This is a genomic window from Actinoplanes couchii (genome assembly GCF_016862075.1).
In the GTDB taxonomy this organism is placed as follows: Bacteria; Actinomycetota; Actinomycetes; order Mycobacteriales; family Micromonosporaceae; genus Actinoplanes; species Actinoplanes couchii.
Genome location: NZ_BOMG01000114.1, coordinates 1 through 56644 on the forward strand (window position 1 = coordinate 1; position 56644 = coordinate 56644).

The 56644-nt window shown below is 70.0% G+C and carries 53 protein-coding genes and 2 pseudogenes (1 of these 55 cut by a window edge); 29 read left to right on the forward strand and 26 right to left on the reverse strand.

Translation table 11 applies throughout. The features are described from left to right. Positions 1-101: 101 nt before the first annotated feature. The 3 genes from Aco03nite_RS45340 to Aco03nite_RS45350 all read left to right on the forward strand — a co-directional run bounded on the left by Aco03nite_RS45340 (position 102) and on the right by Aco03nite_RS45350 (position 4719). A complete protein-coding gene (locus Aco03nite_RS45340) occupies positions 102-2492 on the forward strand; it encodes a glycoside hydrolase family 65 protein (protein ID WP_203808164.1) in 2391 nt (796 codons plus the stop codon). Positions 2493-2531: 39 nt separating this feature from the next. Continuing rightward, entirely contained in the window at positions 2532-4058 is a 1527-nt protein-coding gene (locus Aco03nite_RS45345; RefSeq protein ID WP_203808022.1) for a GGDEF domain-containing protein, read from the forward strand. A gap of 88 nt (positions 4059-4146) precedes the next feature. Continuing rightward, positions 4147-4719 carry a hypothetical protein gene (locus Aco03nite_RS45350; protein ID WP_203808024.1) on the forward strand — a complete coding sequence of 191 codons (573 nt, stop codon included), beginning with the start codon at positions 4147-4149 and terminating at the stop codon, positions 4717-4719. 45 nt (positions 4720-4764) lie between these two features. Here Aco03nite_RS45350 and katG read toward each other — a convergent pair whose 3' ends face one another. From katG to Aco03nite_RS45365, 3 genes are all read right to left on the reverse strand, one after another. Further along, positions 4765-6993 carry a catalase/peroxidase HPI gene (katG, locus tag Aco03nite_RS45355; protein ID WP_203808026.1) on the reverse strand — a complete coding sequence of 743 codons (2229 nt, stop codon included), beginning with the start codon at positions 6991-6993 and terminating at the stop codon, positions 4765-4767. Next, positions 6990-7448 (reverse strand): Fur family transcriptional regulator, encoded by a 459-nt coding sequence (locus Aco03nite_RS45360; RefSeq protein WP_203808028.1) that lies wholly within the window; start codon positions 7446-7448, stop codon positions 6990-6992. Before Aco03nite_RS45360 ends, katG begins: the two co-directional genes overlap by 4 nt. A gap of 91 nt (positions 7449-7539) precedes the next feature. Continuing rightward, complete coding sequence (locus Aco03nite_RS45365) at positions 7540-8463, reverse strand: AEC family transporter (RefSeq protein WP_203808030.1); 924 nt, start codon at positions 8461-8463, stop codon at positions 7540-7542. 130 nt (positions 8464-8593) lie between these two features. Between Aco03nite_RS45365 and Aco03nite_RS45370 the strand changes: the two genes are divergently transcribed. Continuing rightward, on the forward strand, positions 8594-8980 hold the full coding sequence (locus Aco03nite_RS45370) for a hypothetical protein (RefSeq protein ID WP_203808032.1): 387 nt from the start codon (positions 8594-8596) through the stop codon (positions 8978-8980). Here Aco03nite_RS45370 and Aco03nite_RS45375 read toward each other — a convergent pair. Beyond that, a complete protein-coding gene (locus Aco03nite_RS45375; RefSeq protein ID WP_203808034.1) occupies positions 8977-10533 on the reverse strand; it encodes a serine/threonine protein kinase in 1557 nt (518 codons plus the stop codon). The genes Aco03nite_RS45370 and Aco03nite_RS45375 overlap by 4 nt on opposite strands. A 203-nt stretch (positions 10534-10736) precedes the next feature. Here Aco03nite_RS45375 and Aco03nite_RS45380 point away from each other — a divergent pair, with 203 nt between their 5' ends. Then, positions 10737-11378, forward strand: a complete 642-nt coding sequence (locus tag Aco03nite_RS45380; RefSeq protein WP_203808036.1) for an ABC transporter permease family protein — start codon at positions 10737-10739, stop codon at positions 11376-11378. 53 nt (positions 11379-11431) lie between these two features. On the opposite strand, the gene Aco03nite_RS45385 is transcribed toward Aco03nite_RS45380, so the two are convergent. From Aco03nite_RS45385 to Aco03nite_RS45400, 4 genes are read right to left on the reverse strand one after another with little or no spacing between them, the layout of a single operon-like run. After that, positions 11432-13159 (reverse strand): ABC transporter ATP-binding protein, encoded by a 1728-nt coding sequence (locus Aco03nite_RS45385; protein WP_203808038.1) that lies wholly within the window; start codon positions 13157-13159, stop codon positions 11432-11434. Next, on the reverse strand, positions 13156-14868 hold the full coding sequence (locus tag Aco03nite_RS45390; protein WP_203808040.1) for an ABC transporter ATP-binding protein: 1713 nt from the start codon (positions 14866-14868) through the stop codon (positions 13156-13158). Before Aco03nite_RS45390 ends, Aco03nite_RS45385 begins: the two co-directional genes overlap by 4 nt. A gap of 59 nt (positions 14869-14927) precedes the next feature. Beyond that, positions 14928-15545, reverse strand: coding sequence for a TetR/AcrR family transcriptional regulator (locus Aco03nite_RS45395; RefSeq protein ID WP_203808042.1), 618 nt, complete (start codon positions 15543-15545; stop codon positions 14928-14930). Positions 15546-15549: 4 nt separating this feature from the next. Next, the gene (locus Aco03nite_RS45400) at positions 15550-15990 is read right to left on the reverse strand and encodes a MarR family transcriptional regulator (protein ID WP_203808044.1); all 441 of its coding nucleotides are present in this window, start codon (positions 15988-15990) and stop codon (positions 15550-15552) included. Positions 15991-16055: 65 nt separating this feature from the next. Between Aco03nite_RS45400 and Aco03nite_RS45405 the strand changes: the two genes are divergently transcribed. The 5 genes from Aco03nite_RS45405 (at position 16056) to Aco03nite_RS45420 (ending at position 19220) form a co-directional block, all read left to right on the forward strand. Then, positions 16056-16319, forward strand: a complete 264-nt coding sequence (locus tag Aco03nite_RS45405; RefSeq protein WP_203808046.1) for a hypothetical protein — start codon at positions 16056-16058, stop codon at positions 16317-16319. After that, positions 16292-16426 (forward strand): hypothetical protein, encoded by a 135-nt coding sequence (locus tag Aco03nite_RS54440; RefSeq protein WP_275415975.1) that lies wholly within the window; start codon positions 16292-16294, stop codon positions 16424-16426. The genes Aco03nite_RS45405 and Aco03nite_RS54440 overlap by 28 nt, the downstream gene beginning before the upstream one ends. 47 nt (positions 16427-16473) lie before the next feature. Next, entirely contained in the window at positions 16474-17991 is a 1518-nt protein-coding gene (locus Aco03nite_RS45410; RefSeq protein WP_203808166.1) for a dolichyl-phosphate-mannose--protein mannosyltransferase, read from the forward strand. Positions 17992-18129: 138 nt separating this feature from the next. Continuing rightward, on the forward strand, positions 18130-18480 hold the full coding sequence (locus tag Aco03nite_RS45415) for a hypothetical protein (RefSeq protein WP_203808048.1): 351 nt from the start codon (positions 18130-18132) through the stop codon (positions 18478-18480). A gap of 134 nt (positions 18481-18614) precedes the next feature. After that, positions 18615-19220 (forward strand): DUF6585 family protein, encoded by a 606-nt coding sequence (locus Aco03nite_RS45420; protein ID WP_203808050.1) that lies wholly within the window; start codon positions 18615-18617, stop codon positions 19218-19220. A gap of 15 nt (positions 19221-19235) precedes the next feature. On the opposite strand, the gene Aco03nite_RS45425 is transcribed toward Aco03nite_RS45420, so the two are convergent. The 4 genes from Aco03nite_RS45425 to Aco03nite_RS45440 form a co-directional block, all read right to left on the reverse strand. Beyond that, a complete protein-coding gene (locus tag Aco03nite_RS45425; protein ID WP_239145975.1) occupies positions 19236-21104 on the reverse strand; it encodes a cellulase family glycosylhydrolase in 1869 nt (622 codons plus the stop codon). Positions 21105-21250: 146 nt separating this feature from the next. Further along, positions 21251-21796, reverse strand: coding sequence for a hypothetical protein (locus Aco03nite_RS45430; RefSeq protein ID WP_203808054.1), 546 nt, complete (start codon positions 21794-21796; stop codon positions 21251-21253). A gap of 40 nt (positions 21797-21836) precedes the next feature. Further along, positions 21837-22703 (reverse strand): nucleotidyltransferase-like protein, encoded by an 867-nt coding sequence (locus tag Aco03nite_RS45435; protein WP_203808056.1) that lies wholly within the window; start codon positions 22701-22703, stop codon positions 21837-21839. A 91-nt stretch (positions 22704-22794) separates the two neighbouring features. Then, entirely contained in the window at positions 22795-23211 is a 417-nt protein-coding gene (locus tag Aco03nite_RS45440) for a winged helix-turn-helix transcriptional regulator (protein ID WP_203808058.1), read from the reverse strand. 39 nt (positions 23212-23250) lie between these two features. Here Aco03nite_RS45440 and Aco03nite_RS45445 point away from each other — a divergent pair, with 39 nt between their 5' ends. Beyond that, positions 23251-24147, forward strand: coding sequence for an alpha/beta fold hydrolase (locus tag Aco03nite_RS45445; protein ID WP_203808060.1), 897 nt, complete (start codon positions 23251-23253; stop codon positions 24145-24147). A 175-nt stretch (positions 24148-24322) separates the two neighbouring features. Here Aco03nite_RS45445 and Aco03nite_RS45450 read toward each other — a convergent pair whose 3' ends face one another. Beyond that, a complete protein-coding gene (locus Aco03nite_RS45450) occupies positions 24323-24715 on the reverse strand; it encodes a hypothetical protein (RefSeq protein WP_203808062.1) in 393 nt (130 codons plus the stop codon). Between the two features lie 149 nt (positions 24716-24864). Between Aco03nite_RS45450 and Aco03nite_RS45455 the strand changes: the two genes are divergently transcribed. Continuing rightward, positions 24865-26001 carry a hypothetical protein gene (locus tag Aco03nite_RS45455; RefSeq protein WP_239145969.1) on the forward strand — a complete coding sequence of 379 codons (1137 nt, stop codon included), beginning with the start codon at positions 24865-24867 and terminating at the stop codon, positions 25999-26001. Positions 26002-26091: 90 nt separating this feature from the next. After that, positions 26092-27342, forward strand: coding sequence for an alkaline phosphatase (locus tag Aco03nite_RS45460; protein ID WP_203808065.1), 1251 nt, complete (start codon positions 26092-26094; stop codon positions 27340-27342). Here Aco03nite_RS45460 and Aco03nite_RS45465 read toward each other — a convergent pair. Beyond that, a complete protein-coding gene (locus Aco03nite_RS45465) occupies positions 27335-28351 on the reverse strand; it encodes a LacI family DNA-binding transcriptional regulator (protein ID WP_203808067.1) in 1017 nt (338 codons plus the stop codon). The two genes, Aco03nite_RS45460 and Aco03nite_RS45465, sit on opposite strands and share 8 nt — an antisense overlap. Positions 28352-28511: 160 nt before the next feature. On the opposite strand from Aco03nite_RS45465, the gene Aco03nite_RS45470 reads away from it, so the two are divergent. The 6 genes from Aco03nite_RS45470 to Aco03nite_RS45495 all read left to right on the forward strand — a co-directional run bounded on the left by Aco03nite_RS45470 (position 28512) and on the right by Aco03nite_RS45495 (position 34611). Next, the gene (locus tag Aco03nite_RS45470) at positions 28512-29816 is read left to right on the forward strand and encodes an ABC transporter substrate-binding protein (protein ID WP_203808069.1); all 1305 of its coding nucleotides are present in this window, start codon (positions 28512-28514) and stop codon (positions 29814-29816) included. Continuing rightward, positions 29813-30694: a carbohydrate ABC transporter permease gene (locus Aco03nite_RS45475; protein ID WP_239145970.1), complete on the forward strand. Its 882-nt coding sequence runs from the start codon at positions 29813-29815 to the stop codon at positions 30692-30694. The genes Aco03nite_RS45470 and Aco03nite_RS45475 overlap by 4 nt, the downstream gene beginning before the upstream one ends. After that, positions 30691-31521: a carbohydrate ABC transporter permease gene (locus tag Aco03nite_RS45480; protein ID WP_203808071.1), complete on the forward strand. Its 831-nt coding sequence runs from the start codon at positions 30691-30693 to the stop codon at positions 31519-31521. Before Aco03nite_RS45475 ends, Aco03nite_RS45480 begins: the two co-directional genes overlap by 4 nt. A 17-nt stretch (positions 31522-31538) precedes the next feature. Continuing rightward, positions 31539-33710: an alpha-L-rhamnosidase gene (locus Aco03nite_RS45485; RefSeq protein ID WP_239145971.1), complete on the forward strand. Its 2172-nt coding sequence runs from the start codon at positions 31539-31541 to the stop codon at positions 33708-33710. 74 nt (positions 33711-33784) lie between these two features. Continuing rightward, entirely contained in the window at positions 33785-34264 is a 480-nt protein-coding gene (locus Aco03nite_RS45490) for an SRPBCC domain-containing protein (RefSeq protein ID WP_203808075.1), read from the forward strand. After that, complete coding sequence (locus Aco03nite_RS45495; RefSeq protein ID WP_275415976.1) at positions 34261-34611, forward strand: ArsR/SmtB family transcription factor; 351 nt, start codon at positions 34261-34263, stop codon at positions 34609-34611. The genes Aco03nite_RS45490 and Aco03nite_RS45495 overlap by 4 nt, the downstream gene beginning before the upstream one ends. A gap of 106 nt (positions 34612-34717) precedes the next feature. Here the strand turns inward: Aco03nite_RS45495 and Aco03nite_RS45500 are convergent, their stop codons facing one another. The 3 genes from Aco03nite_RS45500 to Aco03nite_RS45510 all read right to left on the reverse strand — a co-directional run bounded on the left by Aco03nite_RS45500 (position 34718) and on the right by Aco03nite_RS45510 (position 38077). Then, complete coding sequence (locus tag Aco03nite_RS45500; protein ID WP_203808076.1) at positions 34718-36082, reverse strand: stress response protein; 1365 nt, start codon at positions 36080-36082, stop codon at positions 34718-34720. A gap of 191 nt (positions 36083-36273) precedes the next feature. After that, on the reverse strand, positions 36274-37290 hold the full coding sequence (locus tag Aco03nite_RS45505; RefSeq protein ID WP_203808078.1) for a hypothetical protein: 1017 nt from the start codon (positions 37288-37290) through the stop codon (positions 36274-36276). 139 nt (positions 37291-37429) lie between these two features. After that, positions 37430-38077: a carboxypeptidase-like regulatory domain-containing protein gene (locus tag Aco03nite_RS45510; protein ID WP_203808080.1), complete on the reverse strand. Its 648-nt coding sequence runs from the start codon at positions 38075-38077 to the stop codon at positions 37430-37432. Positions 38078-38455: 378 nt separating this feature from the next. Between Aco03nite_RS45510 and Aco03nite_RS45515 the strand changes: the two genes are divergently transcribed. After that, positions 38456-41251 (forward strand): FAD-binding and (Fe-S)-binding domain-containing protein, encoded by a 2796-nt coding sequence (locus Aco03nite_RS45515; protein ID WP_239145972.1) that lies wholly within the window; start codon positions 38456-38458, stop codon positions 41249-41251. A 52-nt stretch (positions 41252-41303) separates the two neighbouring features. On the opposite strand, the gene Aco03nite_RS45520 is transcribed toward Aco03nite_RS45515, so the two are convergent. Then, a complete protein-coding gene (locus Aco03nite_RS45520) occupies positions 41304-41564 on the reverse strand; it encodes a hypothetical protein (RefSeq protein WP_203808084.1) in 261 nt (86 codons plus the stop codon). A 32-nt stretch (positions 41565-41596) separates the two neighbouring features. Further along, positions 41597-41794 carry a hypothetical protein gene (locus tag Aco03nite_RS45525; protein ID WP_203808086.1) on the reverse strand — a complete coding sequence of 66 codons (198 nt, stop codon included), beginning with the start codon at positions 41792-41794 and terminating at the stop codon, positions 41597-41599. A gap of 156 nt (positions 41795-41950) precedes the next feature. On the opposite strand from Aco03nite_RS45525, the gene Aco03nite_RS45530 reads away from it, so the two are divergent. The 3 genes from Aco03nite_RS45530 to Aco03nite_RS45540 all read left to right on the forward strand — a co-directional run bounded on the left by Aco03nite_RS45530 (position 41951) and on the right by Aco03nite_RS45540 (position 45137). Then, positions 41951-43162: an RNA-guided endonuclease InsQ/TnpB family protein gene (locus Aco03nite_RS45530; RefSeq protein WP_203808088.1), complete on the forward strand. Its 1212-nt coding sequence runs from the start codon at positions 41951-41953 to the stop codon at positions 43160-43162. Between the two features lie 63 nt (positions 43163-43225). Further along, entirely contained in the window at positions 43226-43954 is a 729-nt protein-coding gene (locus Aco03nite_RS45535) for a DUF7674 family protein (protein WP_444978846.1), read from the forward strand. Beyond that, positions 43947-45137 (forward strand): hypothetical protein, encoded by a 1191-nt coding sequence (locus Aco03nite_RS45540; RefSeq protein WP_203808092.1) that lies wholly within the window; start codon positions 43947-43949, stop codon positions 45135-45137. The genes Aco03nite_RS45535 and Aco03nite_RS45540 overlap by 8 nt, the downstream gene beginning before the upstream one ends. Here Aco03nite_RS45540 and Aco03nite_RS45545 read toward each other — a convergent pair. From Aco03nite_RS45545 to Aco03nite_RS45555, 3 genes are read right to left on the reverse strand one after another with little or no spacing between them, the layout of a single operon-like run. Beyond that, positions 45121-45444: a hypothetical protein gene (locus Aco03nite_RS45545; RefSeq protein ID WP_203808094.1), complete on the reverse strand. Its 324-nt coding sequence runs from the start codon at positions 45442-45444 to the stop codon at positions 45121-45123. The two genes, Aco03nite_RS45540 and Aco03nite_RS45545, sit on opposite strands and share 17 nt — an antisense overlap. A 15-nt stretch (positions 45445-45459) precedes the next feature. Further along, positions 45460-46467 (reverse strand): FAD-dependent monooxygenase, encoded by a 1008-nt coding sequence (locus Aco03nite_RS45550; RefSeq protein WP_203808172.1) that lies wholly within the window; start codon positions 46465-46467, stop codon positions 45460-45462. A gap of 44 nt (positions 46468-46511) precedes the next feature. Next, positions 46512-46829, reverse strand: a complete 318-nt coding sequence (locus tag Aco03nite_RS45555) for a hypothetical protein (RefSeq protein WP_203808096.1) — start codon at positions 46827-46829, stop codon at positions 46512-46514. A 30-nt stretch (positions 46830-46859) separates the two neighbouring features. Between Aco03nite_RS45555 and Aco03nite_RS45560 the strand changes: the two genes are divergently transcribed. From Aco03nite_RS45560 to Aco03nite_RS45585, 6 genes are all read left to right on the forward strand, one after another. Then, positions 46860-47849, forward strand: a complete 990-nt coding sequence (locus Aco03nite_RS45560; RefSeq protein ID WP_203808098.1) for a maleylacetate reductase — start codon at positions 46860-46862, stop codon at positions 47847-47849. Then, positions 47846-48721, forward strand: a complete 876-nt coding sequence (locus Aco03nite_RS45565; RefSeq protein WP_203808100.1) for a hydroxyquinol 1,2-dioxygenase — start codon at positions 47846-47848, stop codon at positions 48719-48721. Before Aco03nite_RS45560 ends, Aco03nite_RS45565 begins: the two co-directional genes overlap by 4 nt. 36 nt (positions 48722-48757) lie before the next feature. Continuing rightward, positions 48758-49993 (forward strand): cation:proton antiporter, encoded by a 1236-nt coding sequence (locus Aco03nite_RS45570; RefSeq protein ID WP_239145973.1) that lies wholly within the window; start codon positions 48758-48760, stop codon positions 49991-49993. A gap of 580 nt (positions 49994-50573) precedes the next feature. Next, positions 50574-51815: a L,D-transpeptidase gene (locus Aco03nite_RS45575; RefSeq protein ID WP_203808104.1), complete on the forward strand. Its 1242-nt coding sequence runs from the start codon at positions 50574-50576 to the stop codon at positions 51813-51815. 66 nt (positions 51816-51881) lie between these two features. Further along, positions 51882-52145, forward strand: a complete 264-nt coding sequence (locus Aco03nite_RS45580) for a hypothetical protein (protein ID WP_203808106.1) — start codon at positions 51882-51884, stop codon at positions 52143-52145. A gap of 106 nt (positions 52146-52251) precedes the next feature. Next, positions 52252-53613, forward strand: a complete 1362-nt coding sequence (locus Aco03nite_RS45585; RefSeq protein WP_275415977.1) for a PepSY-associated TM helix domain-containing protein — start codon at positions 52252-52254, stop codon at positions 53611-53613. Here the strand turns inward: Aco03nite_RS45585 and Aco03nite_RS45590 are convergent. From Aco03nite_RS45590 to Aco03nite_RS45605, 4 genes and pseudogenes are all read right to left on the reverse strand, one after another. Continuing rightward, the gene (locus Aco03nite_RS45590) at positions 53600-54598 is read right to left on the reverse strand and encodes an enoyl-CoA hydratase/isomerase family protein (RefSeq protein ID WP_203808108.1); all 999 of its coding nucleotides are present in this window, start codon (positions 54596-54598) and stop codon (positions 53600-53602) included. The two genes, Aco03nite_RS45585 and Aco03nite_RS45590, sit on opposite strands and share 14 nt — an antisense overlap. Positions 54599-54655: 57 nt before the next feature. Then, the gene (locus tag Aco03nite_RS45595) at positions 54656-55852 is read right to left on the reverse strand and encodes a serine hydrolase domain-containing protein (RefSeq protein WP_239145974.1); all 1197 of its coding nucleotides are present in this window, start codon (positions 55850-55852) and stop codon (positions 54656-54658) included. Between the two features lie 90 nt (positions 55853-55942). Further along, positions 55943-56266: pseudogene (locus tag Aco03nite_RS45600) on the reverse strand (potassium-transporting ATPase subunit C); the annotation flags it as partial. Then, positions 56257-56644, reverse strand: a pseudogene (locus Aco03nite_RS45605) (potassium-transporting ATPase subunit KdpA); its annotated part runs 557 nt beyond the window's last position; the annotation flags it as partial. The pseudogenes Aco03nite_RS45600 and Aco03nite_RS45605, both read right to left, overlap by 10 nt.

A 56644-nucleotide genomic window follows, 5' to 3' on the forward strand; every position in this document is an offset into this window, starting at 1 on the left:
GCCGCGACGGGTGGATCACCAACCCGGAGCGCGATGGTTTCCGGTCGGTTGCCAGGTTCTTCGCAGTTTTCGCAGCGTCCGGCCGGGTTATCGAAGAGGGCGTGATAGACGAGGAGATCTGCCCCGCCGAGCCCTGGCAGGTGCGCGAGACGCGCCTGGACACCGCCCTGCTGGCCCAGACCGAGTCGGTGTTCGCACTGGCCAACGGATATCTGGGCCTGCGCGGCAACCTGGACGAGGGCGAACCCCACGAGATCTCCGGGACGTACCTCAACTCGTTCTACGAGGACCGCCCGCTGCCCTACCCGGAGGGCGGCTACGGGTACCCCGAAGAGGGACAGACCGTGGTGAACGTGACCGACGGCAAGATCGTCCGGCTGACCGTGGACGACGAGCAGTTCCACGTCGGCCGCGGTGTCCTGCACTCCCACCAGCGCGTTCTCGACCTGCGGGCGGGTGTGCTGCGCCGCGAGGTGGACTGGGAGTCGCCGGCCGGCCGCCGGGTCCGGATCCGCAGCGAGCGCCTCGTCTCCTTCACCCAGCGTGCCGTCGCCGCGATCGTGCACGAGGTGGAGGCCGTCGACCACGAGGTGCGGATCACCGTGCAGTCCGGGCTGGCCGCCGACGAGGAGCAGGTCAAGGTCTCCGACGACCCGCGGGTGGCGGCCGCCCTGGAGGATCCGCTGGAGGCGGTCGAGCAGGACACCGAGCAGCACGGGGCGGTCCTGCTGCACCGGACCCGCCGCAGCCGCCTGCTTCTGGGTGCCGGAATGGACCACGTCGTCTCCTCCTCGGCCGGCGGCGAGGAGATCGACTACGAGGAGGAGACCGACGTCCGCGAGGACTGGGCGAGGACCACGGTGGTCACCGTTCTGCCGCCCGGCGGCAGGCTACGGATCATCAAGTTCCTGGCGTACGGGTGGAGCGGCTCACGATCCACCGAAGCGCTGCGTGACCAGGTCGCCGCCGCGCTGAACACGGCCCGTTACGTCGGCTGGGACGGTCTCGTCGCCGAACAGCGCGCCTACCTGGACGACTTCTGGGACTCCGCCGACGTGGAGATCGACGGCGATCCGGCCCTGCAGCAGGCGGTCCGGTTCGGGCTGTTCCACGTGCTGCAGGCGGGCGCGCGAGCCGAGCAGCGGCCCATCCCGGGCAAGGGCCTGACCGGGCCGGGGTACGACGGGCACGCGTTCTGGGACACCGAGGGCCACGTGCTGCCGCTGCTGACGTACACCGCCCCGCGCGCCGCGGCCGACGCCCTGCGCTGGCGGCACTCGCTGCTGCCGATGGCCCGGCAGCGGGCCCGGATGCTCGGCCTGTCCGGCGCGGCGTTCCCGTGGCGCACCATCGGCGGTTCGGAGTGTTCGGCGTACTGGCCGGCCGGCACCGCGGCCCTGCACCTGAACGCCGCGATCGCCCGGGCCGTCGACCGCTACCGACGGATCACCGGCGACACCGCGCTGGAGCAGGAGTGCGGGCTGGAGATCCTGGTGGAGACCGCCCGGCTCTGGGTCTCGCACGGCCACCACGACGCCGACGGGCGCTGGCACATCGACGGGGTGACCGGCCCCGACGAGTACAGCGCCGTCGCCGACGACAACGTCTTCACCAACCTGGCCGCTGCCGGGAACCTGCGGGCCGCCGCGGACGCCTGCGAGCGGCATCCGGAGCTGGCCGAGCGGCTCGGCGTCGGCGCGGACGAGCCGAAGACCTGGCTGCACTGCGCGGACACCGTGCACATCCCGTACGACGATCGCCTGGGTGTTCATCCGCAGTCCGAGGGTTTCACCAGGTACGCGCCCTGGCCGTTCCCGGAGCAGCGGATCGACGGACCGCTGATGCTGAAGGCCCCGTACTTCCAGCTCTACCGCCGGCAGGTCTGCAAACAGGCCGACCTGGTGCTGGCCATGCACTGGTGCCCGGAGGCGTTCACCCCGGAGCAGCGGGCCCGCAACGTCGACTACTACGAGCGGATCACCGTCCGGGACTCGTCGCTGTCCGCCTGCACCCAGGCGGTGATGTGCGCCGACGTCGGACACCTCGAACTCGCCCACGCGTATGCCTGGGAAGCCGCCATGGTCGACCTCCGTGACCTGCACGGCAACACCCGCGACGGCCTGCACGTGGCCTCGCTGGCCGGAGCGTGGTCGGCGATCGTCGAGGGCTTCGGCGGGCTGCGCGAGTCCGCCACCGGCCCGGCCCGGATCGAGCTGGCGCCGCGGCTGCCGGCCGGCATCACCCGGATGCGCTTCCACCTGCGGCACAGCGGCCTGCGCCTGTGGGTGGAGGCCGATCACGAGACCGCCCGGGTCGGCTTGCGGGACGGACACGGCGGACGGCTGCCGATCCTGTTGTACGGTGATCACGTCGAGGTGAACGCGGACGAAACGGTCACCCGCCCGGTCGTACGGCTGGATCCGTTGTTGCCCGAACCGCAGCAACCACCCGGCTACGCGCCACGCCCACGCGGACCGCGACCGGCCGCCTGAGGTGCCCGCCGCCGTGGCGCCGGAAGGAGTGCGCCGCCGGTGGATACCCATTCCTCTCACGAATCCGCGATCGGCGAGGCGTATCGGCTGGTCGAGGCCGCTCAGGCCCACCACGAGGCGGAGGCCGTGGACGCCGCCGACCGGGAGGCCGCCGAGCGGGGTTGGGACGACGTGCGGGTGGTGCTCAACTTCGCCCGCTCGCTGGCCTGCCTGGACGTCGGCGCGGACGACACCGAGCACGTCGCCGCGATGGCCGACGCCGCGATCCGCAACGGCGACCCGGCGCTGCTCGCCCTGGTGTCGGCGGTGCGGGCGGCCCGGCGGTCCCGGCGCCGGCACCTCGGGACGATCGGCGACTCGACCGCGGGTTTCCTGGTCGAGGCGATCGTGCTGCTCGACGAGAACGATCCGCCGAGCCTCACCGTGCACCGGGCCGCCGCCCTGATCGAGGTCGCGTGTGTCTGCCACGACCTGGGTTTCTGGGAGCTGGCGCAGGAGTTCTACGAGAGCACCGAGCGGGAGCTGGCCGCCGAGAGCGACCCGGCCTGGCCGGCCACCAAGGTCCTGCAGCAGCGGGTGGTCCTCAACAACCTGGAGGATCTCGCGCTGGACCAGGCCTGCCGGCTCGCCGCGGTGGGGGAGTGGGAGGCGGCCGCCGACCGGGCCCGGTCCGCCGTGGCCACCGTCGATCCGACCGGCCCGGACTGGCCGCCGCAGTGGGTGGTGCTGTTCCACTACGTCCGCCAGATGCTGTGCGCGATCGGCGGCGCCCCGGTCCCCGACGTCGAGGAGGGCGTCGGGGTGCTCGCCGCGGCGGTCCAGGCGTCCCGGGCCGGTGACGCCGGGCGGGCCGCCGACCTGGCCGAACGGTTCCCGGACGACGCCGAGGCGTACCTGCCGATCGGCGCCCACCTGCTCCGGCTGCACCTGATGGCCCGGCGGCCCGGGACCAACCCCGCGGCCCTGCGGTACGGCGACGAACTGGCCGTCCTGCGCTGGAACGACCGCACCGACCGGCTGGCCGGGGTCCGCGACGCGATCGCCGGCGCCCGCCGCCGCCGGGACCACGAGAAACTCCGCCGCGACCTGATCATCGACGAGCTGACCGGCCTGGCCAACCGCCGTGGTTACCAGGCCTTCCTGGCGGCCGTCGGCGAGGCCGAGGACGAGGACGACTACGCCGTCATGATGATCGACGTCGACCATTTCAAGGCGGTCAACGACGGGTTCGGCCACGACATCGGCGATGTGGTGCTGGCCCGGCTCGGGCACATCCTGGCCGCTCACGTACGCCAGATCGACCTGGCCGCCCGTCTCGGCGGCGACGAGTTCGTGGTGATCCTGGCCGAGGTCCAGCCCGCGGTGGCCACCGCCCGGGCCCAGCAGATCCTGGACGCGGTCCGCACCCATCCCTGGCACGAGACGGCCGAGGGCCTGACGGTATCGGTGAGCATCGGTGTCCACCACGGCAGCCGCCGCGAGCTGCCCACCCTGCTCAGCGACGCCGACCGGGGTCTCTACCAGGCCAAACATGAAGGCCGTGGCCAGGTGGCGACGGCCTCCTGACGGGTGACCCCACCGGAGATTCGGCGCCTGCCGCGGATCGGTGACGGCGAGACTGATGCGCCGTAACAACCCGACAAAAGGTGAAAAGATGAAACTGCTTGCCCTTGCCGTGAGCCTGACCTTGGGGCTGGTCCCGGCCGTGTTCGTAGCCGCACCCGCGAACGCCATCGACTTCCAGGAGCCCGCCCGGTTCCAGATCCGCGATGTGCGGATCGATGGTCAGAGCGACGTGGTGAAGGTCAAGCAGGGCGGCGTGCACCGGGTGAGCATGGACGTCCTGCACGACTGCGGATCCTGCGGCAACGCCGTCAACCAGGTCATCGTCGGGCTCGCCGGGCAGGACAAGGCGCAGGTCTCGGTGTGGAACGGCAAGCAGCGCAGCGGTGGCGGCGCGAAGCGGGTGAACGGCGCGGTCGCCGAGGACAACCCGGGTGCGGCGCAGTGGGTGACCGTCGAGTTCGACATCACCGTGCCGGCCGATCCCGGCGCCTACCCGATCCGGGCGCGGTACGCCCAGGCGTACTACGGGCGGCTGCTGACCGCCGAGGGCCGGGCCATCGCGCAGCAGGAGTTCCCGGACACGCTGGGCTGGTGGAAGGTCGACCGCCCGAACGGCCCGGACGCCAGGTCGACGATCGGGTACGTCATCGTGGTTCCCTGACGCCCGGCGGCAGCGGCCCCTTTCCGGGGCCGCTGCCGTGAGACATCAGGCCAGGTCGAAGCGGTCGTTCTCCATGACCTTGACCCAGGCCGCGACGAAGTCGGTCACGAACTTCTCGGTCGCGTCCGAGCTGGCGTAGACCTCGGCGAGGGCCCGCAGCTGCGAGTTCGAGCCGAAGATCAGGTCGACCGCGGTGGCGGTCCACTTCAGCTCGCCGGTGCCGGCGTCCCGGATCTCGTACACGTGCTCGGTGTCCGACGCCTTCCACGTGGTGCCGGGCGAGAGCAGGTTGACGAAGAAGTCCGTGGTGAGCGCACCGGGCTTGTCGGTGAGCACACCGTGGTCGCCGCTGACGTTGTTGCCCAGCGCCCGCAGGCCACCGACCAGGGCGGTCGTCTGCGGAGCGGTCAGGTTCAGCATGTACGCGCGGTCGATCAGCAGAACCTCGGGCTGGTTCTTCTCGCCCGGCCGCAGGTAGTTGCGGAAACCGTCGGCCCGCGGCTCCAGGACGCGGAACGACTCGACGTCGGTCTGCTCCTGGGAGGCGTCGGTGCGGCCGGCCCGGAACGGGACGGTCACCTTGACGCCGGCCTCGGCGGCGGCCTTCTCCACGGCTGCCGAACCGGCCAGCACGATCAGGTCGGCGAGCGAGATCTGCGCGCCACCGGCCGCGTTGAACTCGCGCTGGATGCCCTCCAGGGCGTCGATCGTCGCGATGACCGGCTGGTTGACCTCCCAGCTGCGCTGCGGCTCCAGGCGGATGCGGGCGCCGTTCGCGCCACCGCGCTTGTCGGTGGTGCGGAACGTGGCGGCCGACGCCCACGCCGCGGACACCAGCTCAGCGGTGCTCAGGCCGGAGTCCAGCACCTTCGCCTTGAGCGCGGCGACGTCGGCGTCACCGACGAGCGCACCCTCGACGGCCGGAACCGGGTCCTGCCAGAGCTGCGCCTCCGGCACCCACGGGCCGAGGAAACGGTCGACCGGGCCCATGTCGCGGTGCAGCAGTTTGTACCAGGCCTTGGCGAACGCGAGCCGGAACTCCTCCGGGTTCTCCAGGAACCGGCGGGAGATCTTCTCGTACGCCGGGTCGACACGCAGCGACAGGTCGGTCGTCAGCATCGTCGGCAGGTGCTTCTTCGACGGGTCGTGCGCGTCCGGGACGATCGCCTCGGCGTTCTTGGCGACGTACTGCTTCGCGCCGGCGGGGCTGGTGGTCAGCTCCCACTCGTACCCGAAGAGGATCTCGAAGAACCGGTTGCTCCACTGCGTCGGCTTGTCGGTCCAGGTGACCTCGAGGCCGGAGGTGATGGTGTCGCCGCCCTTGCCGGAGGCGTGGCTGCTCAGCCAGCCGAGACCCTGGGCCTCGATCGGGGCGCCCTCGGGCTCGGGGCCGACGGCGTCGTCCGCGGGGGCCGCGCCGTGCGCCTTGCCGAAGGTGTGACCACCGGCGATCAGCGCGACGGTCTCCTCGTCGTTCATCGCCATCCGGGCGAAGGTCTCCCGGATGAACCAGGCCGCCTGCAGCGGGTCGGCGCTGCCCCGCGGACCCTCCGGGTTGACGTAGATCAGGCCCATCTCGGCGGCGCCGACCTCGTCGGTCATCTCGGTGTCGCTCAGGTAGCGGGCGTCACCGAGCCAGGTGTCCTCGACACCCCAGGAGATCTCCTCCGGCTCCCACACGTCGGGGCGGCCGAACGCGAAGCCGAACGTCTGGAAGCCCATCGACTCCAGCGACACGTTGCCGGCCAGCACCAGCAGGTCGGCCCAGGAGACCTTCTGGCCGTACTTGGCCTTGACCGGCCAGAGCAGGCGGCGCGCCTTGTCCAGGTTCGCGTTGTCCGGCCAGCTGTTCAGCGGGGCGAACCGCTGGTTGCCGTCGCCGGCGCCGCCGCGGCCGTCGTGGATCCGGTAGGTGCCCGCTGCGTGCCAGCTGAGGCGGATCATCAGACCGCCGTAGTGACCGAAGTCGGCCGGCCACCAGTCCTGCGAGGTGGTCAGCACGGTGACGATGTCGGCCTTGAGCGCCTCGACGTCGAGCTTCTCGAACTCGGTCGCGTAGTCGAAGTCGGCGCCCAGCGGGTTGCCCTTGGCCGAACGCCGGTGCAGCGGCGCCAGGTCGAGCTGGTTGGGCCACCAGTCCTTGTTGGTACGCGGGCGGGCGACCGCCGGGGTCGGCGAGTCGATCGCGGGGTTCTCGCTCTCGCTGCCGTGTGCCGTCACCGAGTCGTGCGCCACCGGGCAGCCGCTCTGCTTCGGGTCTTGGTTGTCGCTCATTCGTTTCCTTCCGAACTGTGCCGGTTCGTTTCAGGGGATGCGGTGCTCGCGCAGGTGGGGCAGGCGCCCCAGTAGACGACCTCCGCCTCGTCGACCACGAAGCCGTGATCGTCGGAGGCGGTGAGACAGGGGGCCTCGCCGGTGGCACAGTCGACGTCGGCGATCGCGCCGCACGAGCGGCACACGACATGGTGGTGGTTGTCGCCCACCCGCATCTCGTACCGCGCGGTCGCGCCGGCGGGCTGGATGCGCCGCACCAGACCGGTGTCGGTCAGGGCACGCAGCACATCGTAGACCGCCTGGTGGGACACGGTGGGAAGATCCGCTCGCACCAGGGCGAGCACCGTGTCGGTGTCGACGTGCGGATGCCCGTCGAGCGCGTGGAGCACCGCCAGCCGGGGCCGGGTCACGCGAAGCGAGACCGCCCGCAGTCGTGACTCGAAGTCGGCCGTCATGCCGGAGACCTTAGCGCGCTTTTCTGGAATAGTTCCAGATTACCCGCCGATCTTTCTCCCGATCAGGCCAGAAAAACCGCCCTTCTCCCCTTCAGGTCAGGAAAACCGCGGCGACGATCATGACGAGCGCGGAGGCCGGCGTCGACAGCACGATCACGTCGCGGGCCAGGGTCTCCGACTGCCGGTACCGCAGGGCGAACACGAACACGTTCTGCGCCGTGGGCAGAGCAGACGTGATCACCGCGGCGAAAACCTGAACATCGGTCAAACCCAGGATCAACTTCCCGATGGCGTACGCCGCCAGAGGCTGCACGAGGATCTTGAGCGCGACGGCCAGGTACCGGTCCGGTGACTCCGGTCCCGCCCGCAACGGCCGGGCGCCCGGCAGCGACATCCCGAAAGCCAGCAGCGCCGCGGGCACCGCAGCCGCCCCCACCAGCTCGAACGGTTCCAGGAACAGCGCCGGGGGAGTCCACCCGGAGGCCGCCACCGCGATGCCGGCCGCCGACGCGATCATCAGCGGGTTCCGGGCCGGGATCAGCGCCAGCCGTTTCAGCGACGGCTTGCCCTGCCCGCTCGCCAGATCGAGAACGGTCAGCGCGAACGGCGCGTAGAACAGCACCTGGAACAGCAGCACCGGCACGACCAGCGACACGTCGCCGAGCACGTAGGCCGCGACGGCGAGACCCAGATTCCCGGCATTGACGTACGACGCCCCGAGTGCCCCGATCGTCGCCCGCGCCGTGTCCCGCTTCCACACCAGCTTCGCGACCAGCGCGTACACCACCGACACCAGCACCGTGGACGCCACGAACGCCACCAGCGACCCGGTCACGATCCGGTCCAGGCTGGTCCGGCTCAACGTGGCGAACAGCAGGGCCGGAGTGGCCACCGAGAACACCAGCCGCGCCAGCACCCGCGGCGCCTCGTCCCCGAGGACCCGGCCGCGGGCCAGCACGTACCCCAGCGCCGAGATCAGCCAGATGGTGGTGAAACCGCTGAGTACCGCACCCATTCGGGTGATCATGCCCCCCGCGGCCGAGCACCTGTCGTCTACCCTCGGCTTGCCCAACCCCCGCCAAGCCCCTCCGGCCGGGGATCTGACGAGACGGCATCCCCCGGGAGCCGGTGACGACGGGGAAGACATGTTGCGACGCCTGCCTGCCACGGCAGCGGTGATGACGGTGCTCGCTCTGACGACGGGTTGCACCCCCGGCCCGAAAGGAGCACCGGCCGAGGCGGCGACAGCATCGCCGTCGGCCTCGGTGGACCCGGACAGCTTCGTCGGCGTGGTCCGGGCCCAGCTGCCGGAGATCGCCGCGGGCCGCACCGACCGCCAGATCCAGGACATCGCGGCCACCGCCTGCACCGGCCTGGCCGCCGGCCGCCCCGGCGACGAGATCGTCGACACCACCCGCGCCCTGGGCACCACGGACGCCGACGCCACCGACCACGCCACCGCCCGCGAGCTGATCAAACTGGCCATCGACCGGACCTGCCTGCCGCAGGCCCCGAGAGTCGACGAGTTCTAACCGCCGGTGGACGGGGACGGCAGCGGGCCCCGGTCGACGAAGCTGAACGAGGCGGCCGGCGGGGCGTCGCCCAGCACCTCCACGTAGAAGGCCTTGCTGTCGGGGCTCCACTGCAGGACCCCGTAGCTCTCGTTGGAGATCCAATAGGTCGGGCGCCCCTTGTCGTCCGTCTCCCCGGTCTTCGACGCCCGGAACAGGGTGCCCTCGGTGGCGTAACACTCGGCGGTCACCACCCGGGCGGCCCCGGCCGGGTTGAACTTGATCCCGAGACAGGGTTCCGGCGTCTCCGGATCGCTCAGATACCGGATCATGAACTCGACCCCCGCCGGGATCAGCGCGAACTCCGACTTCGCCCCGGTGCCGTCCCCCACCTTCAGATCGGTGTAGTGCGACTCCATCGCCAGATCCCGGTCGATCTCGTCGACGTGGATCAGCGTCTTGCGGGTTCCCCGCAGGATCGCCTGGGTCTTCTGCTCCGCGGTCATCGACGGCGTCACCGACGGCTGCGCTGCCGACGGCACCCCGGCGGAGGGCAACGGACCCGTCCCGGAGACCTGACCGGAGCCCCGCGACAGGTACCGGATCCCGATCCCGGCCCCGGCCGCCACCAGCACGGCGAGCACGGTGACCAGCACCGCCGCCCGGCGCCCGAACCGGGGCCGGGCGGCGACCACGGTCCCCGGGCCGCCCGCGACCGTCGGCACCGCGACGGTGGCGGCCGCCACGGTACGGTGGGTGTCCCCGGACAGCAGGAGATCCAGCAGCTCACGGGCGGTGGGTCGATCGTCCGGATCCTTGGCCAGCGCCCGCGCGACCACCCCGGTCAGCGACTCCGGCAGCCCGGTCAGGTCGGGCTCCTGGGTGAGGATCCGCATCGCGGTGGCCGCCGCCGAGTCGGCCGCGAACGGGGTCCGCCCGGTGGCCGCGAACGCCACCACCGCACCCCAGGCGAAGATGTCCGCCGCCGCCGTCACCGGGCGCCCGCCCACCGGGTCGTAACGCTCCGGCGCCATGTAGGCGACCGTCCCGACCATCTGATCGGTACGGGTGTGCTGGCTGGTCGCCTCGAACGCCCGCGCGATCCCGAAGTCGATCACCTTGATGCCACCGCGCGCGAACAGCACGTTCCCCGGCTTGAGATCCCGGTGGATCACGCCCGCGCCGTGGATCGCGGTCAGCGCCGTGGCGATCCCCACCGCCACCCCGTGCAGGGCGGCGCCGGTCAGCGGGCCCTTCTCCTTGACCTCGGCGGCCAGGCTCGGCCCGTCGACGAACTCGACCACCAGGTACGGCGGCTCGTGATCCGGATCGGCGTCCAGCACCTCGGCCGTCGAGAACGGCGGCACCTGCTGGGCCCGGTTCACCTCGCTGCGGAACCGGTTCCGGAACTCGGCCTCGTGCGCGAACTCGTTGCGCACCATCTTGATCGCGACCAGCCGGCCGTCCGGCCCGCGCCCCAGGTAGACGGTGCCCATGCCGCCCTCGCCGAGCCGGCCGACCAGTTCGTACCGTCCCAGCTCGGCCGGGTCACCCGCCCGCAGCGGCATGCTCATGCTCGTAGGTCCCCTCTGCCGCCGTCCCGGGCGCCGCAACCCGGCATCCTACCCATGGTGATCACCCCCACCGGCACGGCGGACGAGGGTCCGCCTTGCGACAGCTGTGCTGTCCGCGGCCCGACTCGGGGGCCGCCTGATCGGCCGGACACTGGTTCTTCATCCGCGGCCGTCGATCGGCCGTCAACCCGGAGGTGAATCCGGTGTTCGATCCGGCCCTCGTCATCGCCTGGACGGCAACCGCCCTGGAACGTTCCCGCTCACCGGTTCCCGAACCGGCGGCGCCCCTGCTGCAGGCGCTGATCGAGCGCATCCGGCAGCAGCTCGGCACCGACGCCCTGCGCGACCTGGCCGCCGATCCCGGCGATCCGGAGATCCGCGCTCACCTCCAGGCCCGCCTGGAACGAGCCGCCTACTACGACCCGGCCTTCACCCGCGACCTCACCCACCTCCAACAGGACATCGACCAGCAGAAACTCGTCAACCGGTACACGCCTTCGACTCCGGCCCCGATGCCCGGCGGCTTCCCGGACCCGGATCCGGGCCGATGGGAGGTCCCGGCCCTGGGTAGTGGGCCCGCGACACCGCCCGCCTCCGCCGATCGCCCGCTGTCCGCCGCGCTCCCGTCGCACGGGATGCGCATTCCCCGTTACTCCCGGAACCTGATCGTTCTCGGCACCCTGATCAGCGTGCTCTGCCTGGTCAACCTGGTGGCCCTGATGAACATCGAGGGGTCGTGGGACTCGCCGTTGCCGGGCGCCCTGCCGACCCTGGCCGCCCTGGTCACCGGGCTGCTCCTGCTGGCCGCCGGGGTGGCGACGGCCCGGCCGGCCCGCCGGCGCTGACCTCGGCGGCGCCGGCCCGGATGCGGGGGAGCGCATCCGGGCCGGCGCGGCGGTCATGCCGGTGTCAGCCGCCAGCCCCGGGCGCGGGAGCGCTCGTTCCAGAAGTGGGCGTACTGACCGTTGCGCAGCAGCAACTCCTCGTGGGTGCCGCTCTCGGCGACACCGCCGTCGGCCAGGACCACGATCTGGTCGGCGCTCTGCACCGTCCGCAGGCGGTGGGCGATCACCAGCAGGGTCCGGTCCCGGGACAGGGCGGTCAGCGCCGCCGTGATCGCCGCCTCGTTGTCCTGGTCCAGGGCCGCGGTCGCCTCGTCCAGGAGCACGATCGGCGCGTCCTTCAGGATGGCCCGGGCGATGGAGATCCGCTGCCGCTCACCACCGGAGAGCCGCGCCCCGCCCTCGCCGACGCGGGTGTCGTACCCGTCGGGCAGCCGGTCGGCGATCTCGTCGACCCGGGCCAGTGCGGCAGCCGCGGCGACCTCGGCGTCGGTGGCGTCGGCCCGCCCGGCCCGGATGTTGTCGGCGATGCCGGCGTCGAAGAGGTACACGTCCTGGAACACGACCGAGATCTGCGACATCAGCTGTTCGGTGGTGAGGTCGCGGACGTCGGCTCCGCCCACCCGTACGACGCCGGTCCGGGTGTCGAAGAACCTGGCCACCAATCGCACGACCGTGGTCTTGCCCGAGCCCGACGCCCCGACCAGGGCCGTCACGGACCGGGCCGGCACGCGGAGACTCACGTCGCGCAGCACCGGTCGGGAGTCGTAGCCGAACCCCACCCCGTCCAGCTCGATCGTCCCGGGCGTGGTGAACGTCCCGGCGGTGGCGGGTTCCGGCAGGACCGGCGTGGCGAGCAGTTCGTCCACCCGGGCGAGGCTGTTTCCGGCCATCCGCACGGCGGCGCCGAGCTCGGCGGCGGCCATCAGCGGTTCGGCGAACCGCACGGTGAGCACGAGCAGCGCGATGAGCGCGGCGGCGTCGACCGTGGGCCCGGAGGTGGCCAGGTACACCCCGGTGATCAGCACGATCGTCACCAGCGCCTGGACGACGAGCCCGGCGGCGGCCAGTCCCGGAACGGCCCGGAGCAGTTGCTTGCGCCCAGCGGCCCGCTGTTCGAGCAGGGCCGCCTCCAGCTGATCGAAATCGGACCGGCCGTGGGCCCGCAGGACCGCCTGGTTCTGCGCGAACTCGACCACCCGGTTGGCGGCCTCCACTCCGGCGGCGTCGACGGCGTGGTCGGTGGCGGCGAACAGCCGCGCGGTCCACCGGAACACCAGGATCACCAGTGGCACGGCGACCAGGGTGGCCACGGCGAGCCGCCAGTCCAGGAAGATCATGGCGAAGACCACGACGGCCGGCGTGACGTACGACGTGACCAGCGGCGCGAGCAGGTGGGCCGGCACGCCCATGATGTCGACGACGCCGGTGCTGCTCATCCGGGCGACCCGCCCGACCCGCGCCGGGGTGAACCAGCCGAGCGGCAGGGCGGCCAGGTGGTCGCCGATCCGGTGGTGCAGGGCCTGGGACAGCGCCGTCCCGAGCCGGTACCCGAGCTGGGCCTGGATCCAGTAGGCGGCGGCGCACGCGACCACGGTGCCGGCGAGCACCGCCACCCAGGGCAGGGCGGCGTCCACGTCACCGCGCAACAGCGGACGGAGCACCGGCACGATCAGCACGAACGCCAGTCCCTGCAGGATCGCGTAGACGATCAACCCGGCGAGGTGCATCCGGAGCGGCCGGGCGTACGGGGCGCCGAGCACCCGGGAGAGCCGGCGGATCATCGGGCGACCTCCATCGACGACGCGTTCCAGAGCGAGGCGTACCGGCCGCCGGCCGCCAGCAGGGTTTCGTGGGTGCCCTGTTCGGCGATCCGCCCGCCGTCCAGGACGAGGATCTGGTCGGCGCCGGCGATGGTGTGCAGCCGGTGCGCGATGACCAGCAGGGTCCGCCCGGCGATCAGCCCGGACAGCGCGTCCTGGATGGCGGCCTCGGACTCCGGGTCGGCGAACGCGGTGGCCTCGTCGAGCACGAGGATCGGCGCGTCGGCGAGAACGGCCCGGGCGATGGAGACCCGCTGGGCCTCGCCGCCGGACAGATGCGCGCCCTCGCCGACGACGGTGTCGTAGCCGTCCGGCAGTTCCAGGATCCGGTCGTGGATCCGGGCGGCGGTGGCGGCCGCGATCACCTCGTCGGCGCCCGCGCCGGGCCGGGCCAGCGCGATGTTGTCGTGCAGGCTGGCGCGCAGCAGGCGGACGTCCTGGAAGACGAAGCCGACCTGCCGGTAGAGGTCGGCCGGCGCGATGTCGCGGACGTCCGCCCCGCCGACGGTGATCGTCCCGCTGGTCACGTCGAAGAAGCGCGGAACCAGCGCGGCCAGGGTGGACTTGCCGGATCCGGAGGGACCGACGAGGGCGGTGACGGTGCCGGGCTCCAGCACCACGTCGATATCGGTCAGCACGTCGACACGTCCGTCGTAGCTGAACCCGACCCCGGCGAACACGATCCGGTTGTCGGCCGGTGCGGCGGGCCGGGCGGAGACCGGCAGCGGCTCGACGGCCAGCAGCCCGGCGACCCGCTCGGCCGCGGCGCGGGCCTGGCGCAGGCTGTTGGCGCCGAAGCCGAGGGCCAGCACCGGGCCGGTCAGACCGACGCCGAGCAGCACGAACGGCAGCACGTCGGCGGGTGCCAGCCAGCCGGCCGAGACGAACCAGACGCCGCCGCCGAGGGAGACCAGCAGCATGACGGCGGGGGAGATGAGGGCGCTGGCGAAGGCTTCGACCCGGGTCATCGAGGTGGCCCAGGCGCCGAAGAACACCGCGAAGTCGTCGGCGGCGGTCCGGAACCGGCCGTGGGCCTTGCGGGCCTGACCGAACGTCTTGACGACGGCGATGCCCTGCACGAACTCGACGACAGCGGTGTTGATGCGGGTCAGCGCGGCCGTGTACTGCGTCATCTTCTCCGGGTAGCCGCGCATCAGCACCGCGTACGACCCGAGGAACAGTGGCAGCACCGCCAGGATCAGCAGGGTGAGCCGCCAGTCCACCCAGAACAGGTAGCCGAGCGCGGCGATCGGTGTGACCACCGCCGCGACCAGGTCGTTCACCGCGTGGCCGACGAGGTGGTGCATGGCGCCGACGTCGTCCTGCGCGGCCTTCTTGATCTCGCCGGAGGACCGTTCGGTGAACCAGCCGAGCGGCACCCGGGCCAGGTGCCGGGCGATCCGGGTGCGGATGTCGTGCTGCAACTCGGCGTCGGCGATGTGCGTGACCGCGTTGGCGACCGCTATCGTGATCAGGCGGGTGAGCAGGCCGCCGATCGCCCAGATCACGGCGCTCCAGGGATCACCCGAGCCGCCCAGCAGTATCCGCCCGAGTTCGGCGATCGCCAGGAACGGCACCAGCCCGGCCAGCGCGGAGACGACCTGCAGCGCCCCCGCGATCACCAGCGGGGTCCGGACCGGTCTGAGCAGCGTGCCCAGGTCCGATGACATCTCCACCTCCTGCGTACAGTGTAAACAAGAGGTAAGGCTTGCCTAACTTGGGCGACTGGTCAAGCGGTGATGAGCCCCGTCACCAGCGCACGCAGCCCGGCCTCGTGAACCCGCGCCGGATCCAACCCGTCCAGCAGCGGCACAGCGGTCACCACGTGCGGCAGATCGGCCAGCGGCGCCCGCCCGGTCAGTTCCCGCCGGCGCGCCACGGCGTCCGGGTCGGTCGGGCGCGTCGCGCACAGCGCGCCCACGGTGAAATTCCAGAGATTGACGTACGCCGTGACAGCGCGTTCCGTGTCCAGTCCGGCGGCCCGCAGCGCACCCAGAGCGGCATCCACGAAGATCAGCGCCCGTGGTGCGAACAGCTCACCCTCCCGCAGCACGTCCACGGCCCACACGTGCGCCCCGAGATAGGCGTGCAACCCTCGGAAGAGCGACACCACCTGCTCCTGCGGTACGTCATCGGCAACGGTCACGTCGATACCCTCGGCCAGGTCCTCCAGTACCAGCACGAGCAGTTCGGACCGGTCGTCGACGTGCCGGTACAGCGCCATCGGCGAGCACCCGAGCAGCGCCGCCACCCGGCGCATCGTCACCGCCTCGACCCCGCCGGTCTCGGCCAGCTCCCGGCCCGCCGCGATCACGGCGGCCCTGGTCAGCGTCCGTTTCGCGGCCATCGCGTCACGCGTCCCCGGCGACGTGTTGCTCGTACCGCAGCAGGGTGTCGACGAACATCCGCTGCTGCTCGGCGGTGAGCGGCGCGAGCGCGTGCCGCCACGCGCGGGCGCCGGGGGAGAGCCACGCCGAGATGGCCGGGCGGCTGGTGTCGCTGATGTCGACGATCCGCCGTCGCCGGTCGGCCTCGTCGGCCCGCCGGGCCAGCACCCCTTTGCGGGTCAGGTCGCCGATCAGCAGGCTGACCGTGGTCGGTGCGACGCCGAGACGCGCGGCCAGCTCGTTGACGGTGAGCGGCCCGTCGAGCAGCAGCAGCGACAGCAGGGTCAGATGCCGGGGCGCCAGATCGAGGTCCCGGATCTCGTCGGGCGGCGGGATCCGCTTGACCCGCCCGACCATACGGGGCATCACCAGCAGTAGTTCCCGGACCGCGTCCTCGGTTGACACCCTCGTACTCCCCAATTATCTTTGCTTTCAAAGCCTTTGTCTCCAAAGCCTTTCGGGGGATCCTAATGCCGCACCTGTCCGTCCACGCGCCGGAGACCGACCTGACCGGCAACGAGCCCCGCCTGATCGCCGCGCTCACCGAGGCGGTGGTGGCCGTCTACGGCGACTGGGCCCGCCCCTCGTCGACATCCGCCTGCACGGTGTCGCACCCGGCCGCTGGGGAGTCGGCGGCGTCCCGGCCGGCAGTCCCGCGGCGGCCGTCACGTTCGGTATCAAGGAGGCCGCGTTCACCCGCCCCGGCGTGGTCGAGCAGCTCGCCGCCGGGGTGACCGGCGCACTCGCCGACGTGCTGGGCGAACCGCACCGGGCCGCCGCCGTCGACTTCGTCGCCACGATCCCCGGCCGCTCCTTCGCCGGCGGCGTGCTGCACGACTGACAGCCTTCGGCGCCTTACGGCCATCGACGCCTTACGATCACCGGGTGATGACTGCTCCACTGCGGACAGACGATCCGGTCCGGCGCCGGCTGGCGACACCCGGCCGGCGCTTCGACACACACTCCTGGCTGATCACCGCGCTGATCACGGTGATCGCCGGGATCCTGCGGTTCGCCGGTCTGGAGAACCCGAAAGGGCTGGTCTTCGACGAGGTCTACTATCCGACCGACGCCTGGGACCTGCTTCAGCACGGTGTGGAGTGGGACGAGAAGAGCAACAGCGCGGCGTACGTCGTACACCCGCCGCTCGGGAAATGGCTGATCGCCTTCGGCGAGTACTTCTTCGGCAACAACGAGTTCGGCTGGCGGTTCTCCACCGCCGTGGCCGGCACCCTGATGGTGCTGATCCTGATCCGGGTGGCCTACCGGATGTTCGGCTCCCTGGTGCTGGCCGGTGCCGCGGGCCTGCTGATGGCCCTGGACGGCTTCCAGTTGGTGCTGTCCCGGACGTCGTTGCTGGACATCTTCGTCGCCCTGTTCATCCTGATGAGTTTCGCCGCGATGCTGCTGGACCGGGATCACTACCGGCGTAGCTGGCAACGGGCACTCGACGACGGTTACGACCCGGACAAGACCCCGCACCTGCCCCGGTTCGTGCCGTGGTGGCTGCTGGTCGCCGGGATCACCTTCGGCATGGCCTGCGGGGTCAAGTGGAGCGCGCTGTTCTTCGCCCCGTTCCTGGCCGCGCTGGTGCTCGTCTGGCGGTCGCAGGCGCGCCGGTCGGCCGGGGTGCACGGCCCGGTCGTCGCCGGGATCCTCGGTGATCTGGGCTGGTTGATCCTCAGCTTCGGTATCGCGATCCTGGTCTACCTGGCCTGCTGGACCGGCTGGTTCGTCACCGACGACGGCTGGTTCCGGCACTACCGCGCCGACAACGGCTGGAGCGAGCCCCCGGTCGCCGGCGCCCTGCTCAATCTCGCCCACTACCACTCGGAAGCGTTCAACTTCCACACCGGACTGACCGAGAAGCACACCTATCAGTCCTGGCCCTGGCAGTGGCTGCTGCTCGGCCGCCCGGTCGCCTTCTACTGGAATCCGGGCGGCGGGTGCGGCGCGCCGTCGTGCGCCGCCGAGGTGCTGCTGCTCGGCACTCCGGTGCTGTGGTGGTCGTTCATCCCGGCGCTGGGTGTCCTCACCTGGTTCGGCGTGACCAGGCGGGACTGGCGGGCGTACGCCCTGATGACCGGCGTGGTGGCCGGCCTGCTGCCGTGGTTCTGGTACGCGGTCCAGGACGGCCGCACGATGTTCGCCTTCTACACGATGCCCGCCCTACCGTTCCTGATCCTGGCGGTGACCTACGCCCTGGGAGCGATCATGACCCCACCGGCCGGAATGCTGACAGGCGACGAACGCTCCGACCGCCAGATCGTCGGAACGGTGGTAGCCGGCACCTTCATGGCGCTGGTGGCCCTCTGCTTCGCCTACTTCTACCCGGTCTTCGTAGGAACGTCCCTGCCCTACGAAGACTGGTCGACCCGCATGTGGCTGGGCGGCCGCTGGATCTGACCCGCGTTGCGAGATCGGCAGACACCTCAGTCGGCTCTCGACGCGCGGGAACTCTCGAAGCTGATCGGCGAACTTCCTCTCGGGGCGGGAGGGATCTCGCTCCTCAAGCACCAGGACTTCAAGATCGAGGAGGTAGTGATGGGTGACCACTACGAGGTCGGGCAGGCCGGATCGGTCGGTCCGCGGTCCGTAGCCGTCGGGCAGAATTTCACCCAGGTGTGGCACAAGACCTCGGCTGACGTGGACCTGCGGGAACTGGCCGCGGAGCTGAGCCGGCTCCGGGAGGCGGCCCGGGGATTCACCACCGGTTCTCCGGAGGACGAACTCGCCCTTGCCGAGATCGCGACGGCGGAGAACGCCGCGAAAGCGGATGACGGTGCCAAAGTCCTTCGGCACCTGGCCCGCGCGGGCGAATGGGCCCTGGCGATAGCGAAGACGATCGGGGTTCCGGTCGCGGTCCGGGCCCTGGAAGCCGCCATCGCCGGCTGAGTTCCGCGGGCCGGATCTCGGTGGCGGGTGGCGGGTGGCGGGTTCGTCACGGGGAGTCAGTGGGGCGGCTTACTTGATCATCTGTGGCTATCATCGGCGCCGTTGATTTTCCGATCGTCACAGGGGAGAAACGTATGACTCAGCCGCCGCAGTCTCCGGAGAGCGGGCCCTCCGCATCGTCGTCACAGGCGCCTCCGCCCGAGGTGATACAGGCGGCCGCTGCGCGACAGCTCGGGCAGCTCGTCGCCGCGCAGCGGGGCACCAATCCGGTGGGGAACCTGGTCTTCGGGATCGGGGGTGGGATCGCGCTGATCGTCGCCGGCATCCTGGTCGCCTGGATCGGGTCGGCGCTGGACTTCGGGGCTCTGCGGTTCGTCGCCTGTCCGCTGATGGTGTTCGGTGTGATCGTGCTGGGCTACGCGGTGATGGCGCTGTTCGCCGGGTTCACCGCCACCTACCTGTTCGAGAACGGGCTGGTGCACTCCAAGAACAAGAAGCTCGAGACGGTGGCCTGGCCCGAGGTGGACCAGCTGTGGCTGTGGAAGGCCGGCGGCGACAACTTCCTCACCGGCCAGCTGCTCTGCTACTACGTGGTGACCACCGACGGGCGCAAGGTTCCGGTCGAGTCGGCGGTGGCCAAGGGTGAGACGCCGCTCGGCCCGCAGCTGGAGCAGATCGTCGCCCAGCTGGGCCGCCCCGTCGTCGACAGCGGCCCGCTGACCGGCAAGATGAAGCCCTGACCGGCGATGCCTCTGTTATGAGGCAGCGCAGCTCAGCGCTGCGGGGGTGGCCGCCGGGCCGTTCGCGGTGAAGCCGAACGTGGTGCTCGCGCCCGGGGCCAGGGCGCCGTTGTGGGCGGCGTTGCGGACCGTCACGGCCGGGGTGCCGAGGACGCCGTTCCACAGTGACGCGACGGTGGTCGTGGACGGGTAGGTCCAGCTCACCGTCCAGGCGGCGCCGGCCGTGGTGCCGGTGTTCTTGACCGTCACCTCGGCCTGGAACCCGCCGTTCCACGAGCTGATCGTGGCGAACGTGGCCGAACAGCCCTGGTCACCGCCGCCTCCGGTCCCGCTGCTGGTGGTCACGCTGCGGGCGGCCGAGGCGGCGGAGACGTTCCCGGCCGCGTCGCGGGCGCGGACACTGAAGCTGTACGCGGTGTTCGCGGTCAACCCCGTCGCCGTGTACGACGTGGCCGACACCGTGGCGATCACGGTTCCGTTGCGCAACACGTCGTAGGCGGTCACGCCCACGTTGTCGGTGGCCGCCGCCCAGCTCAGGGCCGCACTGTTCGCGGTGATCGGGCCGGCCGTGGGCTGGCCCGGGGCGCTCGGCGCGGTGGTGTCGCCGGGTTCCCCGCCGTTGCCGTACCGCTGTCCGAGACTGATCCCCGTGGTCGACCCGTCGCCGCCGAGCGGGACCTGGTGGTCGAGCCCGACGAACCTGTTCTGGTACTGCCACAGCGCCGGTTTGAGCAGCGCGTACTTCTGCTCGTCCCAGGTCTTCCAGTCGTCCAGCAGCAGACCGCCGGTGTCACCCGAGTTCGGGTTCAGCACCCAGAACGTCTGGTGCAGCTTGTTCTCGGCGATCAGGTCCCGCAGCGCCGTCATCCACTTGTCCTGCCGGGCGTCCTGCCCGAGACGGCCGCCCCACTCACCGATCAGCAGCGGCGCGGTGTTGTTCTCGTGCAGGTAGAACCAGTTCGGCCGCCACACGTCGTCGGTCAGTGTGGTCTTGTCGAACGGCTTGTCGAACCACGGCTGGTTGAAGACCAGAGGCCCGTAGTCGTGCGGCGAGTAGACCAGCTGGTCCTGGTTCGCGCCGAGGCTGATCGGGTGGTCCTTGACGCCGCGCAGGTTGCCGCCCCACCAGTTGTAGTAGTAGTTCGGTGACCGGTCCGGATCGGTGTTCGGGGAGTTCCAGGTCTCGCCCTCGCGCGGGTAGACCTCGTTGCCCTCGACGACGATCAGCACCTCCGGGTTGATCGCCAGGATGCGCTTGGCGGCGGTCTCCGCGGTGTGCTTCCAGTTGTCGACGTCGGTGGAACCGTCCCATTTGGCGCGGACGGTGTCGTTCGGCGTACCGTGCGGCTCGTTCTTGATGTCGAAGGCGACGATCGTGTCGTCGTTCTTCCAGCGGTTCGCCGCCCACTCCCAGCCCTGGTAGAACAGCTCCGGCGTGATCGAGCCCTTCCACCAGACCGGATGCACGTGCCCGGAGTTGTCGGCCTCGGCCGAGTGCACGTCCAGCAGCACCTTGATGCCGAAGCGCTCACACAGCTCCAGCCAGTACTCGAAGATCTGCAGGCTGTTCAGCCCGGTCAGCTCCGGGTTGGCGTAGGTGTTGACGTTCGGCGCGACGAAGGTGCCGGCCTTCCACTCCAGCAGCAGCTGGGTGGAGATCGGGACGCGGACCAGGTTGATGCCGCGCTGCGACATCTGCCGGGTGATGTCGGTGATGTTGGCCGACCACAGGCCGTGGAAGACCCGCTCGGTGGCGTTGAACCCGAACCAGTTGGCCCCGGTCAGCCATACCGGGTTCCCGGCGGCGTCGACGATCTGGTTACCGCTGACGTGCAGCCAGTCGTCGGCGGGCGGTGCGGCACTCACCGCGGGCGTTCCGCTCAGGGCGAGGACGACCCCGGCAAAAACCGAGACGACCTTCCTTCTCGTACGGGTCAGCTTCACAGACGTCTCCTGGGGTCGATTCTGGGAGCGCTCCCAATATCGACAGTATTTAATCCCCGGGAAATACTGGCAAGGTGTTCCGCCGACTATGTTCGGGGTGGCTCGTCCCGGGACGGGAGCCGCTTCACCGGCAGCGGGAACCGGCCCTGACCGAGCGCCGCCCGCATCGTCCTCACACAACGGTCCCGGGCGGCGTCCACCCGCCGGCGGTCGTAGTGCTGCTCCAGGTTCATCTCCGCGTCCGTGGTCCGCAGCGGTTTCTGCCAGGCCGTCTTCATCTGCACGCCGACCTCGGCCTTGGCCTCGGTGGCCAGCAGCCGGTAGGCGGCACCGACCGCGGGCGCCTCGATGTCCAGCAGCGCCTGGTGGAAGGCGAGCCGCGAATAGATCCGGCTCACCTCCTCGGTGAGCTCCCGGCGCACCTCCACGGTGCCGGTGCGCCGCCGGATCCGGTACGGCATCTCCGCGTAGTCCTCGATGACGGCGAGCGCCTCACCGAACGCCCGGGCCCGGCGCTCCCGGCGTGCCCCACGCTGGTTGAGCCCATAGGTCAGCAGCGCGGTGAGCGCCGCCCCGAGGATCGCGATGACCGGCACTATCACCGCAGCCGTCTGCGCGGCCGTCCACGTCATACCGCTGTACCGCTCATGCCTCGAAGATCCGCCCCGGACGTCAGAGTTGGTGAAGGACGTCGATGATTCTCGCAGCAGCGCCCGGATCCCATTGATCCGGACCCGGCCCGAACAACCGGTTGATCCCGTTCTGGCAGGGCAGGGCGCCGAACGTCACCGGATCGTCGCGGTGCATGCGGCGCAGCCACGCCAGGGCGTCCCGGTAGGCCGCCGCCGGTGACCCGGCCGAGCGGTAGATCCGGTCGGGGATAGTGAAGAGCAGACATTCGATCAGGTACGACGGAGCGAGCCAGCCGTCGATCATCAGATCCGCCCCGCCGCGCCGCCGGGCCCGCTTGGCCGCCCGGACCGCCTCCTTGAACCGGCCACCGGTCCGCCGGTCCTTGGCGTCGCCGTTGCGCCGGTGTTGCCGGGGAAAGTTGACGATCGCCCGGCCGTCCTGATCCCGGAAGAAGACACCCTGCTCGGAGAAGCCGGCGCCGGGCACCGGAGACCAGCGGTGCTCGGTGGCGACGAGCACGTCCACCATCTCCCCGAAGAGCGACCCGGGATCGTCGACGTTGAGGCAGCGGCGGCCCATCCGGACGGTGTGCGACTCGCCCAGAACGGTCAGGACGTCGTCGCGGAACTCCTCCCAGCCGTAACCGGGGACAGGCGCCGTGAGCATCAGCACCAGGTCGATGTCACTGCCCTGGTCCAGATGGGTGCCGTTGACACGCGAGCCCTGCCCGAAGATCTCGAACGCCCGCCCGTCGAGCAGCGTGGACCGGCTCAGCGCCCGCCGTAACTCGCCCTCGGCCCAGCCCACCAGGAATTCGTTCACCGCCACCGAGCCGGACGGCAGCCACATGCGGCCCGGCCGAGCCCACGGCCCCGCCGAACCCGTCTGCGGCAACCCGGTGCTCATGGTGCCAAGTATGCTCTCCGCCCGGTTCACGAACCAGATCACGGCCCGCCGGTCCGTCTTCAGAAGGTTCCGTCTTCACAGGGTTCCGTCTTCACAGGGTTCCGTCGAAGGCGCGGGCATTGTCCCTGACCACGGGGATGTAACGCTCGGCCCACTCGCGCAGACCGCGCAACGGCTCGACGAGCGTCATGCCCAGGCCGGTGAGACGGTAATGGACCCGGGGCGGCTTGGTCGCCTCGACCCGGCGGGCGACGAGGCCGTCCCGCTCCAGCGCCTTGAGGGTCTGCGCCAGCATCTTCGGCGAGATGCCCGCCATCACACGCTTCAGTTCCGCGAACCGGAGCTCCCCGTCGGCCGCGGCCAGCGACAGCACCGCCATGGTCGTCCATCGCGATCCCACCCGGTCGAGCAGCAGCCTCGTCGGGCACAGCGGATCGAACAGATCACCGGGCGAGGTGGTTACCCCGGCGTCACCTGGTGACGGGAAAGTGCCTTCTTGCCCGCTCACTGGAGGTTTCCTACGGTTACCACGTCCCGAATCGTAACCATGGAGGTCCTCGTGCGCCAGCCGGCCCTGTCCACTCACATCCGCGGGGCGACCACCCGCCGGATACCCGTCGACGGCGTCGAGATCGCCGTGGAGACCCTCGGGCGGGGGCCGGCCGTCCTGCTGCTGCACGGCTTCCCGCACACCCGCGCCATCTGGCGGGAGGTAGCTCCCCGGCTGGCCGCCGCGGGCTTCCGGGCGATCGCGCCGGACCTGCCCGGGCTCGGCGACAGCACCCCGGCGGTACGCGGGTACCAGGCACCGGCGATCGCCGCGGATCTGCTCGGTCTACTGACCGCCCTCGACGTCACCGAGGCACACGTCGCCGGCGTCGACCTGGGCGTGACCCCGGCGTTCGCCCTGGCCGCGGCACACCCCGAGTGGGTGAGCAGCCTGACCCTGTCCGAAGGACTGCTCGGCTCCCTGCCCGGTGCCGAGGAGTTCCTCCGCGACGGGCCGCCGTGGTGGTTCGGCTTCCATCAGGCGCCCGGCGGCCTGGCGGAGGACGTCCTGGCGGACTCGGCGGAGCGCTACATCCGCTTCTTCCTCGCCGCGGGCAGCCACCGGGGCCTGCCGGAAGACCTCGCCCGGATCATCGTGGCGGCATACCGGAGCCGGACGAGTCTCACCGCCGCCTTCGACCACTACCGCGCGATGCCGGCCACCGCGGCATGGATCGAGGCCTGGGCCCGGGACCGGCGATTGGTCCCGCCGGTGCTAGCCGTCGGCGGCGGTGCGATCGCCGGAGCCACCGCTCGCCAACTGGAGCCGATCACCGGCAAGCTCACCGAACACGTGCTCGACGACTGCGGCCACATCACCCCGATCGACCAGCCGGGCGCCTTCGCCGACCTGATCATCGACCACGCCCGCGCGTCCGCCGGGAACCGGACGTGACCCGGGGCAACGACAGGCCTTCCGGCAGCGCCGCGCGGCCCATGCCTGCGGGGTGCTCGGGGTGGGCGCGGCATCCCCAGCCCTCGGGCCGGCGCGGAGCCCGGTAGGAATCGCCGCGCCGCCGCGGCCCTGGCCCTGGACTCGCCGGGCCGGCAGGCGGGAAGGCGGGGGTGGTTCAGAAGTCCCAGTCGGACATGTCGTCGACCTCGGTGGGGGTGACGCCCTCGAAGACGACCAGGAGGCCCAGCTCGGTGGGGCCCGGGGCCTCGGCGAACCGAACCTCCCAGTTTCGGCCGGGCCGGAAGGTCAGCTCGGGATCCCAGCGGGCCATCAGGTCGGGGTCCAGGCCGGCGGCCGTCGCCGCCGCGGCGAGCAGGATGCCGGGGTCGGCACAGACGCCGTCGATGAAAGCCGGGTCCAGGTCGCCGCCGGTCCGCCCGTCGACGATCACGCTCACCGGCGTGCCGGGCCGGTTCCGGAGCGCGCCGGTCCAGCAGACCACCCCGGCGGGCGCCTCCGGCATCAGGACCAGGCCGGTCACATGGTCGAGGTGGGGAGGCTCGGTCACCAGCTCACGGTACCCACGCCCTGCTTGCGCCTGCGCCTTCGTCCCGTCGAGGAACGTAAGACATCGATTGTCGCGTATGCTTTGAGGCTCCTGTGAGCGCTCACATCCCCATACCGAGCGCGTTCCCCGATATCAGGAGAGGAATCCCCATGAGAGTTCGACATGGCATCGTCGCCGGGCTGCTGGTTGCGGCCGGGCTGGCCGGTGGTGGTGCTCCGGCGCATGCTGCCGCCTGTGGTGACGGGACGTTCCAGTCCCAGGTGACCGTCAGTGGCAGTACCTGGACGGCGCGCAACGCGGCCGGCAGCGCTGTCTACACCGGCACCGATTTTCGGGCGGCAGTGCAGGCCGGGATCGGCAGCTTGACCGCTGGGCGTACCTCGATCCAGCGGGTGGTGGTCCGCGGCAACGGCAGCATGACCGCGGGCAGCCGGATCTCGCTGGCCAGTTACACGTCACTCTCGGTGTGCGGCACGATCAACGTGACCGGCAGCGGCAGTGGCGACTACGCCCCGATCTACGCGCGCGGGGTCAGCAACATCGAGGTGCCCTACCTGAACGTCACCGGCGCGCCGATCTACGGCATCTTCATGCGCAACGTGACGAACGTCTGGCTGGGCGCCATCGACATGCGGCTGAGCAGTGGCCTCGGCGTGCGGATCGACAACCGGGGCGACACCAGCCAGTGGACCCGTAACGTCCGGGTGGACACGGTCTACGTCTCCGGCGCGAGTTCGCACGCGATGGAGACCTACGGCGTGGACGGCATCACCATCGGCACCGTCACCGCCCGCAGTGTCGGAGAGTCCGGTCTGCTGCTCAACCAGACGATCAACGCCACCGTCGGTACGGTCGACGCCGAGAACGCCGGGACCGGCACCGGGTACGCCGCGTTCCGGATGGCGAACCGGAACGGCCGGGTGGGTGACGCGTACCCGCAGAACATCAAGGTCGGCACGGTCAAGGCGCGGGGTGGCGGCCGTGGCGTGTTCTGTGTGTCGGAGAGCGGCGGCGCCACCATCGACCGGGTCGACATCGCGAACACCGGCAACAACGCGATCCTGGTGGAGAACTGCTACAACGTGACGGTCGCCGGGGTGTCCGGCACGGTCAGCGGTGGCGGTGAGATCCGGATCGCGGCCCGGACCGAGTTCGCCCCGTCGTCCGGGATCCGGTTCCAGAACCTGACGGTGTCGAATTCGAGCATCCGATGGAGCCCGTGCACCGGCAGCAACAACACGATCAGCAACGTCACCCGTACGAACACGGCCCTGACCTGGTGTTGACCGTGAACTGAGAGCAACGTGAACGGGGCCGGTGGGTGATCATCGGCCCCGTTACACACCCGGGCGCGTCACGGGGCGTTAACTGAGGTCATGCGGACGAGAACTGTGCAGTGGCTGGTCGCCCCGGTGGTGGCCGGCACCCTGGCCGCCGCCGGCCTGATCATTTTCAACCCGCTCACCGATGCGGGGGCCGGGAAGAAAGCGGACACCGGCGCGCCGCAACGCACCGTCCGCAATGTCATCTTCATCAACGGCGACGGCGTGGGCGCCGCCCACCGGGAGGCCGCCCGCCTCTTCTACGCCGGGCCGCGCGGCACCCTGATGATGGACTCGTTCCCGGTGTCCGGGCGCCTCACCACCAGCCCGGACGACCCGGCGAAGATCGTCACCGACTCGGCGGCCGGGGCCAGCGCCTGGGCGACCGGGGTGGCCACCTACAACGGGGCGGTCAGCGTCGACCCGGCCGGCAATCCGCTGCCCGCGCTCGGCGCCGAGGCGAAGAAGGCCGGCCGGGCCACCGGGCTGGTCACCACCGCCCAGGTCACCGACGCGACCCCGGCGGCGTTCTTCGCCAACGCCAAGGACCGGGCGGCCCAGGACGACATCGCCCGGCAGTACCTGGAGCGATCGAAACCGGACGTGATCCTGGGTGGCGGCGAGGACTGGTGGTTGCCGGCCGGTAAGCCGGGCGCGCACCGCGACAAGCCGGCCGAGGACCCGGCCGAGGGCAGCCGTGGCACCAAGGGTGACCTGATCACGAAGGCGAAGGCGGACGGCTACCAGTACGTCACGAACGCCGCCGGGCTGGCCGCGGTGAAACCCGGCAAGGTGCTCGGGCTGTTCGCCAACCAGGAGCTGTTCCAGCAGAAGCCGGAGGGGCAGGGCGACGTCTACCGGCCGCCGGTCACCCTGGCCGACATGACCCGCACCGCGCTGACCGGCCTGGCCGCCGACCCGGACGGCTTCTTCCTGCTGGTCGAGGAGGAGGCGGTGGACGAGTTCGCGCACAGCGACAACGGCACCCGGGTGCTGCAGGCGATGGGGGAGCTGGAGAAGGCGGTCGCGGTGGCCAAGGCGTTCGCCGCCAACCACCCGGACACGCTTGTCGTCGTCACCGGCGACCACGAGACCGGGGGACTGGCCATCGAGGACTACGCCGATGGCGACGGGCCATTCCCGGTCAAGGGCACCGGGCTGAAATTCTGGATCGACTGGACCACCAAGGGGCACACCGGGCAGAGTGTTCCGGTCACCGCTTACGGGCCGTCGGCGGAGAGGTTCAACGGGCAGCATCCCAACACGTACGTCCACGAGGTGTTGCGCCCGTTGCTCGTCAACTGACGACCCGGCCGCTGGAACCACGGACGCGCAGCGTGGCGGTGGCGACGTGCCGGCGTGGCTCGGTCCGGCCCTGGAGGCGCTCGAGCAGCATGGTCGCGGCCCGGGCGCCCATCTCGACACCCTGCTGGTCGACCGAGGTCAGGTCGATCAGCGGGTGCTGGGCCAGGTCGGTGTCGTCGTAGCCGGTGACCGCGACCCGCCCGGTCAGTCCGGCGGCGGCCACCCCGGCCAGGGCGTCCATCGCGATGTCGTCGTGCCCGGCGAAGATCGCGGTGGGCCGGTCGTCGCGGGCCAGCAGCTCGCGGGTGGCGGCCAGGGTGCCGGCCCGGCTGTCGTCGCGCCGGACCACCTCGACCAGATCGGACAGCCCGGCGGTGGCCATCCGGTCCCGGTAGACCTGCAGCCGGACCGAGTGCGGGGTGCCGGAGCCGGGCGCGGTGACCGTCTCCGGTTCGGTGAGGTGCACGATCCGGCGGTGGCCGAGGCCGAGCAGGTGGTCCATCACCGCGTTGGCGCCGCCGACGTCGTCGCCGACCACCGTGTCGTACCCACGGGGATGGTCGTGCCGTCCGATCATGACCACCGGAACCCGGGCGGCGAAGGCCTCCAGCCACTCCGGGTCGGTCAGCGGCGCGATCGCGATGATGCCGTCGACCATGCCGTCGGCCATCGACTCCAGGGTGCCGTAGGCGTGGCCCTCGGCCGGGGCCAGGACCAGCTGGTACGGCGTCCCGTCCACGGCGAGCTGGGCGCCCTCGACGATCTGGGTCATGAACCGGGCGCCGACCCAGGGGATCTCCAGCGCGAGCCGGTAACTCGACCCGCGCAGGGCCCGGGCGGCGACGCTGGGCCGGTAGCCGAGCTCGGCGATCGCGGCCTCGACGCGCACCCGCATCGCGGGGCTGACCCCGTAGGCGTTGCGGATCACCTTCGACACGGCGGCGCGGGACACCCCGGCCGTCTGGGCCACGTCACTGATCGTGACGGACCGGCTCCTAGCGATCGACATATGCCTCACTGTAGACCGTTCTCCGCAGCCCTCAGCAGCGGGTTCCGGCTTTTTGAAACGTTTCGCAAAACGTCTTGTGGAGCGAGTGTAGACCGGTCTACTGTGACGCCAGTTACACGCGGAGACCGATCTACACACATGTCTGAAACCGGAGGTTCATATGAGGAAACTCGGTGCGGCGCTGCTCACCGGCGCGCTCTGCCTGTCGGGCTGCAGCGCGGGATCACTCGGCTCCAGCGACGAGACCGCCGCGGGCCAGACCCAGATCACCTTCCTCACCAACAACGACCCGGCGAACGTCAAGGTCGCCGAAGCGATGATCGCCGCCTTCGAGGCCAAGAACACCGGCGTCGACGTCAAGCTGGACACCCGCCCGCAGGGCAGCGAGGGTGACAACCTAGTCAAGACCCGTCTCGCGACCGCCGACATGGCCGACGTCTTCGAATACAACTCCGGCTCGCTGCTGCAGGCCATCGCCCCGCAGACCAACCTAACCCCGGTCTCCGGCGAGGCCTGGGTCGGCGACCTGGACCCGGTTTTCAAGCAGGTCGTCACCGCGAACAACGAGGTCTACGGCTCGCCGTGGGGCCCGGCGGTCGGCGGCGGCATCTTCTACAACAAGCCGCTCTACACCAAGCTCGGCCTCCAGGTCCCGAAGACGTGGGCCGACTTCATGAGCAACAACGCCAAGATCAAGGCGGCCGGGGTGGCGCCGGTCCAGCAGACCTACAGCGAGACGTGGACCTCGCAGGTCCTGGTGCTCGCCGACTTCCACAACGTCGCCGCCGCCGATCCCGGCTTCGCCGAGAACTACACGAACAACAAGGCGAAGTACGCCACCACGCCCGCCGCCCAGGCCGGGTTCCAGCACCTGGAGGAGCTGCACAAGGCCGGGTACTGGAACAAGGACTTCGCGTCGGCCAAGTACAACGACGGTCTCGCCGCCGTCGCCGAGGGTAAGGCCGGCCACTACCCGATGATCACCTTCGGGATCCCGGCGCTGGACACCGCCGCCCCCGGCAAGGTGAACGACGTCGGCTTCTTCGCTCTGCCCGGCACCGACGCGAGCAAGAACGGCGTCACCCTGTGGGAGCCGTCCGGCATCTACATCCCCAAGTCCACCGAGGGTGACAAGCTGGCCGCCGCGAAGAAGTTCCAGGCGTTCGTCGCCTCCGCCGAGGGCTGCACCGCGTACGGCAGCGCCGCCCCGCTCGGCGGCCCGTTCGTGGTCAAGAGCTGCACGCTGCCGGCCGACGTCGCCCCGGCGGTCAAGGACCTGAGCGCCTACATTGACGCCGGTCAGGCCAGCCCGGCGCTGGAGTTCCTGTCCCCGATCAAGGGCCCGGCCCTGGAGCAGATCACCGTCGAGGTCGGGTCCGGCATCCGGTCCGCCGGCGACGCCGCGAAGCTCTACGACGAGGACGTCAAGAAGCAGGCCCAGCAGCTCGGGATCCAGGGCTGGTGAAGGATCCCGGGCTGGTGATGCTGCGCAAGAGCCCGTACCCGTACTGGTTCCTGATTCCCGGGGGCCTGGTCTTCACCGTCTTCTTCCTCGTCCCGTCGGTGATGGCGTTCTGGTTCAGCCTGACCCGGTGGACCCTGTTCGACCAGGAGTTCATCGGACTCGACAACTACGTGCAGTTCTTCCGGGAACCGGCGCTCGCCTCCGGCCTGTGGCACACCCTGGTCTACGCGGTCGTCACCTCGGGACTGAAAGTGATCCTCGGGATGGCCCTGGCGGTGCTGCTGACCGCCCCGATCCTGGGCCGCGGGTTCATGCGGTCGGTGGCGTTCTTCCCGGTCCTGGTCAGCACGATCGGGGTGGGCCTGACCTTTCAGGTGCTGATGCACCCCACCGAAGGCGTGATCAACCAGATCCTCGGCTGGGCCGGCATCACCGGCCCGGCCTGGCTGGTCGACCCGGACTGGGCGCTGCTGTCGGTCGCGTTCGTCGACGTCTGGCAGGGTGTCGGCCTGGCCACGGTGATCTACATGGCCGGCATCCTGTCCATCCCCGGCGAGTACTTCGAGGCCGCCAAGGTGGACGGGGCATCCGCCTGGCACCGGTTCCGCCGGATCACCCTGCCGCTGGCGAAACCGGCCACCGTCTCGGTGATCCTGCTGTCGCTGATCGGCGGGCTGCGCAAGTTCGACCTGATCTGGGCGATGACCAAAGGCGGACCGGGCTTCACCTCGGACGTGATGGCGTCGGTCATCTACAAGCAGTACCAGGCCGGTTTCTACGGTCTCTCCACCGCCGGAAACGTCGTCCTCTTCCTGCTGGTGATCCTGATCGCGCTCCCGTTGTTCTGGTTCTTCAACCGAAAGGACGACAACCAGTGAGTACGCGTCGTCTCAGCTGGCCGCTCAGCGCGGTGGCGATCAGTCTGTTCGGTGTCGTCTTCCTGCTGCCGTTCGCCTTCATCCTGCTCACCGCCGGGAAGACGCAGCAGGAATCGGCGGCGCTGGAATTCTCGTGGCCGACGCGGTGGGCGCTGGTGGAGAACTTCGTCGCGGTCGTGGAGGCCCGCGACTATCTGCTCATCATCGCGTTCATCAACAGCACGATCCTCACCGTGGCGAGCGTTTCCGTGGTGGTCGTGCTGGCATCGATGGCCGCCTTCGTGCTCCAGCGCCGCAAGAGCCGGTGGACGAAGGCGGTCAACCTGGTCATCCTCTCCGGACTGGTGCTGCCGCCGGCCGTCGTGCCGACGATCTGGGTGCTGCAGAAACTCGGGCTCTTCAAGACGATGCCCGGTCTGATCCTGGTCGAGATCGCGTACGCGATGGCGTTCTGTGTCCTGCTCTTCCAGGCCTTCATCGCCGGGATCCCCAAGGAGATGGACGAGGCGGCGACCATCGACGGCGCCGGGCCGCTCAGCCTGTTCTTCCGGGTCGTGCTCCCGCTGCTGCGGCCGATCATCGTGACCGTCGTGGTGGTGCAGACGGTGTTCATCTGGAACGACTTCGCCAGCCCGCTCTACTTCCTGCCCGGCGACGAGAACGCCACTGTGCAATTGACCCTCTTCAACTTCCAGGGGCAGTACACCAACTCCTACAACCTCCTCTTCATGGACATCCTCCTGATCACGGTGCCGCCGCTGGTCATGTTCATGATCTTCCAGCGCCAGATCGTGTCCGGCATGATCGCCGGTTCGGTGAAAGGTTGAGCCGCATGCAGGGTCGGATGATCACCACAGTTACCGAGTTGGGCAGCGCACCGGTCTTCCGCAAGGAGTTCTCGCTGTCGTCCGGTGATGTTTCCCGGGCGACGCTGAGGATCAGCAGCCTGGGCGTGCACGAGGCGCGGATCAACGGGAAGCCGGTCGGACCGGACGTTCTCAGTCCGGGATGGACCTCTTACGAACATCGGCTGCGGTACGTCACTCATGACGTCACCGCTCTCCTGGGGGAATCCAACACGCTGACCGTTCTGGTGGGCAACGGGTGGTACCGCGGGCGGCTCGGATTCATGGGCGGGCGGGCCTTCTACGGGGACCGGCTCGGGGTGATCGCCGCTTTGGAGATCGACTACGCCGACGGGTCGACGCAGGTCATCGCCACCGATGAGACGTGGAGTGCCGACAATTCGGATGTGATCGCGGACGATCTGTATCACGGGCAGACCATCGACGCCCGGCAGCGGACCGAGCTGCGCACCTGGCATCTGAGAACGCGCGAGCTGGACTTCGACACGTCGTTGCTCACGCCCTACATCGGTCCGGTCGTCACCCGGCACGAGGCCATCGCGCCGGTTTCCGTGTCGGCATCGCCGAGTGGGCGGACGCTTGTCGACTTCGGGCAGAACCTGGTCGGCTGGGTGCGATTCACCGTCACCGGGCCGGCCGGCTCGGAGATCCGGATCCGGCACGCCGAGGTGCTCGAGGACGGCGAACTCGGCACCCGGCCGCTGCGGGACGCCCAGGCCACCGACCGGTTCATCCTCAGCGGGGGATCCGATTTCTTCGAGCCGACGCTGACCTTCCACGGATTCCGGTATGCCGAGGTCAGCGGTTGGCCCGCGGATGTCCCGCTCTCTCTCGAAGCCGTCGTCGTGCATTCCGATCTGCGCCGGACCGGGGACTTCGCCTGCTCCGACGAACTGCTCAATCAACTGCACCGCAACGTCGTGTGGAGCACCCGGGGCAACTTCCTGGACCTGCCCACCGACTGCCCGCAGCGCAACGAACGGCTCGGGTGGACCGGGGATCTGGCCGTTTTCGCACCGACCGCGGCCTATCTCTTCGACACGTCGGCGTTTCTCGCGGACTGGCTCGCCGATCTGGCCGCCGAACAGTCCGCGGCGGACGGGCTGGTGCCGTTCGTCATCCCGGACATCCTCAAATACCAGGGGAGCCCGCCGGACTTTCCCGACCCGGACAGCACGGCCTTCTGGTCCGACGCCGCGGTCTGGGTTCCGTGGACACTGTGGCAGGCCTACGGCGATCGGACGATTCTCGAACGTCAATATCCGTCGATGGTGGCGCACGTCCGGCGGGTGGGGACCCTGCTGTCACCCTCCGGCGTGTGGGACGGTTCGTTCCAGTTCGGGGACTGGCTCGACCCGGACGCGCCGGCCGACAATCCGGCGAAGGCCAAAGCCGATCCGGGAGTGGTCGCCACCGCCGCCTATCACCGGTCGCTGTTGCTGGTCGCGGCCACCGCCACTCTGCTCGGGAACACCGCGGACGCCGACGAGTTCTCCGCGCTCGCTTCTCGGACCCGGGACGCCTTCCATGCCGCCTATGTGTCGGCTGACGGTGTGGTCCACTCCGACTGCACCACTGCGTACACGCTGGCCATCGAATTTGATCTGCTTGATCCCTCGCTTCGTGAGACTGCCGGGCGGCGACTCGCCGAACTCGTCGCCGCCAGCGGATATCGGGTCTCCACCGGGTTCGCGGGGACGCCCTACATTCTCGACGCGCTGACCAGAACCGGTCATCTCGACGCCGCGTACCGGCTGCTCACCGAGCGGGAGTGCCCGTCCTGGCTGTACCCGGTGACGATGGGGGCGACCACGATCTGGGAGCGGTGGGACTCGATGCTCCCGGACGGGTCGATCAACCCGGGGGAGATGACCAGTTTCAACCACTACGCGCTCGGGGCCGTGGCGGACTGGATGCACCGGACCGTCGGCGGGATCAACGCCCTCGCGCCGGGGTATGCGCGGGTGCGGATCGCGCCCCGGCCCGGAGGCGGGCTGACCTGGGCGCGGGCCGGGCTCGACACGCCGCACGGCCGGATCGAGGTGTCGTGGCGGCTCGCCGGCGACGGTTCGGTCGCCGCCGACGTGACCCTGCCGGAGGGGGTGACCGGGGTGCTGTCCCTGCCGGGGCAGCCGGATCGGGAGTTGTGATCCGCAACCTTTGGTTGCGCGTGGCTGTTCCGGGAGGTAACGTCATGCGCAACCAAAGGTTGCAGGAGGATCTGATGGAATACGGAAGCATCGAGCGCACCATCTACGTCGACGCGGCGCCGGAGATCGTGTTCGACGTGGTCAGCAAGCCCGAGCACGTCCAGCGCTGGTGGCCGGACGAGGCGGCCTACGCGCTGACACCGGGGGAGCCCGGGCACATCGTGTTCGGCGCGGACAGCAAGTCCTGCTCCACCGGCGACGGCGCCAAGGTCGAGCAGTTCACCGTGGTCGACGTGCGGCCGCCGCGGTCGTTCTCGTTCCGGTGGAACCACGCGGTGGGGGAGACCGCGGCGGCCGGCAACTCGTACCTGGTCACGTTCGACCTCACGCCGGAGGGCGGCGGGACCATGCTGCGGATGACCGAGTCCGGGTTCCGCGAGCGCGGCTGGAGCGAGGTCGTGGTCGCACAGAACCACCGTGATCACGAGAACGGCTGGGACCACTTCCTGCCGCAACTGGCCCCCTATGTCGCGTCCCTGCACGTCACGCCGTGATCGTCGACGACGACCTGTGGCAGGCGATCGGGGATCCCACCCGGCGCCGCATGCTCGACCTGCTGCTGGCCGACAACGGCAATGGCACCGCCACCTCGCTGGGCCAGCGCCTGACGGTGACCAGGCAGGGCGTGGCCAAACACCTGTCCGTCCTGGAACGGGCCGGCCTGGTCCGCAGTTCCCCGTCCGGCCGCGAACGCCGCTACCGCGTCGACGACGCCCAGCTGGCCCGCGCGGTGGCCCAACTCTCCTCGGTCGGCGCGTCATGGGACGCCCGCCTCCAGCGGATCCGCTCCCTGGCCGAGGAGATCAAACACCAGGCCGAGAAGAAGCCACCCTCCCGGTGAGATCACCCGCCGGGGTGTGAGCCCACCGTCCGGGCGGACACATCCACAAGGCGGGCGATCACGCCCTGGTCGTGGGGCCGAGCGGCCCCACGACCAGGGCGAAGCTTCAGGCCGCGCCCTGTTCGACTGCTGAGGCGGCAGGTTCCGGGGCGTCCTGGGATGACAGCGCGGTGGAGACCAGGGCCGCCGCAACCGGCTCCGTCTCCTCGGCCGCGCGCATTCTGGGCGGGGCCGGCATCCAGGGCTTCAGGTTCTGGATCACCTGGGCGTAGAAGTCGTCGATCGCGTCCAGGACCGAGTCGATGAACGCGCCGCGCCCCCGGCCGCGCTTCGTGCCGGCCGTCGAGGTCAGCGCCACCCGGAAGGTGCGCAACTCCTTGGCCGGGTCGCCGATCAGTGCCGCCGGGTTGTCCCGGACCACCCTCAGCAGTTCGGCACTGCCCGCCCCGCGGGCGTGCGCGGCCCAGGACTCCAGGCGCACCGTCTCCGGCGCGTCTCTCAGCTGGCGGACCAGCCAGTTCACCCGGGTCGTCGGCCGGCCTTCGCGGGGCGCCTCCACATCGACATGGCAGGTGATCCGCGCGGCACGCAGATCCGCGGTCACCGACAGCGTGCCCACCGCGCCCGGGATACGCAACGATGCCGTCATCGTGCTGGTCGTCGCCAGCTGACCGACCAGCGCCTGGGTACGGACCAAGGGCTCGGTCTGTTCCCGGCGGGTCAGCGCGGGGACGACATCGGTGCCCAGCTGCCGCCCGAGGCGCAGCCCGGCGTATCGGACCAGCGCGTCGAACCGTCCGGCCGCCTCGGGTACCGTCGCGTCGGTGGGGCGCAGGGTTCCCGCGCTGACGGATTCCCGGACCGGTACCCAAGAGGGGCCCATGTCGCTGAACTCCAGCGCACCGGACTTCGGGTGTTCCAGGTAACGGATCAGCTCACCGAGGATCCACGCCTGGTCCGGGTCGGCGACGCCCCGGTACTCCTTCTGCAGCACGGCGACGGTCAGCACCTCCGACCAAGGGATGTGGTGCAGCGCCACCTTCTTCAGCTTGCGTTTGTCGACCCGGGTCGGATGCTGCCCGGCCATCGGGGGGATCTCGTTCGAGATCGTGATGAGCGCGTCGAAACCCTGCTCCTTCGCGATGTCCAGGTAGCGCTCCAACTGCTCGGCCTGCAACTCGTTGGTACCGGTCTTGACCTCGACCAGCGCCGTCCACTGGCGCTGCCCACGGGCCACCCTGATCAGACCGTCCGGGAACGACTTGCCGTCACCGAGAGTGAACGGAACTTCGATGAAGGTCTGCACCGTTCCGGCGGGCGCGCCGTAAGGCTGTGTCAGTGCCCGCCCGAACTCCCGGACCGCACTCATCACCGCGAGCAGCGCCGATGTCGCCCGGCGTTCCTGTTCGTCGGCGCCGTTGATTCCGGAGGTCGGAATCAGTCGCGCGGCGTGCCAGCTCTCTTCCGCCATCACCACTCCTCGTCACGAGACCTCGGCGAAACCTACATCGCCGACGGGGTGCGAAGTGGCTGGTCAGGACCGTCGATCGGACGAGACTGAGGGGCCGAGTCGCTGCCGTCCACTATGAACGGAGGAAGGCTTCCGGATCGTCGAAGGGGCCGGGCCGGCCGGACCTGGGATCCGGCCGGCCCGGGGACTGGTCAGCTTCGTTTCACTTCCAGGCTTCCCATGCCGCCGGTGGCCTCGATGTCGAGGGCCGGGCCCTTGCCCAGGTCGTCGTTGCCGAGGACCGCGCCGGGGGCGGTGCCGCCGCTCGCCTTGCCGTACAGGGTGACGTTGCCGGCTCCGGCCCGGACGTACACCCTGGTGGGGATGCGGACCACGGTGTGGATGGCCCAGGAGCCGACGCCGCCTGTCATCCGGACCGGGACCACGCCGGCCAGCTTGCCGAGGAACAGGTTCATCGATTCGGCGCCGCCGTCCAGGTCGATCCGGGACACCGTACCCTCGGTGCTGTCGAAGTTGAGGGTCTTGACCCCGGCGCCGAGGCTCAGGTGCCAGACGGTTTCACGGCTCAGGGCGACCTCGACCGTGCCGGAGTCCGTCGATTTGACGTCGACCCGCAGCACACCGCCGGAGAAGGTGGTCTCCGCGTCGACGGCGGCCCCGTCCGGCGAGGTCACCCGGTAACTGTCGCCGTCCAGATCCATGATCCGCACCGACAGCACGGTGACGCCGGAGACGAACTCGAACCGGGCGCGTTTCGGGGCGGCCGGCGCGGTGGACGCCGACGGCGACGGGGAGAGCGACGGGGACGCGGCCGCCGGTGGCAGCGAGAACGAGAACGACGGTGACGGCGACGCCACCGGGATCGGGTCGAGCTGGATCGGGCCGGTCGGTGCGGCCACCGGACGGGCGGCGATCTCCGAGTTGGCCAGCGGCCGGGCCAGCAGCACCGTCCCGAAGACGACGAGCAGGGCCGTCATTCCGGTGAGGACGACCGGGCCGCGCACCCACGACCGGTTGCGCTGATCGTCCGGGTCCTCGTGGGCGACGCTGTGCGCGTTCGGTGGGAGGAGCGCGGTGGGGGAGTCCGGCCAGTACTCGGCGATGTCCGGCCAGGCGATCCGGGCCCGTTCCTCGTGTGCTGCGTGCCTCGGGACCGGCTTGATGTAACCGGCGATCCGCAGCTCGGCGCGCTGCTGGCCGTCCTTCACTCGCGTCTCCTCGGGGGCGCGGCGAACCGCTGCAAAACGGTTCAATGATGGCGATTCATGAGGAGAGTACGGTCCCGGAGCGTTTTGATCAATCGACCGGTGTCCCCGAAGGGACACCGGTCGTCGTCCATCGGTTCACTCAGAGTAGTTGATCATCCACTGTGGCGGTGCCGCCGAGGGTCAGGACGATCTCGTCGGCCTCGTCCCACGACGGTTTCTGGTGGGCCCACTGGACCCGCCCGTCGGCCAGATGGAACGAGATCTTGACCGCGCCGGGGGCGAGCTTGTCGAAACGGTAGCCGCCGTCGGCGTCGGTGGTCGTCCACAGCTCGAAGGCGTAGGAGGTGAGCAGGCTGACGCGCGCGTTCCCGACCGGCGCCCCCGCGGCGTCGGTGAGGCGCCCGGTCAGCGAGGCGGCTTCCAGCAGGCTCTCCCTGATTCTTTCGGTACGCCCGGCGCGCACCGTGTGCCGGGTGGCGTCGGCGAACTCCAGCACCTGCGGCGAGTACTGCCGGTAACTGCCGTCGACAAAACTCACCACGTACGAACTGCCCGGCGGCACCCGCAGCGACCAGCGCCCGGCCGTGTCGGTGGTGGTGTACCAGGGCCGGGCGGTCTCCGCGTCGTCGACGGTGACCGGGATCCCGGCGGCCGGCGCCCCGGAGGAGGTGGTGAGCTTCCCGGCGATGACGCCGGTCGTGGGGGCCGCCACGGCGGGTGACATGACGGCGGTGGCCGCCACGAATCCGGCCACGAGCGCGCCGGTGATGATTCTGCGGATCGACACTGCGGTGTTCCTTTCGGTTCGTGTGATGCGGCGAACACTAAAGGTTGACCATGTGACACGGTTCCGCTGTCACGAGGCGCTGGCACGAACCCGGTAGCTCCTCATCGGACGTTGAGTTTCCCCTCATCAGGGGGCCTCGAAGTGGTAATCCACCGGATGTGGAAGCCGCGCGCGGCGTGTGTCGTGCGGGCCCGGGTCCCCGGACGGGATGGGTGGTCCGGCGGGGGCCGAGCGGGCCGGGCGAGTGATCTCACAGGGTAAACGGCGGTTTGCCAGGGGTCCGGAGGGGCGGATTACGATGACGGCGACGTCCGAAGCAGGTTCACCGCTGCACGCTGCCCGAGGCGGACCAGCACGAAAACAGCCTTGGAGATCCGCGTGACCAGTGCCGAACTGATTGCCGGCCTGCGCCGGGCCGGTGTGACCGACATCCTCACCGACGCGGCGCACCGGTCGGCGTACTCCAGCGACGCGTCCCTCTACCGGGTGGTGCCGCAGGCGATCGTCCGGCCCCGCCACGACGAGGACGTGCTGGCCGCGCTGAGCGTGAGCCGTGAGCTGGGCATCCCGATCACGGCGCGCGGCGCGGGCACCTCGGTGGCCGGCAACGCGATCGGGCCGGGGCTGATCCTCGACTTCAGCAAGCACATGAACCGGGTTCTCGAGGTCGACGGCGAGGCGCGGACCGCGCGGGTGCAGGCCGGTACCGTGCAGTCGGTGCTGCAGGCGGCCGCGAAACCGTTCGGGCTGCGGTTCGGGCCGGACCCGTCGACACACACCCGCTGCACCATCGGCGGCATGATCGGCAACAACTCGTGCGGGGCGCGGACGCTGGGGTACGGGCGGACCTCGGACAACACGCTGGGTCTGCGCGCGTACACGATCGACGGCGACGAGCTGGTGACAAATCCGCTCAAGGGGGCCGAAAAGGTCACCGAGGCCCTGCGGTCGCTCGTCGGCGACAACCTGGCCACCGGCCGGACCGAGTTCGCGACCTTCGGCCGCCAGGTCTCCGGGTACGCCGTCGAGCACCTGCTCCCGGAGAACGGCTTCAACCTCACCGAGTTCCTGGTCGGCAGCGAGGGCACCCTCGCGGTGATCACCGAGGCCACGGTCCGGCTGGTCGCCGACCCGGTGCACCGCACGATGATCGTTCTCGGATACCCCGATTTCGGTACGGCCGGGGACGTCATCCCGAAGATCCTGGAGTTCAAGCCGACCGCCTGCGAGGGCCTCGACCACCGCATCTGCGACGTGGTCCGGTCCCGCCGCGGCCCGAACGCGGTCCCGCCCCTGCCCGGCGGCACCGCCTGGCTGATGATCGAGGTGGCCGGCGACGACCTGGACGAGGTCCGGGACCGGACGAAACGCCTGGTCGACGCGTCCGAGGCGATCGACCACCGGATCGTCGAGGATCCGGCCGAGGCCGCCCCGCTGTGGAAGATCCGCGAGGACGGGGCCGGACTGGCCGGGCGCGCCCCGAGCGGCCTGCCCGCGCACGCCGGCTGGGAGGACGCCGCGGTGCCGCCCGCGCGGATCGGCGCCTACCTGCGCGACTTCGACGAGCTGACCGCCCGGCACGGGCTGTCGATCATGCCGTACGGGCACCTCGGCGACGGCTGTGTGCACGTCCGGCTCGACTTCCCGCTCGACAAGACGGACGGACCGGCGCTGTTCCGGGCGTTCCTGGAGGACGCCGCCGACCTGGTGGTCAGCTACGGCGGCTCGCTCTCCGGCGAACACGGCGACGGCCGGGCCCGTTCCGAGCTGCTCAGCCGGATGTACTCGCCCGCGGCCATGGACCTGTTCCGGCAGATCAAGGGCGTGTTCGACCCGCGCAACCTGCTCAACCCGGGCAACCTGGTCGACCCGGATCCGGTCGACGCCAACATCCGTGTCTCCCAGGCGCGCAAGGTCACCGTTCCGTTGGCGCTCGCGTACCACGCTGACGGAGGAGACTTCAACCAGGCAGTTCACCGCTGTACGGGGGTGGGCAAGTGCCGGGTCGACACGCGGGTGCTCGGCGGTGTCATGTGCCCGTCGTTCCTGGCCACCAAGGACGAGAAGGACTCCACCCGAGGGCGGGCGCGTGTCCTCCAGGAGATGCTCGACGGAGACCTGGCTCCGGACTGGCGCTCTCCCGCCGTACACGATGCGCTGGATCTTTGTCTGTCCTGTAAGGGTTGTGCGTCGGACTGTCCGACCGGGATCGACATGGCGGCCTACAAGTCCGAGGTCATTCATCAGAGTTACAAGGGGCGGGTGCGGCCTCGGTCGCACTATTCGCTGGGGTGGTTGCCCCGGTGGTCGCGGATGGCGTCCCTGATGCCGGCGGTGGCGAACATGGCGACCCGGTTGCCGGGGGTCAAGGGCGTGGCGTTGTGGGTGGCCGGGGTCGACAAGCGCCGGAATATCCCGAAATTCGCGCCGAAGACGTTCCGTTCCACCTTCAAGCCGGTGCATACCGACAAACCGGTCGTGCTGTTCGTGGACAGCTTTACCGATCACTTCTCGCCGGACATCGCCCGCGCCGCCGTGGACGTGCTGGTCGACGCCGGGTACGCGCCGCAGATCGCCAGCCGGAAAGCCTGCTGCGGCCTCACCTGGATCTCCACCGGCCAGCTCGACGCGGCCCGGCGGATCCTCGGCGGCACCGTCGCCGAACTGCACGAGTCGGTCAAGAAGGGCATCCCGATCGTGGGCCTGGAGCCGTCCTGCACCGGGGTGCTGCGGCAGGACGCGGTCGAACTGGTCGACAACGAGGCCGCCAAGGCGGTCGCCGAAGCGACGATGACGGTGGCCGAGCTGCTGGCGGCCACTCCCGGTTACACCCCACCTTCCCTTGCGGGCGTACGGGTGATCGCCCAGCCGCACTGCCACCATCACGCGGTGATGGGCTGGGACGCCGACGCCAAGCTGCTGAAGAAGGCCGGCGCCACGGTGAAGCGACTCGGCGGCTGCTGCGGCCTGGCCGGCAACTTCGGCGTCGAACGCGGTCACTACGAGGTGTCGGTGCAGGTCGCGGAGCAGCAGTTGCTCCCGGCCCTGGAGAAGGCCGAGGACGGCGACGTCTTCCTGGCCGACGGCTTCTCCTGCCGAACCCAGGCCGACGACCTGGCCGGCGTCTCCGGAGTCCACCTGGTCCAGCTGCTCCAGGAACGGATCCGCCGCTGAGCCCGGTCGTGGTCCGGGGATTTCGCCGATTCCTGATCCGTCCCGTCGCCGTCTAATCGGCGGCGGTGGCGGTCGGGAGGGGTGTGGGCCTGAGGATGTGGCTGAGGGCCTGGGTGAGGATTGCGGCGGCGTAGGCCCAGAACAGCACGTTTGCTGTTGCGGAAATCGGATCCCACGGGCCGGTCCAGGCCTGGTGCATGGCCTGTGCCTCGGTATCTCCGTTGCCTGTGGTCCACGGTAGGGGGAGTCCCAGCGTCACCGTCCACACCGTGTCGCAGCAGGTCTGGCGTAGTGGGGTCAGCATTCCTGCCACCAGGCCTGCCGCGCCTACTGCCGCTCCTGTGATCAGGGCCGGTCTCGGGGTGGGGTTGGATTGCGGGCCTGGGCCAGCAGGAGGATTCCGCCGAGAAGCGTCACCGTGGCGAAGAGGGTGATGTGCCAGTCGGGCTCCGGCTCGGTGATGTTGATGCCGCCGGTGTACAGACCCAGTGCTACACCGGCCGCGCCGGTCAGGAACCGGGTGCTGGTGTGGAATACGGTCATCAGAATCCTTCCGGCGATGCTCCGGCTTTCACACCAGAGAGGAAACGAATCCCTGCGGAGCAGGCCAGAGTAGCCGATTCGCCGTCACGGCGGTTCGGCATTTGTCCACAGAGACCCGGCGAATTTGATTCCGAACGGGTGTGCTAACAACTAGGTGTGACCTCGACCGTGAAACGGGCCTACCGCTTCCGTTTCTACCCGACTCCGGAGCAGGCGGACCTGCTGAACCGGACGTTCGGGTGTGTCCGTCTGGTCTACAACCTAGCCTTGGACGCCCGTAGTACTGCCTGGCGCCAGCGTCACGAGCGGGTGAACTACGCGGCGATCAGCGCGATGCTGAGCGCGTGGAAGAGGACCGAGGACCTCGCGTTCCTCAATGAGGTGTCGTGTGTGCCCTTGCAGCAGTGTCTGCGGCATCTGCAGGGTGCGTTCATCGCGTTCTGGGAGAAACGGGCCCGGTATCCGCGGTTCAAGTCCAAGCGCCGGTCCCGGGCGTCGGCGGAGTTCACCGCGTCCGCGTTCCGCTATGCGGATGGCCGTCTCACCTTGGCCAAGATGGCCGAATCCCTGAACATCGTCTGGTCACGGCCGTTACCCGAAGGACAGTCGCCGTCGACGGTGACGGTGTCGCGGGACAGTGCGGGCCGCTGGTTCGTGTCCCTGCTCTGCCAGGACGCCATCCCCGCACTGCCCGCCACCACGAACGCGGTCGGCATGGACGCCGGCCTCATCCACCTGCTCACCCTGTCCACCGGCGAGAAGATCGAGAATCCCCGCCACGAACAATCTGATCGCCGACGCCTCGCCCGCGCCCAGCGAGCACTGGCCCGCAAAGAGAGGGACTCCAGGAACCAGGACAAAGCCCGGGTCAAGGTCGCCCGTATCCATGCCCGCATCGCCGACCGACGGCGGGATCACCTACATAAATTGACGGCTCGGCTCGTGTACGAGAACCAAGTACTCGTGATCGAGGACCTGACTGTGCGCAACATGGTCAAGAACCGTTCGCTGGCGCGCGCTATCAGTGATGCCGGGTGGCGGATGTTTCGCGAGTTCCTCACCTACAAGTGTGCCTGGTACGGGCGGGATCTGATCGTGATCGACCGCTGGTTCCCGTCCACCCGGCTGTGCTCGGTGTGCGGGCACCTCGCGGAGAAGATGGCGTTGAACGTTCGGGCGTGGACCTGCGCCGGCTGCGGGGCGGTCCATGATCGGGATGTGAACGCGGCGCGGACGACTTTGGCCGCCGGGCTGGCGGTCGCGGTCTGTGGAGCTGGTGTAAGACCTCAACGGGGGAATCTCCGTGCGGGGCTGTCGGCGATGAAGCAGGAAACCCGGCGGGCGACCGCCGGAATCCTCGTCCTTTGAGGACGGGGAGAAGTCAACTATGACGTGATCGGCTGCCTCGGGTTTCGGGACTTTCTGTGGGATGTGTTGCCGGAAGCTCGGGACCTCATCCTTCAGGAAGAAGACGGAGAGTATGTCGGCACATACACGTACATGTCGGTTTTCCGGCACGTGCTGGATGACGCCGCTCGGCGCGGTGACCTTGTCCTGGTCCGCCGCTGTCTGACCATCCTTGAACTGCTGATCGCCGATGGTGACCACATGGTGCAGAGTGCGGCTCAGATCCGCGTGCTGGACAAGGACGGTCTCACCACCGAACTGCCATTCTTCTATCGGGCGTACGCCGGTCCGCTCACCCGCCGCGGTCTGGGCTACCGCGACGAGGACCTGACCTACCTTCCGCCGGATTGGCCGGTAACGCTGAGGCCGGTGCCGGACGGTCGACCGGACGTGACCGCGCAGGTGGCGCGGGCCTGGTTGTGCGAGTGGAGCGCGGAGGCCCGGGCCTGGATCATCGACGCCGAGCGGGCCGAACTCGGGCCGGATCTGTCACTGGCGGGGATGACCGCGGACCGCTACTTCGCCGCGGCCCTGCACGGGCTGTTGGATCACGCCACCGAACGGGCCGCCGCCGGTGATCCGGATCCGGTGGACGATGTGATGGCTCTGCTGACGGCGATGGTCGCGGACCCGGGTTTGGCCGGACTGGTGCACGATCGCCGTGACGAACTCGCCGGCTGCCTGGTGTTGCAGATCTATGCCGGTCGGCGGATCAGTGAACTCGAGCGGGGAACGGGGAACGACCATGGTTGAGGTGCTGCGCGGGCTGGCGGAGAATCCGGCGGTTCCGGTGGGCGTACTCCGGGAGATGCTCCGGAAATGGCCCCTGCCGGTGGCTCTCGGGATTTCCGAACGGGCGGAACTGCCCCGGGATCTGCAGGAGGAGATGGCCGAACACGAACTGCTGCGCCTGCTGGCCGCGAGTCAAGCCTGGGGTGACGAACTGCAACGCCTCACGACCGATCCTGATCAGGGCGTGGCGGCGGTCGCGGCGGGCCGGATCGCGGAACGGGAGCGTGTCATGCAGCCGGCGGATCTGCCGCCCCAGCACTGCCACGCGACCTGGGACGTCGTGCAGCGACCGTTGTCCCCGGCACTCGCCGAGCAGATCGCCGCCTCCGGTGACCTGGAGATCATCCGGTCCGTCGCCTGGAACAAGACCCTGCCGGCGCACCTGGTCGCCGCCCTTTCCCGGCATCCGGACACCGAGGTCCGGGGCGGCATCGCCGCCGGCGCGGATCTGACCGTCGAGCAGATCGCGGCTCTGGTGGCCGATGCCGCTCCGGAGGTGCGCGCCGCGGCCGCCACCCGGCCGGACCTGACCCCCGAGCAGATCGCCACGCTGGCCGCCGATCCCGTCGAGGAGGTTCGGACGAGGATCGCTGAGCACGCGTATCTGTCCGAGAACGAGCGGGCGGCCCTGGCCTACAAGGCCGACTTCGACCCGGCGGAATGGGCTCGGTCCGGGAATCCGCGGAAGCGCCGGCGGGCGGCGGAACATCCGGAGTTGCCGGCCGAGCTGGTCGCTGTTCTTGCTGCGGATTCCGATGTGCGGGTGTGGACGGAAGTGGCGCGGCACCAGCCCGGCGCTTCCGGTGAACTGCTGCTCCGCTGTTTTCTCGACGGTATGTACCGAGAGAAGCTGCTGACCCGGCCGCAGTTCCCGGCCCATGGTCTGGCTCGATTCGCCGACCATTCCGACTGGTGGGTGCGCCGCCTGGTCGCCCGGGATCCCGACGCGGATCCGGCGACGATCAACCGCCTGACCCGAGACCCCGAGATTGTCGTACGCCGGGAGATGGCTCGCTGTCCACGCCTGTCGGCCGGCCGTCTCCGCGAATTGCTCGACGATCCGGAACTGGCCGCCGACGCCGCCGCCAATCCATCACTGGACTGGCAGGCGGCATGGGAGAAGGCGACTAAAGGGCAGCCTTGACCTTGGGGCCGATGCTCCGGCCCACCTTGGTGTCGCTCAGCCCCGGCTCGGGCATGATCATCGCCTTGGCCAGGGCCTCGGCGGGCTGCTGGTGCACACCCTCCAGCACGGAGGTGGCCCGGGGGATCGACAGGTGATCGGGGCTCGGCGCGTCCGGGAACGGGCGGCCGAAGGAGACGATCCACGCACCGGCCGGGGTCTTCACCCGGCAGGCGCCGCCCATCAGCCAGAACGGCCACTCCACGGTGGCGTCACCGCGGGGGACGTCGAAGACGAGGGTGCCATCCGGCCACGACGAGAAGATCATTCATGCGGGCCCACCTTACGCGGAGCCCATCCGGGAGCTCGCGGCGACGGTCTCCTCGGTCTCGGCGCGACGGCGTTGTTCGTACGCCAGGAAAGCGTCCTTGATCTCGTCGTGCTCGCGCAGCGCGGTGGCCAGGGCGACCGCGTCCTCGATCGCCATCGATGCGCCCTGCGCCGCGGCCGGAACCGCGGCGTGCGCGGCGTCCCCGGTCAGGACCATGCTGCCGCCGTGCCAGTGCGGGGTGGTCGGAATGTCGAACGAGTCGCCGCCGACGACCCGCTCGGACGCCGCGATCAGATCGTGCGCCGGAGTGCTGTCTTCCCGGGAGGCATCCAGCGCCAGCTGACGCCAGGGGCCGTCATGAAGAGGGCCAGAGCCGGGCACCCGGGCGAACCACCAGGTCCGCCCGTCCCCGTCCGGAACGGTCAGCCCGAAGAAACCCCGCTTCCCGCGGATCATGTAGTACTCGTCGAGATCGAGCCCGGCTGGATTCCCGGGCGTGTACCCGTAGATCACGTGCTGCCCGGCCCACCGCGGTTCCGGAGCGTCCGGGTCGATCAGCCGCCGGGTCCGGGAGTGGATGCCGTCCGCGCCGACCAGCACGTCCCCGCTTGCGGTGGTGCCGTCGGCGAACGTGACTACACCGCCGTCGGCGCCGGTCATCCGCTTGCCGTGGTGCACCGGGATGCCCCGGGCGACAGCCAGTTCCTGCAGCGCCCGGTAGAGCGCGGCCCGGGTCAGTGACCGGGACGGCGCGTCGATCGGCCGGTGCCCGAGCCGCTGCCCGGTGTCGTCGAGCAGGGTCACCGTCCGGGCCGGGTAGGAGACCGCGGTCACCGCGTCGGCGGCGTCGATCGTGTCGAGCCCGGCCATCCCGTTCGGCATCACGGTCAGGAACGCCCCGGCGTCGGCGCCACCTGATTCGTGCGCTTCGTACACTGCGGACTCGATGCCGGCGTGGTGCAGTGCGAGCGCGGTCGCGGTGCCCGCGACGCCACCCCCGGCGATGATCACTCTTCGGATGGCCATGGCTCCCATGGTGCCCGATGATCCGAAACGGACCGGGTTCAGTCCTCGACGGGATAGGTCCGGTACTCGTACACGCCGGGGCGACGGCGTTCGACGACCGCCGCCACCCGGTGGCCCTCCGCTTCCCACGCGTCGTCCAGTTCCTGCCGGGCGTCGTCGGGAAGATGCTGGTAGCCGTAGTCCGAGTGCAGGAGCACGCCCAGCGCTTCCGGTTCGCACTCGTCGTAGTCGTAGATCCGGGCCTGTGACGCGGACGCGGCCGTCCGGATCAGGGCGATGATCACGGCCTGTTCCGGTTCGCGGATGACGGCGCGGTCGATACGGGACACGAACAGGGCGGGACCGAACGCTGACACCGGACCTCCTCGGAATGGATGATGGGCATCATGCTCTCCTTCACCCACGAGACGCTGCCGCAGCGGGTGGTGTTCGGGTCCGTCGACATGCTGGCCGCTGAGGTCGAGCGTCTCGGCCGGCGACCGATGGTGATCACCCGCCAGTCCGGTGACGTGCTGCCCGGAGCCGTCCATCACCGCGAGGTGGTCATGCATGTGCCGGTCGACGTGAGTAGACGTGCGGAGGCCGCCGCGCGACGGGAAGAGGCGGATGTACTGGTCAGCGTCGGCGGCGGCTCGGCCACCGGACTGGCCAAGGCGGTGGCGCTGAGCACCGGCCTGCCGATCGTCGCGGTGCCCACCACCTATGCCGGGTCGGAGGCCACCGACGTCTGGGGCATGACCGAGAACGGTCAGAAGACCACGGGCACCGACCGGCGTGTGCTGCCCCGGACGGTGCTGTACGACGCCACCCTCACCGCGACGCTGCCGATCGATGTGAGCGTCGCGTCGGGGCTCAACGCGATCGCGCACTGTGTCGACTCGATGTGGGCGCCGCGCGCCGATCCGATCAACGCGGCCCTGGCGGTCGAGGGCACCCGGGCGCTGAGCGCGGGACTGCGCGACATCCGGACACCGCAGGGCCGGGAGCAGACGTTGTACGGCGCCCACCTGGCCGCCGTCGCCTTCGCGTCGGCCGGTTCCGGACTGCACCACAAGATCTGTCACGTGCTCGGCGGCATGTTCAACCTTCCGCACGCCCAGACGCACGCGGTGGTCCTGCCGTACGTCATGCAATGGAATCGAAAGGCGGTCCCGGACCGTCTCACCGACGCTTTCGGCCCGGGTGGTCTGCGGGGTCTCCGCGAGGAGATCGGCGCACCCACCGCGCTGCGGGACCACGGCCTGCGTGAGCAGGACATCCCCGCGGCGGTGACCGCGATCCTGACGGTGGTGCCGCCCGGCAACCCGGTGCCGGTGACCGCCGAGTCCCTGACCGCACTGCTGCACCGCGCCTGGGCGGGGGAGGAGCCGGCATGACGACCGAGCAGGAGAACCGCGAACAGCAGCTGATCGAACGGGTGCTGGCGTCGTTCGACGGCACTCCCGACCCGCGGCTGAAGGAGCTGATGCGGGCGCTCACCCGGCACCTGCACGACTTCGTCCGGGAGACCCGCCTGACCGAAGAGGAATGGCAGCGGGCGATCGCCTTCCTGACCGCTACCGGGCATGCCACCGACCGGAACCGGCAGGAGTTCATCCTGCTCTCCGACGTGCTCGGGGTGTCCATGCAGACGGTCACCGTCAACAACGAGGCCCATCGGGACGCCACCGAGGCGACCGTTTTCGGCCCGTTCTTCGTCGACGGCTCGCCCGCGATCCCGCCCGGTGGTGACATCGCCGGTGGTGCGCCGGGCCGGCCGTGCTGGGTCGAGGGCACCGTCACCGACACCGCCGGGCAGCCGGTGGCCGGTGCCCGGATCGAGGTGTGGGAGGCCGACGACGACGGCCGCTACGACGTGCAGTACGACGACGGCCGCACCGCCGCCCGCGGGCACCTGCACACCGGCGCGGACGGCGGCTACCGGTTCTGGGCGATCGAGCCGACGCCCTATCCGATCCCTGATGACGGGCCGGTCGGTGAGCTGCTCGCCGCCACCGGGCGGTCCCCGATGCGGGCCTCGCACCTGCACTTCATGGTCACGGCCGAAGGGCACCGGACCTTGGTGACCCACATTTTTGTACGCGGGGACGAGCTGCTCGCCGCGGACAGCGTCTTCGGCGTGCGCGACTCGCTGATCAAGGACTTCGTGCCGCAGCCGGCCGGGACACCCGCCCCGGACGGCCGGGATCTCGACGGGAACTCCTGGTCACGGGTGTGGTTCGAGATCGTTCTCGCCCCGGCGGGCTGATTCGTCGGCGTACCGTAGGCCGTGATCCTCTGTTTGGTGGTGATCGCGGCCGTCACCGGACTGTGGTCGCTCTACGCCCGCCGCCTCGAAGAATGGAACGTCCGGGCCCCGCTCGTGATGGTCCTCGCCGGCATCGCCACCGGCCTGGTCACCCCGGCGATCGCCGCGAGCCTGGACGAGGGTGTCGCCCAGCACGTCGCCGAGATCATCCTCGCGGTGCTGCTGTTCGTCGACGCCACCGAGGTCCACGGCGGGCGGCTGTTCGGCGCCGAACCCGGCATGGCCGTGCGCACCCTGCTGATCGCGATGCCGTTGAGCCTGGTCGCCGCGGTGTGGCTGGGCGGCCTGCTGCTGCCCGCCGACCTGTCCTGGGCGGCGTTGCTGGTGATCGCGTGCGCGCTGGTCCCGATCGACCTGGCGCCCGCCGAGTCCCTGGTCCGGGACCGTCTCGTACCGGCCCGGGTGCGCGACGTGCTGAATGTGGAAGGCGGCTACAACGACGGCATCGTGTCGCCGATCTTCGCGTTCGCGCTGATCCTGGCCGGCACCTCGTCCCCGGCCGACACCCCTCTCGAAGCCCTGGCCACCGCCGTGCCGTCCGCGGTGAAGGCGGTCGGGTGCGGGTTCGCGTTCGGGCTGGGCGTCGCCTGGCTGATGAACCTGGCCGAACGCCGGGAGTGGGTGACCGGCCAGTCCCGGCGGATCCTGGTGGTCGCGCTGCCGCTGTTCACCTACACCGCCACCGTGGAACTCGGTGGCAACGGGTTCGTGGCCGCGTTCGTCTGCGGGATCGCGTTCCGGTTCCTGCGGCAGGTGGCGCCGCGCAAGGGCATGAAGGTGGTGGCGCAGACCCCGGAGCTGCAACTGCTGGAGGACACCGCGGCGCTGCTGACCGTGGGGATGTGGTTCTTCCTCGGCAACGTGGTGGTGATGACCGTCCGCGAGGGGGTCGGCTGGAAGGTCGTCCTCTACTGCCTGGGTGTGCTGACCGTGGTCCGGGTGGTGCCGATGCTGCTCGCCATGATCCGGTCCAGCACCAGTGTGCGGGAGCGGCTGATCATCGGGGCGATCGGGCCGCGCGGGACCACGTCGATCGTGTTCGGCCTGCTGGCCTTCAACGATCTGCCGTCGGGGGAGCTGGCGGACACCGCGCTGACCACGATGACCCTGACGGTGATCGCCAGCGTGCTGATCCACGGGCCGGGAGCGGTGATCATCGGACGGGTAAGTCACCACGAGTTATCCGGAAATCTGCCGTCGAAGCGGACGTGAGGCGGGCGGTCGTCGGTAGCTTCGCAGCATGGTCGCGCGCCGCAGACTGTTCGCACCGCGCCCGCCCGGACCGCCCGCCCCGCCCGGCTGCGGTCACGGTGACCAGGGGCGCGCAGCGGGTGTCCATGCCGGTCACCGTCACCGCCCCACCGCCGGGGGCCGACCTGACCCGCCGCGCCGACCGGGTGACCGCCTCCTCGTTCCGGCCGGCCGCCCCGGTGTGTGCCGGAGCCGACGGCGACCCGGACACGTTCTGGATCGACGGCACCGGATCGCACGGGCGTGACCGTTCTTCAGGATCGAGAGGTTGGCCAGGGGCAGGCCCACCCGGGAGGTCAGCTCGACCTCCGGGGTCATCCGTGTGGGCGGTGACATCGACCACCCGGCCCGGCAAAAGCGGCATCAGGGCGCAGAGTGGACAGGTCGCGGTCGATGCGGTGTATCGGATCGGATCCAGATCTGTCAGGATGACGCAACTCCATCCTTTGATCGACTCAATGGGCAACGATTCGGGCCTCGCGCACGTCTTGTTCAGTAGGGCCAGGGATGGCGCCAACGGGACCCCTCGATTGTGAGAGTCATGATTCGACGACGTAAGGTGATCATCGGCGCCGCGGGCGTGGCCGCCGTCGCCGCCACTGCCACCGCTGCCGGGTGCACCAGCACCGGCGCTGGGAAGGCGGGTGCCACCGACACCACCGCGTGGGTCGACCCGGTGGCGAACATCGAGCAGGCCAAGCCGGTCACGGTGACGGTCAAGCCGGAGGCCGGCGCGACCGGTGTCTCCCCGGTCGAGCCGATCACCGTCAGTGTCACCGACGGCACGCTCAAGACGGTCAAGGTCACCGCGGGCAAGGCCGAGATCGAGGGCAAGCTGCAGGACGACGGCACCTGGGCGTCGACCGAGGACCTGGCGTACGGCAAGAAGTACACGGTCAGCGTCACCACCGCGGACAGCGTCGGCGGCGAGAAGACCGAGGACGTCACGTTCACCACGCTGAAGCCGGAGAACACCGCGAAGGTCACCTTCCAGGCCAACGCGATGACCTCCCTCAAGGAGGGCAAGACGTACGGCGCCGGCCAGCCGGTGATCGTCGCGTTCAGCCGCGCGGTGAACAAGAAGGCGGCCGAGAAGGCCATCGAGATCACCACGTCGCCCCAGGTCGAGGGCAAGTTCTGGTGGAAGAACGACACCACGGTGCACTGGCGCCCGGCGAAGTACTGGGAGGCCGGCACCAAGATCAAGGTGGCGGTCAACATGTACGGGGTCAAGCTGGGCAAGACCACGTACGGCGCGAAGAACGCCTCGACGAACTTCAAGATCGGCCGGCAGCTAGTCGCGATCAGCGACAACCGGACGCACATGACCAAGGTCTACATCGACGGCAAACTGGTCCGGACGATGAAGAGCAGCCTCGGCAAGGGCGGCGGCACCACCGGCTCGAACGGTGAGAAGATCAGCTACTGGACCGCCGGTGGCCCGCACGTGGTGCTCTCCCTGGAGCGCAAGCACACGATGAGCTCCGGCAGCTACGGCGTCAGCGACGAGAGCGACCCGAACTACTACGCGCCGATGGTCGTGGACTACTGCACCCGGATCTCGTACTCGGGTGAGTTCCTGCACGCCGCCCCGTGGAACGGCGCGCTGGGCCGGGAGAACCGCTCGCACGGCTGCATCAACCTGAGTACCGCCGACGCCAAGTGGGTCTACGAGAACTTCCTTCTCGGTGACATCCTCGACGTCACGAACAGCCCGCGGAAGCTGCCGATCTGGAACGGACTCGGCGACTGGACGGTTTCGTACGACCGCTACGGGGACTAAGGGCCGAAAGTCCCTGTCCACCGGGGCTCGCCCGGGCCAGGATAGGGATCTGCGGAGGTGGATGTGATGGAGTTCCTGATCATCGTCACTGTCGGCGTCGTCATCGTCGCCGTGGCGTTCCTCTTCCCGGACCGCGAGGTCAGGGGGAGGCACGCCGCGGCGGAACAGGCGGGCGAGCCGGCGGTGGAGAGCGTGGCGGCCCCGACGACCCTGGAGGGCGCGCTCGTCGCCCAGTTGCTGGCCAGCGAGATCACTTCCGGTCAGTACCGCGCCGCAGTCGCCCGGATAGCGGAGCGTGACGACGAACGGAATCCGCTGAAATTCGGCTGATTCCCGGGAACCACGGGCCCCGCCGGAACGACTCCTTGTCGACACCCGATCGACGAGGAGTACCGCGCTGTCTACCTTCCGCAAGATCAGGCCCCTGCTGCTGCGGCTGCACTTCTACGCCGGCATCCTGATCGGACCGTTCCTGCTGGTCGCGGCGATCAGCGGCGGCCTCTACGCGCTCAGCCCGCAGCTGGAGAAGGCCGTCCACGCCGACCTGCTGACACCGTCGGACGCCTCGGCGGCCCCCGTCCCGCTGGCCCGGCAGGTGGCCGTGGCCGAGAAGGTCACCACCGTGCCGAACCTGGTCGCGGTACGGCCCGCACCGGACGGCGGCACCACCCGGGTGATCTTCGACGACGGCAGTTTCGCCGAGTCGTACCGGCACGCGGTCTTCGTCGACCCGAGCACCGGGGAGGTCCTCGGGCAGTCGTCGGTCTACGGCACCAGCGGTGCGCTGCCGGTGCGGTCGTGGATCGACGAACTCCACCGGTCGTTGCACCTGGGTGACGTCGGCCGGTACTACAGCGAACTGGCCGCCTCGTGGCTCTGGGTGGTCACCCTCGGCGGCCTGGCGATGTGGCTGGGGCGCGTCCGGCGTACCGGCAAGAAGCCGTTGACCGGACGGGCCCGCACCCGGACCTGGCACGGCGTGCTCGGCCTGTGGATGGCCGCCGGATTCCTGGCGCTCTCCGCGACCGGCCTGACCTGGTCCACCTTCGCCGGGGAGAACGTCACCGAACTCCGGGAACAGCTCGACTGGTCGACACCCTCGGTGAACACCGCCGTCGCCGCCGCACCGGTCGTCACCGGCGGTGAGCACTCCGCGCACGGCGGCGGCACCCCGGCCGACACCGGGGCCGTCGACGTCACCACGATCGACGCGGTGTGGGCCGCCGCCAAGGCCGCCGAGGTGGACTCCGACCAGGTGGAGATCGGCCTGCCGAAGGGCGAGGGCCGGACCTGGACGGTCACCGAGGTGCACCGCGAGTACCCGACGTCGGTCGACGTGGCCGCCGTCGACCCGGCATCGTTGCAGGTCACCGACGTGGTCCGGTTCTCCGACTACCCGTTCATGGCCAAGCTGGCCCGCTGGGGTGTCGACCTGCACATGGGGGTGATGTTCGGCCTGGTCAACCAGATCCTGCTCGCGGTGCTGGCGGCCGGGCTGGTCACGATGATCGTTCTCGGTTACCGGATGTGGTGGCAGCGCCGGCCCACCCGCGGCTCCCGGCGGGCGATCGCCGGTCCCGCGCCCGCGCGCGGCGCCTGGCTGAGACTGCCCGCCTGGGTCATCGCCGTGGGTGTCCCGGCGGTCTTCGCGGTCGCCTGGTTCATCCCGCTGTTCGGCCTCCCGCTGCTGGTGTTCCTCGCGGTGGACGTCGCGATCGGGACGTTCCGGCGGCCTTCCGCACCGGTGGCGGAGAAACAGGACGAGCCGGCCGAAAAGGAACCGGTCACGACCGCTTGAACAGCTCGTAGAGCAACCCCGGTGGGACGGGCGCCCACCGGGGCCGGCGGTCCTTGTCGATGATCTGCGCGCGGATGCCCTCGGCCAGGTCGGGCAGCCGCAGGAACGCCGCCGACAGGCGAAGCTCCTGGTCCAGCGCCTCGCGGAGCGACGACATCCGGGCCGCCGTGCGCAGCGACCGCAGCGTGACGGCCAGGGAGGTCGGTGACTTGGTCGCGATCTCCTCGGCGGCGGCCCGTGCGCCCGCCGACCCGTGCCCGGCCAGCCGCGTGCGGATCACGGCCAGGTCGTCGCCGGCATAACACTCGTCGATCCAGTCGCGGGCGTCGTCCAGGTCGCCCGCGGGCGGTGCGGTGGTCACCGCGGACACCGCGACGCCTGGTTCGTCGCCGGTCAAACCACTGATCAGGTACGGGATACGGTCGGCCGGCACAAAACAGTCGGCCAGCCCGGCGGTGATCGCGTCACCCGCCCCGATCGTCGTGCCGGTCAGTGCCAGGTGGGTGCCGATCTCGCCGGGCGCCCGGGACAGCAGCCACGATCCGCCCACGTCCGGGTGGAAGCCGATGCCGACCTCGGGCATGGCGAGCCGGGACCGTTCGGTGACGATGCGCAGCGACGCGTGGGCGGAGATCCCGATGCCGCCGCCCATCACCAGCCCGTCCATCCAGGCGACGACCGGCTTGGGGTACCCGGCGATCGCGGCGTTCAGGTCGTACTCCCGGGTGAAGAACTCCAGGGAGCCGCCGCCACCGGACACCGCGTCGGCGTGCATGGCCCGTAGGTCGCCGCCCGCGCAGAGCCCGCGCTCCCCGGCCCCGGTGATCAGCACCGTCCGCACCCGGTCGTCGTCGTGCCAGGCCCGCAGCGTGTCGTGCACGATGCCGACCATCTCGGTGGTGAGGGCGTTCAGGGCGGCCGGCCGGTTCAGGACGATCCGGCCGAGCCGGCCGTCCACGGTGGTGATCACGGGTGGGGTGGGCACGTGCCGATCCTGCCCGCCCCGGCCGGGAAAGGAAACCGGCCCGGCCGGGGGAGCGGGTCACTCGGCGCAGAACACCGCGGTCATCAGGTCTTTGATCGCCTTCTGGCCGGCGGACGCCTGGGACTGCGCGGCGTCGTCGACGTAGGTGACCGAGGCCTCCAGGGTGCGGCTGCCGTCCGGCGTGCTGTACATCAGCGTCGCGTAACCCTGCACACTGCCGTTGTGGTACGCGACGGTGCCGCTGCAGTCCGCGCCGGTGTCCATCGACATCAGGCCGAGCCCGTAACCGAATTCGCCGCTGCGGGGCTCCGGCCGGCGCATCTCGGCCACCAGCGCGGCGGGGAACAGCTTGCCGCCGAGCACCCCGGCGAAGAACCTGTGCAGGTCCTCGGTGGTCGAGATCATCTCACCGGCGCTGGAGATCCAGGACGGGTTCTGCCGGCTGACGTCGACCGTCCGGGACACCCCGCCGGTCGCATAGGTGTAGTAGGCGTGGGCGTGCGGGCCGGGGATCGCCGGCGAGGTGCCCGGTGCCGAGGTGTCCCGCAGCTCGAGCGGGTTCAGGACCCGTTCGCGCATCTGCTCCGCGTACGGCCGGCCGGTCACCTTCTCGATCAGCAGCCGGGCCACCACGTAGTTGGTGTTGGAGTAGCTCCAGCCCGTGCCCGGCTCGAAGCGGCCCGGGTGCGACAGGGCGAGACGAACCAGTTCCTCCGGGCGGTACGTCCGGAAACGGCCCTGCACCCATTCCTGCCCGGACCAGGTGATGCCCGGCACCACCGTGCCGTCCGGGTAGTACTCCCCGGTGAAGTTGAAGATCCCGCTGGTGTGCTGGAGCAGCATCCGCACGGTGATCCGCGGGTCCAGCCCGTAACCGGGCAGGTGCGGGGCCACCGCGTCGTCCAGGCCGATCCGGCCGTCGGCGACCAGCCGCAGCATCAGGGCGGCGGTGAACGTCTTGGTGGTGCTGCCGATCCGGAAGCGCCCGTCGGCCGGCGGTTTTCCGGGCCGGCCCAGCTCCCGGACGCCGACGGTGCGGGTCCACTCGCCGTGCTCGTCGTGCACCCGCACCTGCATCCCGGTGAAGCCCGCACTGACGAAGGCGTCGACGGCGGCCCGCAACTCCGGCCGGTCGGTGGTGCGACTCTCGCTCGCGGCGGCCGGGACCGCGCCTCCACCGAGAAACATGGCGACGGTCAGCGCCGTGATACCCGCGCGCCGGAGAACCTGAGGACTGTCCACATGTGACTTCATGACGCCAATCTGGCACACCGGTGGCATCGGCGCAAGAGTTTTTGGCTCAACATGGCACCGTTGTGATGCCATGCTGAGCCAAGTTGCTGGTCAGGAGGGGGTGTCCAGCGCGCGATTGAGTTCGAGAACGTTGACTCCGGGTTCGCCGAGGAACCCGAGGGCCCGCCCGGTGGTGTGCTCGGCGATCAGCTTCTCGACCTCGGCGAGATCCAGGCCACGGGAGAGGGTGACCCGAGGCGCCTGGAGTGCGGCATAGGCCGGGCTGATGTGCGGATCCAGGCCGCTGCCGCTCGCCGCGACCGCGTCCGCCGGGACGACCGGATCGGCCGGGGCGTCGCCGCGGATCGGGGTGATCACCCCGCCGAGGGCCCGGTAGTCCTCACCCGGCTTCGCCGACTCGACGGTTACGCCCTTGACAGGGTCTCGGCGAGCGGGCCGAGCGCCAGGGCGGGCAGGAAGGTGAGGGCGACCAGCACGATCGTCACGCCGGCGACCATGCCGACGAACAGCGGCTGGTGGGTGGGGAGCGTGCCCTCGGTCTCCGGCGCGGGCCGCTGCCGGGCCGGCGAACCGGCGAGCGCGAGGACCAGGACCGGGGTGACCAGGAAGTAGAGGGACGCCAATTTCATCTCGCGGGCCCGGATCTTCTTCCCCAGGTATTCCGGGGTGCGCCCGACCATCAACCCGGCCACGAAGACCGTGATGATCGCCAGGATCAGCATGCCGTAGAGGCCGGATCCGACCCCGCCGGGCGCGACCTCGCCGAGCATCATGTTGACCATCGGCATCATG

Bases quoted from the DNA above. Each gene is read 5' to 3' on its own strand.
- Aco03nite_RS45350 (WP_203808024.1), top strand. From the start codon at position 4,147: ATGAAACTGCTTGCCCTTGCCGTGAGCCTGACCTTGGGGCTGGTCCCG.
- katG (WP_203808026.1), bottom strand. From the start codon at position 6,993: ATGAGCGACAACCAAGACCCGAAGCAGAGCGGCTGCCCGGTGGCGCAC.
- Aco03nite_RS45360 (WP_203808028.1), bottom strand. From the start codon at position 7,448: ATGACGGCCGACTTCGAGTCACGACTGCGGGCGGTCTCGCTTCGCGTG.
- Aco03nite_RS45365 (WP_203808030.1), bottom strand. From the start codon at position 8,463: ATGGGTGCGGTACTCAGCGGTTTCACCACCATCTGGCTGATCTCGGCG.
- Aco03nite_RS45370 (WP_203808032.1), top strand. From the start codon at position 8,594: ATGTTGCGACGCCTGCCTGCCACGGCAGCGGTGATGACGGTGCTCGCT.
- Aco03nite_RS45375 (WP_203808034.1), bottom strand. From the start codon at position 10,533: ATGAGCATGCCGCTGCGGGCGGGTGACCCGGCCGAGCTGGGACGGTAC.
- Aco03nite_RS45385 (WP_203808038.1), bottom strand. From the start codon at position 13,159: ATGATCCGCCGGCTCTCCCGGGTGCTCGGCGCCCCGTACGCCCGGCCG.
- Aco03nite_RS45390 (WP_203808040.1), bottom strand. From the start codon at position 14,868: ATGTCATCGGACCTGGGCACGCTGCTCAGACCGGTCCGGACCCCGCTG.
- Aco03nite_RS45395 (WP_203808042.1), bottom strand. From the start codon at position 15,545: ATGGCCGCGAAACGGACGCTGACCAGGGCCGCCGTGATCGCGGCGGGC.
- Aco03nite_RS45405 (WP_203808046.1), top strand. From the start codon at position 16,056: ATGCCGCACCTGTCCGTCCACGCGCCGGAGACCGACCTGACCGGCAAC.
- Aco03nite_RS45410 (WP_203808166.1), top strand. From the start codon at position 16,474: ATGACTGCTCCACTGCGGACAGACGATCCGGTCCGGCGCCGGCTGGCG.
- Aco03nite_RS45415 (WP_203808048.1), top strand. From the start codon at position 18,130: ATGGGTGACCACTACGAGGTCGGGCAGGCCGGATCGGTCGGTCCGCGG.
- Aco03nite_RS45420 (WP_203808050.1), top strand. From the start codon at position 18,615: ATGACTCAGCCGCCGCAGTCTCCGGAGAGCGGGCCCTCCGCATCGTCG.
- Aco03nite_RS45430 (WP_203808054.1), bottom strand. From the start codon at position 21,796: ATGACGTGGACGGCCGCGCAGACGGCTGCGGTGATAGTGCCGGTCATC.
- Aco03nite_RS45435 (WP_203808056.1), bottom strand. From the start codon at position 22,703: ATGAGCACCGGGTTGCCGCAGACGGGTTCGGCGGGGCCGTGGGCTCGG.
- Aco03nite_RS45445 (WP_203808060.1), top strand. From the start codon at position 23,251: ATGGAGGTCCTCGTGCGCCAGCCGGCCCTGTCCACTCACATCCGCGGG.
- Aco03nite_RS45455 (WP_239145969.1), top strand. From the start codon at position 24,865: ATGAGAGTTCGACATGGCATCGTCGCCGGGCTGCTGGTTGCGGCCGGG.
- Aco03nite_RS45460 (WP_203808065.1), top strand. From the start codon at position 26,092: ATGCGGACGAGAACTGTGCAGTGGCTGGTCGCCCCGGTGGTGGCCGGC.
- Aco03nite_RS45465 (WP_203808067.1), bottom strand. From the start codon at position 28,351: ATGTCGATCGCTAGGAGCCGGTCCGTCACGATCAGTGACGTGGCCCAG.
- Aco03nite_RS45470 (WP_203808069.1), top strand. From the start codon at position 28,512: ATGAGGAAACTCGGTGCGGCGCTGCTCACCGGCGCGCTCTGCCTGTCG.
- Aco03nite_RS45485 (WP_239145971.1), top strand. From the start codon at position 31,539: ATGATCACCACAGTTACCGAGTTGGGCAGCGCACCGGTCTTCCGCAAG.
- Aco03nite_RS45490 (WP_203808075.1), top strand. From the start codon at position 33,785: ATGGAATACGGAAGCATCGAGCGCACCATCTACGTCGACGCGGCGCCG.
- Aco03nite_RS45500 (WP_203808076.1), bottom strand. From the start codon at position 36,082: ATGGCGGAAGAGAGCTGGCACGCCGCGCGACTGATTCCGACCTCCGGA.
- Aco03nite_RS45525 (WP_203808086.1), bottom strand. From the start codon at position 41,794: ATGACCGTATTCCACACCAGCACCCGGTTCCTGACCGGCGCGGCCGGT.
- Aco03nite_RS45540 (WP_203808092.1), top strand. From the start codon at position 43,947: ATGGTTGAGGTGCTGCGCGGGCTGGCGGAGAATCCGGCGGTTCCGGTG.
- Aco03nite_RS45545 (WP_203808094.1), bottom strand. From the start codon at position 45,444: ATGATCTTCTCGTCGTGGCCGGATGGCACCCTCGTCTTCGACGTCCCC.
- Aco03nite_RS45560 (WP_203808098.1), top strand. From the start codon at position 46,860: ATGCTCTCCTTCACCCACGAGACGCTGCCGCAGCGGGTGGTGTTCGGG.
- Aco03nite_RS45565 (WP_203808100.1), top strand. From the start codon at position 47,846: ATGACGACCGAGCAGGAGAACCGCGAACAGCAGCTGATCGAACGGGTG.
- Aco03nite_RS45575 (WP_203808104.1), top strand. From the start codon at position 50,574: ATGATTCGACGACGTAAGGTGATCATCGGCGCCGCGGGCGTGGCCGCC.
- Aco03nite_RS45580 (WP_203808106.1), top strand. From the start codon at position 51,882: ATGGAGTTCCTGATCATCGTCACTGTCGGCGTCGTCATCGTCGCCGTG.
- Aco03nite_RS45595 (WP_239145974.1), bottom strand. From the start codon at position 55,852: ATGAAGTCACATGTGGACAGTCCTCAGGTTCTCCGGCGCGCGGGTATC.